The organism is Pseudomonas frederiksbergensis (assembly GCF_003732275.1).
Lineage (GTDB): Bacteria > Pseudomonadota > Gammaproteobacteria > Pseudomonadales > Pseudomonadaceae > Aquipseudomonas > Aquipseudomonas frederiksbergensis_H.
Map to the genome: position 1 here is coordinate 403,053 of NZ_MOBM01000012.1, position 57,671 is coordinate 460,723.

54 protein-coding genes, 1 tRNA gene and 1 pseudogene (2 of these 56 cut by a window edge) are annotated in these 57,671 nt (G+C 59.0%); 21 read left to right on the top strand and 35 right to left on the bottom strand.

Annotation, left to right across the window (positions count from 1 at the left end):
- A protein-coding gene (locus tag BK662_RS09895; protein ID WP_173667542.1) for a MurR/RpiR family transcriptional regulator crosses the window boundary here: on the top strand, positions 1-534 show its 3' portion. The gene continues 327 nt to the left of window position 1, outside the view; only the last 534 of its 861 coding nucleotides appear in the window; its start codon lies beyond the left edge, outside the window; its stop codon occupies positions 532-534.
- Positions 535-640: 106 nt separating this feature from the next.
- Here BK662_RS09895 and BK662_RS09900 read toward each other — a convergent pair whose 3' ends face one another.
- The 11 genes from BK662_RS09900 to edd all read right to left on the bottom strand — a co-directional run bounded on the left by BK662_RS09900 (position 641) and on the right by edd (position 14,497).
- Positions 641-1,495, bottom strand: coding sequence for a D-hexose-6-phosphate mutarotase (locus BK662_RS09900; RefSeq protein ID WP_123357911.1), 855 nt, complete (start codon positions 1,493-1,495; stop codon positions 641-643).
- A 310-nt stretch (positions 1,496-1,805) separates the two neighbouring features.
- A complete protein-coding gene (locus tag BK662_RS09910; protein WP_123357912.1) occupies positions 1,806-3,152 on the bottom strand; it encodes a carbohydrate porin in 1,347 nt (448 codons plus the stop codon).
- Positions 3,153-3,350: 198 nt separating this feature from the next.
- Positions 3,351-4,511 (bottom strand): ABC transporter ATP-binding protein, encoded by a 1,161-nt coding sequence (locus tag BK662_RS09915; protein ID WP_038981981.1) that lies wholly within the window; start codon positions 4,509-4,511, stop codon positions 3,351-3,353.
- 3 nt (positions 4,512-4,514) lie between these two features.
- Positions 4,515-5,360: a carbohydrate ABC transporter permease gene (locus tag BK662_RS09920; protein ID WP_030131859.1), complete on the bottom strand. Its 846-nt coding sequence runs from the start codon at positions 5,358-5,360 to the stop codon at positions 4,515-4,517.
- The gene (locus BK662_RS09925; protein ID WP_007902369.1) at positions 5,353-6,261 is read right to left on the bottom strand and encodes a carbohydrate ABC transporter permease; all 909 of its coding nucleotides are present in this window, start codon (positions 6,259-6,261) and stop codon (positions 5,353-5,355) included. Before BK662_RS09925 ends, BK662_RS09920 begins: the two co-directional genes overlap by 8 nt.
- 157 nt (positions 6,262-6,418) lie before the next feature.
- Positions 6,419-7,726, bottom strand: coding sequence for an ABC transporter substrate-binding protein (locus BK662_RS09930; RefSeq protein ID WP_123357913.1), 1,308 nt, complete (start codon positions 7,724-7,726; stop codon positions 6,419-6,421).
- 117 nt (positions 7,727-7,843) lie between these two features.
- Positions 7,844-9,103, bottom strand: coding sequence for a D-mannose isomerase (locus BK662_RS09935; RefSeq protein WP_123357914.1), 1,260 nt, complete (start codon positions 9,101-9,103; stop codon positions 7,844-7,846).
- A gap of 243 nt (positions 9,104-9,346) precedes the next feature.
- Complete coding sequence (locus BK662_RS09945) at positions 9,347-10,816, bottom strand: ATP-binding protein (protein WP_123357916.1); 1,470 nt, start codon at positions 10,814-10,816, stop codon at positions 9,347-9,349.
- Positions 10,806-11,537: a response regulator gene (locus BK662_RS09950; protein ID WP_007903365.1), complete on the bottom strand. Its 732-nt coding sequence runs from the start codon at positions 11,535-11,537 to the stop codon at positions 10,806-10,808. The genes BK662_RS09945 and BK662_RS09950 overlap by 11 nt, the downstream gene beginning before the upstream one ends.
- A gap of 177 nt (positions 11,538-11,714) precedes the next feature.
- Positions 11,715-12,674, bottom strand: coding sequence for a glucokinase (locus tag BK662_RS09955; RefSeq protein ID WP_123357917.1), 960 nt, complete (start codon positions 12,672-12,674; stop codon positions 11,715-11,717).
- On the bottom strand, positions 12,671-14,497 hold the full coding sequence (gene edd / locus BK662_RS09960) for a phosphogluconate dehydratase (RefSeq protein ID WP_123357918.1): 1,827 nt from the start codon (positions 14,495-14,497) through the stop codon (positions 12,671-12,673). The genes BK662_RS09955 and edd overlap by 4 nt, the downstream gene beginning before the upstream one ends.
- Before the next feature lie 219 nt (positions 14,498-14,716).
- Here edd and gap point away from each other — a divergent pair, with 219 nt between their 5' ends.
- The 3 genes from gap (at position 14,717) to BK662_RS09975 (ending at position 17,866) form a co-directional block, all read left to right on the top strand.
- Complete coding sequence (gap, locus tag BK662_RS09965) at positions 14,717-15,718, top strand: type I glyceraldehyde-3-phosphate dehydrogenase (RefSeq protein ID WP_008013978.1); 1,002 nt, start codon at positions 14,717-14,719, stop codon at positions 15,716-15,718.
- A gap of 155 nt (positions 15,719-15,873) precedes the next feature.
- A complete protein-coding gene (locus BK662_RS09970) occupies positions 15,874-16,338 on the top strand; it encodes a methylglyoxal synthase (protein ID WP_007903352.1) in 465 nt (154 codons plus the stop codon).
- Between the two features lie 196 nt (positions 16,339-16,534).
- The gene (locus tag BK662_RS09975; protein WP_123357919.1) at positions 16,535-17,866 is read left to right on the top strand and encodes a CoA transferase; all 1,332 of its coding nucleotides are present in this window, start codon (positions 16,535-16,537) and stop codon (positions 17,864-17,866) included.
- A 70-nt stretch (positions 17,867-17,936) separates the two neighbouring features.
- On the opposite strand, the gene BK662_RS09980 is transcribed toward BK662_RS09975, so the two are convergent.
- Complete coding sequence (locus tag BK662_RS09980; RefSeq protein WP_123357920.1) at positions 17,937-18,800, bottom strand: DNA-3-methyladenine glycosylase family protein; 864 nt, start codon at positions 18,798-18,800, stop codon at positions 17,937-17,939.
- A 116-nt stretch (positions 18,801-18,916) separates the two neighbouring features.
- Positions 18,917-19,081, bottom strand: a pseudogene (locus tag BK662_RS09985) (arginine-ornithine antiporter); the annotation flags it as partial.
- Between the two features lie 427 nt (positions 19,082-19,508).
- Here BK662_RS09985 and arcD point away from each other — a divergent pair.
- The 12 genes from arcD (at position 19,509) to BK662_RS10045 (ending at position 34,100) form a co-directional block, all read left to right on the top strand.
- Positions 19,509-20,936 (top strand): arginine-ornithine antiporter, encoded by a 1,428-nt coding sequence (gene arcD, locus BK662_RS09990; protein WP_123357921.1) that lies wholly within the window; start codon positions 19,509-19,511, stop codon positions 20,934-20,936.
- 35 nt (positions 20,937-20,971) lie between these two features.
- The gene (gene arcA / locus BK662_RS09995; protein WP_123357922.1) at positions 20,972-22,228 is read left to right on the top strand and encodes an arginine deiminase; all 1,257 of its coding nucleotides are present in this window, start codon (positions 20,972-20,974) and stop codon (positions 22,226-22,228) included.
- Positions 22,229-22,297: 69 nt separating this feature from the next.
- Positions 22,298-23,308, top strand: coding sequence for an ornithine carbamoyltransferase (locus tag BK662_RS10000; protein ID WP_008005440.1), 1,011 nt, complete (start codon positions 22,298-22,300; stop codon positions 23,306-23,308).
- 160 nt (positions 23,309-23,468) lie between these two features.
- Positions 23,469-24,398 (top strand): carbamate kinase, encoded by a 930-nt coding sequence (gene arcC, locus BK662_RS10005; RefSeq protein WP_123357923.1) that lies wholly within the window; start codon positions 23,469-23,471, stop codon positions 24,396-24,398.
- Positions 24,399-24,410: 12 nt separating this feature from the next.
- Positions 24,411-24,773 (top strand): DUF5064 family protein, encoded by a 363-nt coding sequence (locus BK662_RS10010; RefSeq protein ID WP_030131842.1) that lies wholly within the window; start codon positions 24,411-24,413, stop codon positions 24,771-24,773.
- 173 nt (positions 24,774-24,946) lie between these two features.
- Positions 24,947-26,455: a transcriptional regulator GcsR gene (gene gcsR, locus BK662_RS10015; protein WP_123357924.1), complete on the top strand. Its 1,509-nt coding sequence runs from the start codon at positions 24,947-24,949 to the stop codon at positions 26,453-26,455.
- A 451-nt stretch (positions 26,456-26,906) separates the two neighbouring features.
- A complete protein-coding gene (gcvH, locus tag BK662_RS10020) occupies positions 26,907-27,290 on the top strand; it encodes a glycine cleavage system protein GcvH (RefSeq protein ID WP_007903329.1) in 384 nt (127 codons plus the stop codon).
- Positions 27,291-27,301: 11 nt separating this feature from the next.
- Positions 27,302-30,169, top strand: coding sequence for an aminomethyl-transferring glycine dehydrogenase (gcvP, locus tag BK662_RS10025; protein ID WP_123357925.1), 2,868 nt, complete (start codon positions 27,302-27,304; stop codon positions 30,167-30,169).
- 207 nt (positions 30,170-30,376) lie between these two features.
- Positions 30,377-31,753, top strand: a complete 1,377-nt coding sequence (locus tag BK662_RS10030) for an L-serine ammonia-lyase (RefSeq protein WP_123357926.1) — start codon at positions 30,377-30,379, stop codon at positions 31,751-31,753.
- 33 nt (positions 31,754-31,786) lie between these two features.
- On the top strand, positions 31,787-32,911 hold the full coding sequence (gcvT, locus tag BK662_RS10035; protein ID WP_123357927.1) for a glycine cleavage system aminomethyltransferase GcvT: 1,125 nt from the start codon (positions 31,787-31,789) through the stop codon (positions 32,909-32,911).
- A gap of 392 nt (positions 32,912-33,303) precedes the next feature.
- The gene (locus tag BK662_RS10040) at positions 33,304-33,516 is read left to right on the top strand and encodes a cold-shock protein (RefSeq protein ID WP_003175786.1); all 213 of its coding nucleotides are present in this window, start codon (positions 33,304-33,306) and stop codon (positions 33,514-33,516) included.
- Between the two features lie 95 nt (positions 33,517-33,611).
- On the top strand, positions 33,612-34,100 hold the full coding sequence (locus BK662_RS10045) for an RDD family protein (protein ID WP_123357928.1): 489 nt from the start codon (positions 33,612-33,614) through the stop codon (positions 34,098-34,100).
- Positions 34,101-34,234: 134 nt separating this feature from the next.
- On the opposite strand, the gene nadA is transcribed toward BK662_RS10045, so the two are convergent.
- From nadA to BK662_RS10135, 18 genes are all read right to left on the bottom strand, one after another.
- Positions 34,235-35,293, bottom strand: coding sequence for a quinolinate synthase NadA (gene nadA / locus BK662_RS10050; protein ID WP_052964278.1), 1,059 nt, complete (start codon positions 35,291-35,293; stop codon positions 34,235-34,237).
- Between the two features lie 251 nt (positions 35,294-35,544).
- A tRNA-Lys gene (locus BK662_RS10055) sits at positions 35,545-35,620 on the bottom strand.
- 63 nt (positions 35,621-35,683) lie between these two features.
- Positions 35,684-36,376, bottom strand: a complete 693-nt coding sequence (gene queC, locus BK662_RS10060) for a 7-cyano-7-deazaguanine synthase QueC (RefSeq protein WP_123357929.1) — start codon at positions 36,374-36,376, stop codon at positions 35,684-35,686.
- Position 36,377: 1 nt separating this feature from the next.
- Complete coding sequence (gene queE, locus BK662_RS10065; RefSeq protein WP_008072914.1) at positions 36,378-37,025, bottom strand: 7-carboxy-7-deazaguanine synthase QueE; 648 nt, start codon at positions 37,023-37,025, stop codon at positions 36,378-36,380.
- Positions 37,026-37,191: 166 nt separating this feature from the next.
- A complete protein-coding gene (gene ybgF, locus BK662_RS10070) occupies positions 37,192-38,043 on the bottom strand; it encodes a tol-pal system protein YbgF (protein ID WP_123357930.1) in 852 nt (283 codons plus the stop codon).
- A 6-nt stretch (positions 38,044-38,049) separates the two neighbouring features.
- Entirely contained in the window at positions 38,050-38,547 is a 498-nt protein-coding gene (gene pal / locus BK662_RS10075) for a peptidoglycan-associated lipoprotein Pal (RefSeq protein ID WP_003178634.1), read from the bottom strand.
- Positions 38,548-38,599: 52 nt separating this feature from the next.
- Positions 38,600-39,868 carry a Tol-Pal system beta propeller repeat protein TolB gene (gene tolB, locus BK662_RS10080; protein WP_201060569.1) on the bottom strand — a complete coding sequence of 423 codons (1,269 nt, stop codon included), beginning with the start codon at positions 39,866-39,868 and terminating at the stop codon, positions 38,600-38,602.
- Between the two features lie 29 nt (positions 39,869-39,897).
- Positions 39,898-40,977 carry a cell envelope integrity protein TolA gene (tolA, locus tag BK662_RS10085; RefSeq protein WP_008072426.1) on the bottom strand — a complete coding sequence of 360 codons (1,080 nt, stop codon included), beginning with the start codon at positions 40,975-40,977 and terminating at the stop codon, positions 39,898-39,900.
- Entirely contained in the window at positions 40,977-41,429 is a 453-nt protein-coding gene (gene tolR, locus BK662_RS10090; RefSeq protein ID WP_162556275.1) for a protein TolR, read from the bottom strand. Before tolR ends, tolA begins: the two co-directional genes overlap by 1 nt.
- Before the next feature lie 23 nt (positions 41,430-41,452).
- Entirely contained in the window at positions 41,453-42,148 is a 696-nt protein-coding gene (tolQ, locus tag BK662_RS10095; protein WP_007897030.1) for a protein TolQ, read from the bottom strand.
- Positions 42,138-42,605, bottom strand: coding sequence for a tol-pal system-associated acyl-CoA thioesterase (gene ybgC / locus BK662_RS10100; RefSeq protein ID WP_123357932.1), 468 nt, complete (start codon positions 42,603-42,605; stop codon positions 42,138-42,140). Before ybgC ends, tolQ begins: the two co-directional genes overlap by 11 nt.
- A gap of 127 nt (positions 42,606-42,732) precedes the next feature.
- A complete protein-coding gene (ruvB, locus tag BK662_RS10105) occupies positions 42,733-43,794 on the bottom strand; it encodes a Holliday junction branch migration DNA helicase RuvB (protein ID WP_123357933.1) in 1,062 nt (353 codons plus the stop codon).
- Complete coding sequence (gene ruvA / locus BK662_RS10110; RefSeq protein ID WP_038981959.1) at positions 43,795-44,409, bottom strand: Holliday junction branch migration protein RuvA; 615 nt, start codon at positions 44,407-44,409, stop codon at positions 43,795-43,797.
- A gap of 115 nt (positions 44,410-44,524) precedes the next feature.
- Complete coding sequence (ruvC, locus tag BK662_RS10115; protein ID WP_007897036.1) at positions 44,525-45,049, bottom strand: crossover junction endodeoxyribonuclease RuvC; 525 nt, start codon at positions 45,047-45,049, stop codon at positions 44,525-44,527.
- 154 nt (positions 45,050-45,203) lie between these two features.
- The gene (locus BK662_RS10120) at positions 45,204-45,950 is read right to left on the bottom strand and encodes a YebC/PmpR family DNA-binding transcriptional regulator (protein WP_008072427.1); all 747 of its coding nucleotides are present in this window, start codon (positions 45,948-45,950) and stop codon (positions 45,204-45,206) included.
- A 124-nt stretch (positions 45,951-46,074) separates the two neighbouring features.
- Entirely contained in the window at positions 46,075-47,850 is a 1,776-nt protein-coding gene (gene aspS, locus BK662_RS10125; protein WP_123357934.1) for an aspartate--tRNA ligase, read from the bottom strand.
- 122 nt (positions 47,851-47,972) lie between these two features.
- On the bottom strand, positions 47,973-48,194 hold the full coding sequence (locus tag BK662_RS10130) for an FmdB family zinc ribbon protein (RefSeq protein ID WP_010457489.1): 222 nt from the start codon (positions 48,192-48,194) through the stop codon (positions 47,973-47,975).
- A 137-nt stretch (positions 48,195-48,331) separates the two neighbouring features.
- Positions 48,332-48,670 carry a ribbon-helix-helix domain-containing protein gene (locus BK662_RS10135; protein ID WP_123357935.1) on the bottom strand — a complete coding sequence of 113 codons (339 nt, stop codon included), beginning with the start codon at positions 48,668-48,670 and terminating at the stop codon, positions 48,332-48,334.
- Between the two features lie 464 nt (positions 48,671-49,134).
- Here BK662_RS10135 and BK662_RS35680 point away from each other — a divergent pair, with 464 nt between their 5' ends.
- A complete protein-coding gene (locus tag BK662_RS35680) occupies positions 49,135-49,737 on the top strand; it encodes a cold-shock protein (protein ID WP_048395645.1) in 603 nt (200 codons plus the stop codon).
- Positions 49,738-49,800: 63 nt separating this feature from the next.
- Here BK662_RS35680 and BK662_RS10145 read toward each other — a convergent pair whose 3' ends face one another.
- Both BK662_RS10145 and BK662_RS10150 read right to left on the bottom strand, forming a co-directional pair.
- Positions 49,801-50,007 carry a SlyX family protein gene (locus tag BK662_RS10145; protein WP_050683199.1) on the bottom strand — a complete coding sequence of 69 codons (207 nt, stop codon included), beginning with the start codon at positions 50,005-50,007 and terminating at the stop codon, positions 49,801-49,803.
- A 3-nt stretch (positions 50,008-50,010) separates the two neighbouring features.
- Positions 50,011-50,436: an HIT family protein gene (locus BK662_RS10150; RefSeq protein ID WP_123358129.1), complete on the bottom strand. Its 426-nt coding sequence runs from the start codon at positions 50,434-50,436 to the stop codon at positions 50,011-50,013.
- An 899-nt stretch (positions 50,437-51,335) separates the two neighbouring features.
- Here BK662_RS10150 and BK662_RS10155 point away from each other — a divergent pair.
- Positions 51,336-52,664, top strand: a complete 1,329-nt coding sequence (locus tag BK662_RS10155; protein ID WP_123357936.1) for an OprD family porin — start codon at positions 51,336-51,338, stop codon at positions 52,662-52,664.
- 145 nt (positions 52,665-52,809) lie between these two features.
- Here BK662_RS10155 and BK662_RS10160 read toward each other — a convergent pair whose 3' ends face one another.
- Positions 52,810-53,652 (bottom strand): mechanosensitive ion channel family protein, encoded by an 843-nt coding sequence (locus BK662_RS10160; protein WP_123357937.1) that lies wholly within the window; start codon positions 53,650-53,652, stop codon positions 52,810-52,812.
- Between the two features lie 137 nt (positions 53,653-53,789).
- Positions 53,790-54,275 (bottom strand): YajQ family cyclic di-GMP-binding protein, encoded by a 486-nt coding sequence (locus tag BK662_RS10165; RefSeq protein ID WP_007906601.1) that lies wholly within the window; start codon positions 54,273-54,275, stop codon positions 53,790-53,792.
- A gap of 140 nt (positions 54,276-54,415) precedes the next feature.
- Here BK662_RS10165 and BK662_RS10170 point away from each other — a divergent pair, with 140 nt between their 5' ends.
- The 3 genes in view from BK662_RS10170 to BK662_RS10180 are tightly spaced (at most 45 nt apart) and all read left to right on the top strand, a layout consistent with a single transcriptional unit that may run on beyond the window.
- Positions 54,416-55,333, top strand: a complete 918-nt coding sequence (locus BK662_RS10170) for a putative 2-dehydropantoate 2-reductase (RefSeq protein WP_123358130.1) — start codon at positions 54,416-54,418, stop codon at positions 55,331-55,333.
- 45 nt (positions 55,334-55,378) lie between these two features.
- Complete coding sequence (locus BK662_RS10175; RefSeq protein ID WP_123358131.1) at positions 55,379-57,415, top strand: sensor histidine kinase; 2,037 nt, start codon at positions 55,379-55,381, stop codon at positions 57,413-57,415.
- 2 nt (positions 57,416-57,417) lie between these two features.
- Positions 57,418-57,671 carry the start of a cob(I)yrinic acid a,c-diamide adenosyltransferase gene (locus BK662_RS10180; protein ID WP_007906604.1) on the top strand. Its footprint extends 328 nt past the window's final position, so the window shows 254 of its 582 coding nt (coding positions 1-254); it begins with the start codon at positions 57,418-57,420; its stop codon lies off the right edge, out of view.

A 57,671-nucleotide genomic window follows, 5' to 3' on the forward strand; every position in this document is an offset into this window, starting at 1 on the left:
GCGTTGCAGGCGCTTGACCCGAACCTGATCAGCCGCGCCGTCGACCTGTTGATCCAGGCCCGGCAGATCCACTTCTTCGGCCTCGGAGCCTCGGCCCCGGTGGCGCTGGATGCGCAGCACAAGTTCTTCCGCTTCAACCTGGCGGTGACCGCCCATGCCGACGTGCTGATGCAACGCATGATTGCCTCGGTGGCCCACACCGGTGAGTTGTTCGTGATCATTTCCTACACCGGCCGCACCCGCGAACTGGTGGAAGTCGCGCGCATCGCCCGGGAAAACGGCGCTTCAGTACTGGGCCTGACGGCCGAGGGTTCGCCGCTGGCCAAGGCCAGTACCTTGAGCCTGAACATTCCGCTGCCGGAAGACACCGATATCTATATGCCGATGACGTCGCGGATCATTCAGCTGACCGTGCTCGATGTGCTCGCCACCGGCATGACCCTGCGCCGGGGCGTGGATTTCCAGCCGCATTTGCGCAAGATCAAGGAAAGCCTGAATGCCAGTCGGTATCCGATTGGGGATGAGTTTAATTAACCCTTGAAAGATCGCAGCCTCGTTTCGCTCGACAGCTCCTACAAGGGATCGGCGTAAACCTGTAGGAGCTGTCGAGCGAAGCGAGGCTGCGATCTTTTGATATTTCCTACGCCCCAACCCGCGCCTGCAAACTCAAATGCGCCCGCTCCCCCGGTGCCAGGCACAGGCTGTCGGTCCCGCCGCTGGCCGCTTCCACACAGACGAACTCTAAAACCTCGTTCCAGCTCACGCCCAGCAACGGCCGTGCGCCGGGATGCCAGACCACCGTGTCTGCATGGTCACCGGTGTCGATGCACAATTGCCGCTGCCAGGCGTGATCCTTGAGCTGCAATTCGCCGTCATGCTGGAACACTCGCTGACAACCACCGTCGACCCGCAACTCGCCTTCCTGCTGGCAAACCTGGCGGCTCAACTGGTCGTAACCTTGCGCGCCGTCGAGCCCAGACAGCGCTACCTCGCCCACGTCACCAATACGCCAATAGGCGTGTAACGCCTGGCTCAACTGGCACGGCATGTCGTCCTGATGCTCGGTGCTCAGGTGCAAATCCATGCGTTCGCCCAGGTGCGCATGCAAGTCCACTTGCCAGTCGCACAGCTGTAACTGCCAGTGCAGGCGCACACCATCGTCATCACTGCTGCTGTCGAGCAGTTTCCAGTCGAGCAAACGCGCCCAGCCATGGGACGGCCAGGCGTTTTCACTCGGATGACGGCCGTACCACGGCCAGCACACCGGCACACCGCCGCGAATCGCACCGACATGCGGCCACTTCGCTGCGCACCACAGCCAGGGTTTCTGACCCTTTGGCTGGAAGTGCAGCAACTGCGCGCCCTGCCGACTGAACACCGCCTGACACAGCGGATGATCGATCACCAGCACATCGCGCATCTGATAGCGCTCCCACGCAAACACCGGACGTTCGCGCAAGGATTTGAAGAAGCGTTGTAGCGGATGCTCAAGCATGTGCCACGGTCCTGAAAATCATTGGTGTACTCACAATCTCTGAAAACAACAGTGCTTTTGTAGCCAGTGAATTCTCTGTGGCGAGGGAGCTTGCTCCCGCTGGGCTGCGAAGCGGCCCTAAAACCATTCACTGCGGTGCTTCAGCCAAACCGCATTCGCCGCGTTTACGACTGCTTCGCAGCCGAGCGGGAGCAAGCTCCCTCGCCACAATACATTCGCCAGCAGTTCGGCTGATCAGCCCCAAAAAAAAGCGGACAGCCTTGGCCGTCCGCAAATATGCGCACATAGAGAGGAGCTTATCGCAACAGCGTTAGAACACCGACTGAATTTTCAGACCAGCCACCAGAGCGTTGTCGACTTCATCCACACCGCCCGGATGAGTGACGTACTGCAGGTTAGGACGTACGGTCAGCCAGTTGGTTACGTGGAAGCCGTAGTTGATCTCGTAGTTGTACTCGGTGGTACGCAGCGGCGAGAACAGCGGATCTTCATAGTCGGTGACACCATTGGAGGCGTTGACCAACTCGGCGTTTTTCTTCACGTCATCGTTGACATGGATACGGGCGAAACCGATTCCGACGTCATCTTTAGGACGCGCATCGAACGGCCCCTTGTACACAAACATCAGCGACTGGTAATTGTCGACGAAGTTGGTGTCCTTGTCGTGGAAGGTGGCGTTGGCCGCGATGTTCAAACCGCGTGAAGCATCACCGTTGTGGGTGGTGAGTTGCTGCTGCGCCACAAACCAGTAGCCATGCTTGCTGTCGTGGCTGCGATAGGCATTGCCTGTGGTCGCTGCATCATCGCCGTTGTCATCTTTACGGACGTCATCGGCATCGGCCGTGCTCTTGTAGTAACCAACACGGTATTCGCCCGGCAGGTTGTTAACCTTCGGTGACCAGACCAGTTCAACCGGCAAGACAGTGCCCTTGGTACCACTGCCGCTGAGCTTGAAGCCGTTACCGTGCTCCAGTTGCGATGGGTTCTGGTTGTACGCGCCGATCTGCGCGTAGAACTCAGGCGTGATGTTGTACTTCACGCGAACCGCCGCCTGCATGACCGGCCAGTTGTACCAGATACCGGTCGCCCAGTTACCCGCTTGGGAACCGCAGAATGCCAGGTTCTGGAACTCGCAAGGGAAGGTGTTGAAGTCTTCGCCTTCGCCGAAGTAACCAGCCTTGACGTCCAGTTTACCGTCGAGGAACTGGTGCTTGATCCACAATTGGGTCAGACGGACCATGTGGCCACGGCCGTAGACTTCCTGGGAGGAACTCAAGGTGCCGGCACGCGGGTCGCCGACACGGTCATTGGAGATATTCTGACCGTTACGGTTGGTGAGCTGAATCTTGGCCTGGGTGTTATCCCAGCCCCACAGTTTTTCCAGGTCCAGCGCCACGCCCAAGCCAAACTGGTCGGCGTAACGCGCCGTCTTGTCGTCGTTGTAGCCGCCATGCAGGTTGGCGCCCACTTCACCGACGTAGTCGGCCTTGATGTCGATACCCTGCTCGATCAGCTTGGTCCGCTCGCCGCCCCAATCACCGGTCATCCACTGCGATTCGGCACTGAACGCGTCAGCCGCGTGTACGCTACCGGCCATAGTCATCACCGCAAGAGCTGACAATTGGCAGATAAGCTGAGCGTTGTTCTTCTTCTTCATCCCTACATCCTCGTCTTTATTGTTATTAACTGTTTTTATCTAACGCGGTTTACATCGATTGCGACGCACGACAGTCCGGGCGCCACGGATTCCCCCCTGTGGGAGCGAGCCTGCTCGCGATAGCGGTGTATCAGTCGACATCGATGTTGAATGTCAGTCCGTCATCGCGAGCAGGCTCGCTCCCACATTTTTTGATCTTTATCTGCCTTTGAATTGGGCTACGTTGGCGCTGTGAGCTTCAGCTTTAGGCAGGCCGGCCACCCCCAGGCGTTCACCGGTCTTGGCATCGAACAACAACACTTTCGACGGATCGAATTGCAGGGTCAGGGTCTCGCCTACGGCCGGCGCGACGTCCGGTGCCAGGCGGCAGCAGACTTTGGTGTCGTTGAGATTGACGAACACCAGGGTGTCGGGACCAGTCGGTTCGGTGACCTGCACTTCGGCACGAATGGTCGGCAAACCATTCGGCTCGCTGCCCGCCAGAACGATCTGCTCCGGGCGCATGCCGAGGATCACTTCGCGGTCTTCAAGCCCGGCGTCCTGCATGCCCAGCGGTAATTCGCAGCGCGCCTGACCGCTGTCGAGCAGCGCTACCAACCGACCTTCCTTACGCTGCAAACGCAGAGGGATGAAGTTCATTGGCGGCGAACCGATGAAGCTCGCCACGAACAGGTTGGCCGGGTTGTTGTAGATGTCTTTCGGCGTGCCGAACTGCTGAATGATCCCGTCCTTCATCACCGCCACTTTGTCGCCCAGGGTCATCGCTTCGATCTGGTCGTGGGTCACGTAGACCGTGGTGGTTTTCAGGCGCTGGTGCATCAGTTTCATTTCGGTGCGCATCTCGACCCGCAGCTTGGCGTCGAGGTTGGACAGCGGTTCGTCGAACAGGTAAATCTTCGGCCGCCGCGCCAGCGCCCGGCCCATGGCCACGCGCTGTTGTTGACCACCGGAGAGCTGACCCGGTTTGCGGCTCAGCAGGTGTTCGATTTGCAGCAACTTGGCCACGCGAGCGACTTCTTCGTCGATTTCGGCGGTGGGCATTTTCCGGATCTTCAGGCCGAACGCGATGTTGTCGCGCACGCTCATGGTCGGGTACAGCGCGTAGGACTGGAACACCATGGCGATGTCGCGATCTTTGGGGCTCATGCCGCTGATGTCGGCGTCGTCCACCAGGATCGCACCGCCGCTGATGTTTTCGAGACCGGCGATGCAATTCATCAAGGTGGATTTACCACAACCCGATGGACCGACCAGAATCAGGAACTCACCGTCATTGATCTTCAGTTCGATGTTCTTCAGGGTGTCCGGCAAACCGGCACCGTAGGTCTTGTTGACGTTGCGTAATTCGAGAGTTGCCATGTTCTACCCCTTGACCGCGCCGGACGTCAGCCCACGCAGGAAATACTTGCCAGCGAATATGTAGACCAGCAGTGTCGGCAGCCCGGCGATCATCGCGGCGGCCATATCAACGTTGTATTCCTTGGCCCCGGTGCTGGTGTTGACCAGGTTGTTCAGGGCCACGGTAATCGGCTGGGCATCGCCACTGGCGAAGACCACGCCGAACAGGAAGTCATTCCAGATTTGCGTGAACTGCCAGATCAGGCAGACCATCACGATCGGGATCGACATCGGCAGCAGGATCTTCCAGAAAATCGTGAAGAAGCCCGCGCCATCCAGCCGCGCCGCCTTGACCAGCGCATCCGGAATGCTCACGTAGTAGTTACGGAAGAACAGCGTGGTGAACGCCAGGCCGTAGACCACATGCACCAGCACCAGGCCCGTGGTGGTGTTGGCCAAACCGATCTTGCCGAGGGTGAACGAGGCTGGCAGCAGCACGGTCTGGAACGGCAGGAAGCAGCCGAACAACAACAGGCCGAAGAACAGTTGCGAACCACGGAAGCGCCACATCGACAGCACGTAACCGTTCATGGCACCGATGAACGTAGAGATCAGTACCGCCGGCACAGTGATTTTCACCGAGTTCCAGAAGTAGCTGCCGACACTGTCCCAGGCCTTGATCCAGCCGATGCCATCAATCACTTGCGGCCAGCTCAACAGGTTGCCGGTGCGGATGTCTTCCGGGGATTTGAAACTGGTCAGCAACATCACCACCAGCGGGACCAGATAGATCGCCGCGGCCAGCAACAGGGTTGCGTAAATGGCGATGCGGCTGAAGCTGATCGCCGGTTTTCCGAGTTGATTACTCATGGCGTTTGCCTCGCAATTCGGAGTACAGGTACGGCACCAGAATCGCCAGGATCGCGCCGAGCATCATCATGGCGCTCGCCGAACCAATGCCCATCTGGCCACGGCTGAAAGTGAAGGAGTACATGAACATCGCCGGCAGGTCAGACGAGTAGCCCGGGCCACCCGCGGTCATCGCCGCCACCAGGTCGAAGCTCTTGATCGCGATGTGCGCCAGGATCATGAAGGCGCTGAAGAACACCGGGCGCAGGCTCGGCAATACGATCTTCAAGTAGATGGTCGGCAGGCTCGCACCGTCGACTTGTGCCGCGCGGATGATCGATTGATCGACGCCACGCAGGCCGGCCAGGAACATCGCCATCACAAACCCGGAGGCTTGCCACACAGCGGCGATCACCAGGCAATACACCACGCGATCCTGATCCACCAGCCAGTCGAGACGGAAGCCTTCCCAGCCCCAGTCACGCAACATTTTGTCCAGACCCAGGCCTGGGTTGAGCAGCCATTTCCATGCGGTACCGGTAACGATCATCGAGAGCGCCATCGGGTACAGGTAAACGGTGCGGATGAAGCCTTCCTTGCGAATGCGCTGATCCAGCAGCACGGCGAGGAACACGCCCAGCACCAGGCTGATGCCGATGAACATGCCGCCGAACACCGCGAGGTTTTTGCTCGCGACCCACCAGCGATCGTTGTCCATCAGGCGAATGTATTGCTGCAGGCCGACCCACTTGTAGCTCGGCATGAAGCTGGAATTGGTGAAGGACAGAACAAATGTCCAGATGATGTAACCGTAAAAACCAACCAGGACGATCAGCATGCTTGGCGCCAAAACCAGTTTGGGGAGCCAGCGCTGCAATGCGTCGAACGGTGAGGCTTTGCTGAAAACCGCCACAGAGCTCATCGGGATAATCCAGGTGAAGAGAAATGAAATCGGCACGGCGATCCCTTGTGGGAGCGAGCCTGCTCGCGATAGCGGTGTATCAGTCGACATCGATGTTGAATGTCAGTCAGCTATCGCGAGCAGGCTCGCTCCCACAGGGATTACTCAGTGCTGGAGATTACTGGGCAGCTTTGACGGCCGACGCCAGTTGCTTGCTGGCTGTCGCCGGGTCAGCGTTCTTGTCGTTCATGAAGTTGGTGACCACATCGAAGATCGCGCCCTGCACGGCCAGGGACGTGGCCATGTTGTGCGCCATGCTCGGTTGCAGGCCGCCAGTCTTCTCGTCAGCCAGGAAGTCCTTGGCGGACGCTTGAGCGCAAGAATCGAAGCCCAGCGCGCTCATGTCGTTAAGCATGTCGGTACGCACCGGGATCGAGCCTTTGTTGATGCTGAAGACTTTCTGGAAGTCTTTGCCCAGAGCGACCTTGGCCAGGTCTTGCTGAGCGGCGATATCGCCTTTGCGATCGGCTTTGAGCTTGAACACAGCCATCGAGTCGATGTTGTAGGTGAAGGCTTTTTCGGTGCCCGGGAACGGCACGCACTGGTAGTCCTTGCCCGCGACTTTCTTCGCGGCGGTCCATTCGCTCTTGGCCCAGTCGCCCATCATCTGCATGCCGGCCTTGCCGTTGATGACGTCGGCGGCGGCGATGTTCCAGTCACGACCGGCGCGGTTCGGGTCCATGTAGCCAGTGACTTTTTTCAGCTCGGTAAAGGCCTTGGCCATCTCCGGCCCGGAAAGGGTTTTCTGATCCAGGTCGACCAGGGCTTTCTTGTAACCGTCGGCGCCCATGACCGAGAGCACCACGTCTTCAAACACGGTGCTGTCCTGCCAAGGCTGGCCACCGTGAGCGAGCGCGATGAAGCCGGCGGCTTTGAGCTTGTCGCCAGCAGCATAGAATTCTTCGAGGGTGGTCGGCGCTTTTTCGATCCCGGCTTTCTTGAAGACTTCCGGGTTGATCCACAGCCAGTTGACGCGGTGGATGTTCACCGGCACGGCGACGTAATCGCCTTCGTATTTCACGGTGTCGGAGACTTTCTTGATCAGCAGGTTATCCCAGCCTTCGGACTTGGAAACGTCTTTGAGGGTGTCGGTGCTGAGCAGGCCAGTGCTGCCCCACTCCTGGATGTCCGGACCCTTGATCTGGGCAACGCCCGGCGGGTTACCGGCCACGGCGCGGCTTTTGAGCACGGTCATGGCCGTGGAGCCGCCACCGCCGGCGACTGCGCCGTCTTTCCAGGTGAAGCCGTCTTTTTCGACTTGGGCCTTGAGCACATCGACGGCCGCTTTTTCACCACCAGACGTCCACCAGTGAACGACTTCCACCGAACCTTTGGCATCGGCGGCAAGGGCACTGATTGGGAATGCAGCAACGGGAAGCAGTGAAGCGAGAGAAATGACAGTAGCGAGGCGAGAAATCGCATTCATCTAGTAGTACCTTTCTTGTTGTTATGCATGCAAGTCTGGTGCTTGCGCTGCATAGGATTCTAAACAGGGGATGCCCCTTCGCAGGTAACGAAGGGACGCGCGAATGTCACCATATGGTTACACAGGAATGCTCTGGGACAATTGCGTCAGCGCAGTGGCCATGCTCGGCGCCAGCGGCAGGCGCGGGATCAAAACGGCTTGCCAGGCGTGATACAGGTCGGGTTTGCCGGCCCAGATATCGGCGCTCGGACGGTTCAGCGGATCGAGTTCGTGATGCCAACTGCCATCGCAACGGTCGATGAAATGACTGTCACAGAATTCCCAGAACAGTCGATACCAGCGCTCGTATTGCTCATCACCGGTGCGTTTGAGCAGCGCACTGGCGGCGGCGCTGGCTTCGGCGTGGGTCCAGTGCAAGCGATGGCGAACCACCGCGCGATTGTCCCAGTCGAGGGTGTAGACAATGCCCGGCGCACCGTCGACGTCCCAGCCGTGACGACAATTGTGCTCGAAGAGTTTTTGCGCATCGGTGGCGAGCCAGCCCGGCGTGAGTATCCCGGCCTGCACCCGCGCCGCTTCGAGGTGCAGCAACAGCCGCGCCCATTCGAAACCATGGCCCGGCGTGGTGCCGTAAGGGCGGAAACCATCGGCCGGGTTGTCGTGGTTGTAGTCGCGCAGCGGCTGCCAGTCACGGTCGAAATGCTCGACCACCAGATAATCGTTGGCTGCGGCGTGATTGTGAATAACGCGCTCGACGATGCGCTGGGCGCGAATCAGCCAGCGGTTGTCCTCGGTGACATCGGCCAGGGCGAGAAAGGCTTCGGTGGCGTGCATGTTGCTGTTGGCGCCGCGATAGGCTTCCTCTTCACTCCAATCGCGGTTGAAGGATTCGCGCATGGCGCCCTCCTCCTCGCTCCAGAAATGCGTGTCGATGATATGGATCGCATCGTCGAGCAAGGCTTGTGCATCGGGGCGTTGAGCGACCACCGCAGAACTCGCGGCCAATGCAACGAAAGCATGCAGGTAAGCGGCTTTGCCGGTATTGCCGTCGCGGTGTTCAGGCGTGGCGAACCAGCCTCCATGTTCGGCGTCACGCAGTGGCCCACTGAGGGCTCGGATGCCGTGATCCACCAGCTCGGCAAAACCCGGCAAGCCCTGGATGTGCGCCATGGCGAAGCTGTGGGTCATGCGCGCGGTGTTCATGGTTTCAGCTTGCGCGTTGGCCGGCAAGCGACCCTTTTCGTCGAGGTTGCCGAAGCCTTCGGTAAGCGTTGAAGCCTTGGCGAACGCCAGCAGGCGCAGGCCTTCGGCGGCAAGCCATTGCTGATGGGCAGGCGCGTTCAGCCAACTGCTGAAGGCGGGTTGGAAGGTGTCCATGGGAGTACCTTTTTTGTTGTTATGACTGGGGGCAGTCTAAACAACGAGCGGTGACGGGCAGGTAACGAAGGGGGCGAGTTATGTCACCGAGTTGTGACATTTGCCTCGACTCTGAGGTGAGTGATGTCTTGTGGCGAGGGAGCTTGCTCCCGTTGGACTGCGCAGCAGTCCCATTCTTTTTGGGGATAAGCGGGGCCGCTCCGCGCCCCAGCGGGAGCAAGCTCCCTCGCCACAGGGGCGGTGTCAATCCATTGATCGCGGCAACTGCAACGTCACCCGCAACCCGCCTTCACGCAGGTTTTGCAGGCTGACTTCACCGCCATGGCTATGGGCAATGTTGCGCGCGATCCCCAACCCCAAGCCATAACCCTGCTGCTGCCCGGCCAAGCGGAAATGCGGCTCGAACACTTGCTCCAGACGCTGCTCCGGTACGCCCGGCCCTTCATCGTCGACATGCAGGACAAACGCGCTCTCGTCATCATCGATGTGCAGATGCGCGTTCTGCCCATACTTCAAGGCGTTGTCGATCAGGTTGCCAATGCAACGCTTGAGCGCCAATGGCTTACCGGGATACGGCGCCAGCGCCCGCCCCTGCTGGGTCACGCGGCCATTGCCGTTGGGCGCCAGATACGGTTCCACCAGGCAGTCGAGCACATGGTTGAGGTCCACCGGCTCGATGTTTTCGTGGATGTCGGTGTCTTTCACGCATTGCAGCGCACCTTTGACCAGCAGCTCCAGCTCATCCAGATCACGACCGAACTTGGCTTGCAGCTTTTCGTCTTCAAGCAATTCCACCCGCAATCGCAACCGGGTAATCGGCGTGCGCAAGTCATGGGAAATCGCGCTGAACAACTGGCTGCGTTCGGTCAGGTAACGGCTGATACGCTCGCGCATCGCATTGAAGGCGCGGCCCACTTCCACCACTTCACTGCCGCCGCCCTCCGCCACCGGTTCGACTTCGGCACCCAGCGACATATCCCGCGCCGCCCGCGCCAATCGCTTGAGCGGTCGGCTCTGCCAATGCACCAGCAGGCCGATGAACAGCAGCAAGAAACCGCTGGTGAGCACAATGAACCAGACCTGCTGCGCCGGCAGGCCTTGTTCTTCAAGACTGGTGTAGGGCTCGGGCAACAGCGAGGCGATGTACAGCCATTCGCCCGGTGCCATCTGGATTTGCGTGACCAGCACCGGCGGGTTCACCGGTTCGAGGGTCAACGCGTAGTGCGCCCAGGAGCGCGGCAACTCGTCGAGTTTCAGGCCACCGTTGAAAATCCGCAGGTCTTCGGGGCTGACGAAGGTCACCGAGATGTCGATGTCCTGCCCCAGCGACTCGCGCAGCACTTCGTCCACTGCTTTGAGCACCGCTTCTTTGCGCGGAGTGATCGGCAGCACTTCCATCCCTAAGGGTTTGTCGTTGAGCGTCACCACGAACCGGGTGCCGCCCATGCTGCGCAACTGATCGAGCACCAGCGGCCGAAACGCCACCGGCAACGAGCGGAAATAACTGACGCTGGCCGTCATCGAATGGGCGAGGCTGCGGGCACTGGTGACCAGGCCTTCAAGCTGCGTGGCGCGCAATTGCGAAACCCAGATCACGCTCGACAGCGTCTGGGCGAACAGCACCGCCAGCAGGGTCAACAGCAACATGCGCCCGAGTAACGAACGCGGCACCGGCACCCGCCCGGCGAGCTTGCGCAGGAACTCAGTGGCCATTGCTGGCAACCACATTGGCTGCCAGTTGGTAGCCACTGCCGCGCACGGTACGGATCAGCCGTGGCGGTTTTTCGGTGTCGCGCAGGCGCTGGCGCAAACGGCTGACCGCCATGTCGACGATGCGATCGAGCGGCATCAGGTCACGGCCACGGGTGGCGTTGCCGATGGTGTCGCGGTCGAGGATTTCCTGAGGGTGATCGAGGAACAGTTTCAGCAGTGCGAAATCGGCGCCCGAGAGAATCACTTCCTCGCCGTCGATGTGGAACAGTCGATGGCTGACCATGTCCAGCCGCCAGTCGTCGAAAGCGAGCACTTCGCTGCCGGAACGTTCCTGACCGAACTGCGCACGGCGCAACAAGGCTTTGATGCGCGCCTGCAATTCACGCGGGCTGAAGGGTTTACCGAGGTAGTCGTCGGCGCCCAGTTCCAGGCCGATGACGCGGTCGGCCTCGTCGGAGCTGGCGGTGAGCATGATGATCGGCACCTGGGCCTGGCGCGGGTGCTGGCGGATCCAGCGGCAGAGGCTGAAACCGTCTTCGTCCGGCAGCATCACGTCGAGAATCACCAGGTCGCTCGGCGCCTCGTTCAAGGCCTGACGAAAGCCTGCACCATCGGGCGTGGTACGGACCTGGAAACCGGCGCGGGTCAGGTAGGTGTCCAGCAACTCGCGTATCTCTTGATCGTCATCGACCAACAAAATCGACTTGTTGACTGAGCTCACGGGGCGGCGTCCTTGTTGTTTAAATTAGGTGGATTATGCCTTAAGCACGAAATCTACAAACACCGCAAAACCAACTGTGGGAGCGGGCTTGCTCGCGAAGGGGCCATTACATTCAACATCTTTGTTGACTGACACACCGCCTTCGCGAGCAAGCCCGCTCCCACATTTGATTGCATTTCAGGCTGGAATGGATTGATCCAGCGCCACACCCGCACCCACCAACCCGGAATACGGCGCCGTCACCAGCCACACCGGAATGCCTTTGAAGTAATCGCTCATGCACCCCTTGTCGGCGAAGCAGCGGGAGAAACCGCTTTCGATGAAGAAATCGGCAAACCGTGGAATCACCCCGCCAACGATGTAAACGCCACCGCGCGCCCCGGTGGTCAGCACATTGTTGCCGGCCACGCGACCGAGCCAGCAGCAGAACTGCTCGAGCACTTCCAGGGCAATCGGATCGCCCGCCAGCCCGGCCGCCGTAATCGACTCAGGCGTGTCGAGCACAGGCGTGTGACCGTCCACCGCGCAGATTGCCCGGTAGACCCGCGGCAAACCGCTGCCGCTCAACGCCGTTTCAGCGCTGACATGGCCGATCTCGTTGAAGATGTGCTGCCACAGTTGGGTTTCCCGCGGGCTGCTCAGCGGCAAGTCGACGTGACCGCCCTCCCCCGGCAGCGGGGCAAAACGCCCCTCGCCCAGATCGAGCAACGTGCCCACACCCAGGCCAGTGCCCGGGCCGATCACCACCGCCGGCCGCAACGGCTCCGGCGTGCCTTCGCAGACCACCCGAAATTCGCCCGGTTGCAAGCGGGTCATGCCCAGCGCCATCGCCGAGAAGTCGTTGATCAACAGCAGTTGATCCACCTGCAAGGTCTTGCAGAACCCCTTGCGACTGAGCCGCCAGTGATTGTTGGTGAACTTGAATTCATCGCCGCTCACGGGGCCTGCCACCGACAGGCACACCGAACCGATCGAACCCGGCGCCAGACCGAGCCCGCTCAGGTAGAGCGCAATGGCCTCCTCCGGGCTGGCGTGGTCTGCCGTCGCCAGCACCTGGACCGATTCCAGCTGCTGGTTTTTCCACAACGCGAAACGTGCGTTGGTGCCACCGATGTCACCGACCAAAGCCAGTTTCAATTAAGCGTCTCCAGGGCAGAAGTAAAGGCGCTGGCGCCCTGCTCTGCGGAGCTGAAGGCCATGCGCATGAAACCAAACAGTTCGCGACCGCTGCCAATGTTGTTGCCCAACAGGCCCTTGGCAGGTTCGCGCGCTGCGAATTCTTCGGCGTCCACCTTAAGCTCCAGGGTGCCTTTGACGCCATCGACGCGGATGATATCGCCCTCTTGCACCCGCGCCAAAGCGCCGCCCACATAAGCTTCGGGGCTGACGTGAATCGCCGCCGGGATTTTCCCCGAGGCGCCGGACATGCGTCCATCAGTCACCAACGCGACTTTGAAGCCGCGATCCTGCAGCACGCCGAGGAACGGCGTCATCTTGTGCAGTTCCGGCATGCCGTTGGAGCGCGGACCCTGGAAGCGCATCACCGCGACGAAATCCTTCTCCAGCAGACCGGCCTTGAACGCATCGGCCAGGTCCTGTTGATCCTGGAACACCATCGCCGGTGCTTCGACGACCTGGTTTTCCAAAGCGACGGCGGAAACTTTCATCACTCCGCGGCCGAGGTTGCCTTCCATCACGCGCAAGCCACCCTCTGGCGAGAATGCGCGAGCGACCGGACGCAGGATGTTTTCGTCGAGGCTTTCGATCGGGCCTTCGCGCCAGACCAGTTCGCCGTTTTCGAGGAACGGTTCCATGGTGTAGCGGCTCAGACCGTGACCGAGCACGGTGTTGACGTTTTCGTGAAGCAGGCCGGCTTCCAGCAGTTCGCGGATCAGGAACGACATGCCGCCCGCCGCCTGGAAGTGGTTGATGTCGGCTTTGCCGTTCGGGTACACGTGGCTCAGGGTCGGCACCACCTCGGAGAGGTCGGCCATGTCCTGCCAGGTCAACTGGATGCCCGCAGCCATGGCGATGGCCGGCATGTGCAGCGTGTGGTTGGTCGAACCGCCCGTGGCGTGCAGGGCCACGATGGAGTTGACCAGCGAACGCTCGTCGACGATTTCGCCGATCGGCATGAAGTCGCCGTTCTGCTTGGTCAGGCGGGTGACCTGGTGCGCCGCTTCGCGAGTCAGGGCATCGCGCAACGGGGTGTTCGGGTTGACGAACGAGGCGCCCGGCAAGTGCAGGCCCATGACTTCCATCAGCAACTGGTTGGTGTTGGCGGTGCCGTAGAAGGTGCAGGTGCCAGGGCTGTGATAGGACTTCATCTCCGATTCCAGCAGCTCTTCGCGCGTCGCCTTGCCTTCGGCGTAGCGCTGACGCACATCGGCTTTCTGCTTGTTGGAGATGCCCGAAACCATCGGCCCGCCCGGCACGAAGATCGTCGGCAGATGACCGAAACGCAACGCGCCCATCATCAGGCCCGGCACGATCTTGTCGCAGATGCCGAGCATCAACGCGCCGTCGAACATGTTGTGCGAAAGCGCTACCGCAGTGGACAACGCGATCACTTCACGGCTCGGCAGGCTCAGTTCCATGCCCGGTTCGCCCTGGGTCACACCATCGCACATCGCGGGGGTGCCACCGGCGAACTGGCCGACGGAGCCGATTTCGCGCAGGGCTTTTTTGATCTGTTCCGGGAAGACTTCGTACGGCTGGTGCGCCGAGAGCATGTCGTTATATGACGAAACAATAGCGATGTTGGCGGAGTTCATCATCCGCAGGCTGTGCTTGTCGTCGCTGCCACACCCGGCTACGCCATGGGCGAAGTTGGCGCATTGCAGCTTGCCGCGCATCGGACCGTCGCTGGCGGCGCCGCGGATCAATGCAAGGTAAGCCTCACGCGTGGTGCGGCTGCGGGCGATAAGCCGTTCGGTGACCTCAAGGACGCGGGGATGCATGTGTAGAACTCCAGGCTAACGGATGTGGCGACCTGATTGTCTATGCTGATCAAGCACCGCTGTGATTGGGATGACAAACGGTTTTCTTGATCATTCGGACCAGTTGATTCAGGTCACTCGTTGTAGATAAAACAAAATATTGCCACTAAAAAGGCTTGTTTTCTATTTTTTTGCGAATAATCTTGTAATTCCAACAACAAAACGACGGCGGCGCTGTAAATGACTCTTCGAATCGCAATCAATGGTTTTGGCCGTATCGGCCGTAATGTCCTGCGCGCACTGTATACCCAAGGTTATCGTCAGGATCTGCAGATCGTAGCGATCAACGATCTGGGCGATAGCTCGATGAATGCTCACCTGCTCAAGTACGACACCGTTCACGGCACATTCGATGCCGATGTCCAGCACGATCAGGAAAGCCTGACCGTCAATGGCGACCGTATTTCGGTCAGCGCCATTCGCAACCCGGCCGAATTGCCTTGGGCTGCGGAAAAAGTCGACGTCGTGTTCGAATGTACCGGCCTGTTCACCGACCGTGCCAAAGCCGCCGCGCATATTACGGCCGGCGCGCGCAAAGTGATTATCTCGGCCCCGGCCAAAGGCGCCGACGCCACCGTGGTTTATGGGGTTAACCACGACATTCTGCGCCAATCGCACCAGATCATTTCCAACGCCTCATGCACCACCAACTGTCTGGCCCCGGTGGCCCAGGTGCTGCACCGCGAGCTGGGCATCGAAAGCGGTCTGATGACCACCATCCATGCTTATACCAACGACCAGAACCTGACTGACGTCTACCACACCGACCCGTACCGCGCCCGTTCCGCCACCCAGAACATGATCCCGAGCAAGACCGGCGCCGCTGAAGCAGTGGGCCTGGTGCTGCCGGAACTGGCGGGCAAACTGACCGGCATGGCGGTGCGTGTTCCAGTGATCAACGTGTCGCTGGTGGACCTGACCGTACAGCTCAAGCGTGAAGCATCGGCCGATGAAGTCAACGCGATGCTCAAACAAGCCAGCCAGCACTCGAAGATCCTGGGTTACAACACCCTGCCGCTGGTTTCCAGCGACTTCAACCACAACCCGCTGTCGTCGATCTTCGACGCCAACCACACCAAGTCCAGCGGCAAGCTGCTCAAAGTGCTGGCCTGGTACGACAACGAATGGGGCTTCTCCAACCGCATGCTCGATAACTGCCTGGCGCTCTGCAACGCAGAATAAACAGCTCGACACCTGTGTCGACGCGGACCTGTAGGAGCTGCCGCAGGCTGCGATCTTTTGATCTTGACGGTTGTGAGGCCGACAAAGATCAAGATCAAAAGATCGCAGCCTTCGGCAGCTCCTACGCGGCGCATTACGCCTGGGAGAAGCAAGCGATGATCGGTATCAGCTTTACGCAAAAAACCCTGGCAGCGCGCAAGCGTATCGCCCTGGTTGCCCACGACCACTGCAAAGTATTTTTGCTGGATTGGGCCGAGCGACAGAAAGACAAACTCGCGCAGCATGAACTGGTCGCCACCGGCACGACGGGGTTGTTGTTGCAACAACGTCTCGACCTGCCGGTGGAAAGCATGATCAGCGGTCCGCTGGGTGGCGACCAACAACTAGGCGCGCGAATCGCCGAGCAGCGGGTCGATATGCTGGTGTTTTTCTGGGACCCGTTCGAACCGCAGCCCCACGACCCGGACATCAAGGCGCTGCTACGGGTCGCGGCAGTGTGGAACATCCCGGTGGCCTGCAACGAATGCAGCGCCGATTACCTGCTCAGCAGCCCGTTGATGGATCAGGCTCACGAACACCGCATCCCGGATTACGCGACCTATCTGCTGGGTCGTGGGTAAAGCGCCCGGAATCACTCTCGACAGCCTTCTGACACAACCCCCCTGTGAGAGCGAGCCTGCTGGCGATGACGGACTGACATTCACCATGGATGTCGACTGAAAGACCGCTATCGCGAGCAGGCTCGCTCCCACAGGATTTCATCCGATCCGCCAGTTTTTTGATCTATGCTCGGGCTCTCGCTCCGGAGGGCCTTCGATGACTGATTTACTCACGTCCATTCAAGCCGCACTCGGCTTGCCGCATACCCCAATCCCGTTCAAATCGAGCGGCGCCCTGCCCTCGACGTTTGCCGTCACCGACCTTGCCTGCGCGAGCATTGCCGCTGCCGGTCAGGCTGTCAGTGAGTTGCTGCAACAACACACCGGCCGTTTACCTACTCTTGAAGTCGACCGGCGCCTGGCGTCGTTCTGGTTCGCAACGTCGATCCGCCCCGTGGGCTGGAGCGTCCCGCCGTTATGGGACCCGGTTGCCGGTGACTACTCGACCAAGGACGGCTGGATTCGCTTGCACACTAACGCGCCTCATCATCGTGCCGCCGCTGAAAGCGTGCTCGGCTCCTGTGCCGACCGCGCCGCGATGGCGAACAAGGTTGCGCAATGGGCCAAAAGCGATCTGGAACAGGCTGTAGTTGATGCCGGTGGTTGCGCGGCCGAAATGCGCACTTGGAAGCAATGGCAGACCCACCCCCAAGGTCAGGCTGTGAATGCCGAACCGCTGGTTCAGTTCACCGCCGACGATAGCCAAAACCCAAAACCGTGGCAGGGTTCAGTGGCTCAACCGCTGGCCGGGGTCAAGGTGCTGGACCTCACGCGCGTGCTCGCGGGGCCCATCGCCAGCCGATTCCTCGCCGGCCTCGGTGCCGATGTTTTGCGCATCGACCCGCCGACCTGGAACGAACCGGGCGTGGTGCCGGAAGTCACTTTGGGCAAACGCTGCACGCGCCTGGATCTGCACGACAAGACTGACCGAGCAGTGTTCGAAAGCCTGCTCAAGGACGCCGATATCTTGCTTCATGGTTACCGCGCCGATGCATTGGAAAGGTTGGGCTACGGCGTCGCCGTGCGTCAAAAACTGGCGCCGGGCCTGATTGATGTGTGCCTCAACGCCTATGGTTGGAGCGGCCCCTGGCAGAACCGTCGAGGGTTCGACAGTTTGGTACAGATGAGCAGCGGGATTGCCGAAGCGGGGATGCAGTGGAAGAAAGTGAACAAACCGACGCCGCTGCCGGTGCAGGCGCTTGATCACGCCACCGGGTACTTGATGGCAGCTGCGGCGATCAAGTTATTGGGACGTGGCGGGTCGGCCAGGTTGTCGTTGGCGCGAACCGCCAAGTTGCTGATTGAACATGGCGCGGGGACAAATGAGCCGTTGCGGGCAGAGGATGACAACGATCAAGGGATGTTGGTTGAGCAGACACCCTGGGGGCCGGCCCATCGGCTGCAGGTGCCGCTGAAGATCACCGGGACACCGTTGCAGTGGGCATTGCCGGCCGGGGAATTGGGTTCCCATCGCGCGCAGTGGTGGTGACCATCAGATAGCTATCGCGAGCAGGCTCGCGATAGGGCCGAAACACTCAACACAATTGCTGGAACTGTATTCAGTCCGGTCGGCTCAACGATGTCCAAAGCACCTGCGCCGCATACCCGCGATAGGGCCGCCAAGCCTCCGCCCGCACCCACAATTCCCGAGCCGTCACCGCTCGACCTTCCAGCGCCGCCAGCGAGTTGATCAACCCCACATCTCCACTCGGAAACGCATCCAGCTCCCGCAACTGCCGCAAGGCAATGTATTGCGCCGTCCAGTCACCAATCCCGTGCAACGCCAGCAACCGCGCCACACCCCCTTCCCGTTCCGGTTCAAACAACAGGGGATCATCCAGCAACGCCTGAGCCACGCCGGACAAGGTTCGACCGCGACTTTTCGGCATCCCCAACGTTGCCAGATCCGCTGCCGCCAATGCGCCAGCATCAGGAAACACATGACTCAACCCCGGCATCGGCGACTGCAATGGCTGTCCATATTGCACCACCAGTTTCCCGGCCAACTTGATCGCCGCGACCACGGTAATCTGCTGTCCCAATACCGCACGAATGGCCAACTCCAGGCCATCCCAAGCCCCCGGGACTCGCAGCCCCGGACGCGCGGCAATCAAGCGCGCCATCAACGGATCAACCGCCAGTTGTCGATGAATGACTGGCAAATTCGCATCCAGATCAAACATCCGCCGTAACCGCGCGACAATCTCCGGCACTGCCGCTGAATCAGGAAAATCCAGCGTCACTTCCAGCACATCGCCCGCCCCTGGCCTGACCGAAAGCACACCGTGAACACCGTTCAACCCGATGCTGCGCGAGTACACCCCATCGACCACCGTTTCCATCCCGACCACCGCCCGCGCCGACAAGAAACCCAGCATCGCCGACCAGTCATAAGGCGGTTGATACGCCAGCAGCAACCTCACAACGACAGTAACCCGCTGTACAACCCGTACGCCGCCAATCCCGCCCCGGCAACCACACAGCTGAAAATCCCCTTCTCGACATGGGTAAACAAAGGCTCGCCCTGTTCCCGCTTGGCAGTCAGCATGCCCACGACAGTGATCGCCCAACCAATCAATATCGCCCCGGCATCGGCACGCGCCGCCATGTTTTGCGGTAAGGAAAAAATCCCGCCGCCAATCATCGATCCCACCACCAAAGCGATCAGCGCACTCAGACGAAGCTTTTGCGTCGGTTGCGACATTCGTGCATCTCCATGACCGAGACCATCACATAGTCGGTTTTTAACTAAATAGATAAAGCGTAATAACGTTTATCAACCAACACCAACCTTTGTCTTTATTTATAACTGATCACGTTATTGCAGCCATCCAGAAATAGCGGCTTTATCGGTAGATCCCAATAAATAAATATCACTGCAAAATCAATGACCAATACTTGCCAAAACAAAAAAACAAACTAGCGTCTAAGCCTCAACTGAAACGCTTTATTTCTTTCACTTTTATCCGAGGCCTCTGCACAGGGCTTTCCAGGCATTAGCCTTATGCCTGCCAAAGACCCATAAGTCTTTAATTAACAATGGAATGTGACCATGCATTGATCTAAGTCAGATGATTGAACAGCGAACGAAACTAACCTGTTTTCTCTCTTCTCCTGCACTGGAGTCATGCATGTCTGAATCCCCCGGAAAACTGAAACTCGGCGCCCTGGTTGCGTTGGTTGTCGGCTCAATGATTGGTGGCGGGATCTTCTCTTTGCCCCAGAACATGGCCGCCAGTGCAGACGTCGGTGCCGTTCTTATCGGTTGGGCAATTACCGCAGTGGGTATGTTGACCCTGGCCTTCGTTTTCCAGACCCTCGCTAATCGAAAACCTGATCTGGACGGCGGTGTCTACGCCTACGCCAAGGCCGGTTTCGGCGACTATATGGGTTTCTCGTCCGCCTGGGGTTATTGGATAAGCGCTTGGCTGGGCAACGTTGGTTACTTCGTACTCTTGTTCAGCACCCTCGGCTACTTCTTCCCCATTTTTGGGGAGGGGAATACTGTCGCTGCCGTGATCGGTGCGTCGGTGCTGCTCTGGGGCGTACATTTCCTGGTGCTGCGGGGGATCAAGGAAGCGGCGTTCATTAACCTGGTGACCACCGTCGCCAAGGTCGTACCGTTGCTGCTGTTCGTGCTGATCGCGGTGTTCGCGTTCAAACTGGACATCTTCACCGCCGACATCTGGGGCCTGAAAAACCCTGACCTGGGCAGTGTGATGAACCAGGTGCGCAACATGATGCTGGTCACCGTCTGGGTGTTCATCGGTATCGAAGGTGCGAGCATTTTCTCGGCTCGTGCGGAAAAACGCAGCGACGTGGGTAAAGCCACCGTCATCGGGTTCATCACCGTGCTGCTGTTTCTGGTGCTGGTGAATGTGCTGTCGCTCGGGATCATGACCCAACCGGAATTGGCGAAACTGCAGAACCCGTCCATGGCCGCGGTGCTGGAACATGTAGTCGGTCATTGGGGCGCGGTGCTGATCAGCGTTGGCCTGATCATCTCGTTGCTCGGTGCTCTGCTGTCATGGGTGTTGCTGTGCGCGGAGATCATGTTCGCCGCCGCCAAGGACCACACCATGCCGGCCTTCCTGCGCAAGGAAAACGCCAACCATGTACCGGTCAACGCACTGTGGCTGACCAACGCCATGGTCCAGTTGTTCCTGATCATCACGCTGTTCTCGGCCAGCACTTACCTGTCGCTGATCTACCTCGCCACCTCAATGATTCTGGTGCCGTACCTGTGGTCGGCGGCTTACGCGCTGCTGCTGGCGGTACGCGGCGAAAGTTATGAAAACGCTATAGCCGAGCGCAGGAAAGACCTGTTCATCGGCGCCGTCGCATTGATCTACGCGGTCTGGTTGATCTATGCCGGCGGCGTCAAATACCTGCTGCTCTCCGCCCTGCTCTATGCGCCCGGCGTGATCCTGTTCGCCAAGGCCAAGCTTGAAGTCAACAAACCGGTTTTCACCAACGTCGAGAAGCTGATTTTCGCAGCGGTCGTCGTGGGCGCCCTGGTGGCAGCTTACGGACTGTATGACGGCTTCCTGACTCTGTAACACCTGACCCATTTGTCATCTGGAGGATCACTGTAATGACCACCGAAAAAGTTAAGTACGGCGTCCATTCCGAAGCCGGCAAACTGCGCAAAGTCATGGTTTGCTCCCCCGGCCTGGCCCACCAGCGGCTGACCCCGAACAACTGTGACGAACTGCTTTTCGATGATGTGCTGTGGGTTGCCCAAGCCAAGCGTGACCATTTCGACTTCGTCACCAAGATGCGCGAACGCAACATCGACGTGCTGGAAATGCACAACCTGCTGACCGACATCGTCGCCATTCCAGAAGCGCTGGACTGGATTCTGGAACGCAAGATCACCGCCAACTCGGTCGGCCTTGGGCTGGTCAACGAAACCGGTTCCTGGCTGCGTAGCCTGGAGCCGAGGAAGATTGCCGAATTCCTGATTGGCGGCGTCTCCGTCGATGACCTGCCGGACAGCTTCGGCGGCAAGACCATTCAGATGTTCCGCGAATTTCTCGGTCACTCCAGCTTCATTCTGCCGCCGCTGCCCAACACCCAGTTCACCCGCGACACCACCTGCTGGATCTACGGCGGCGTGACGTTGAACCCGATGTACTGGCCGGCGCGCCGTCAGGAAACTTTACTGGCCACCGCCATCTACAAATTCCACCCGCAATTCACCAACGCCGACTTCCAGATCTGGTACGGCGATCCGGATCAGGACCATGGCAGCGCCACCCTTGAGGGCGGCGACGTGATGCCGATCGGCAACGGCGTGGTATTGATCGGCATGGGCGAGCGTTCGTCCCGTCAGGCCATCGGTCAATTGGCGGTCAACCTGTTCAAGAACAAAGCGGTCGAACGTGTGATTGTCGCCGGCCTGCCGAAGTCCCGCGCGGCGATGCACCTGGATACCGTGTTCAGTTTCTGCGACCGCGACCTTGTGACCATTTTCCCGGAAGTAGTGAACCGGATCGTCGCCTTCAGCGTGCGCCCTGATGAAAGCAAACCGGGCGGCGTCGACATCCGCCGCGAAGAAACCAGCTTCCTCGACACCGTGGCCAAGGCCCTCAACCTGAAAGCGCTGCGCGTCGTCGAAACCGGCGGCAACAGCTTCGCCGCCGAACGCGAGCAATGGGACGACGGCAACAACGTGGTGGCCGTGGAGCCAGGTGTGGTGATCGGTTATGACCGCAACACCTACACCAACACCCTGCTGCGCAAGGCCGGCATCGAGGTCATCACCATCAGCGCCGGTGAACTCGGTCGCGGGCGTGGCGGCGGCCACTGCATGACCTGCCCGATCATTCGCGACCCTATCGACTATTAACTTTCAAACCCTGGCCGCCACTTATCCAGCGCGGCCCGGGGGATAACCGATACCAAAGGAGATCCAATCATGGCTTTTAATATGCGCAACCGCAGCCTGCTGAGTTTGATGCACCACACCACTCGCGAGCTGAATTACTTGCTGGACCTGTCCCGTGACCTCAAACGCGCCAAGTACACCGGCACCGAGCGTCCACACCTGCAAGGCAAGAACATCGCGCTGATCTTCGAAAAAACCTCGACCCGCACCCGGTGCGCCTTCGAAGTCGCGGCCCACGATCAGGGCGCCCACGTCACCTACATCGACCCGGTGTCGTCGCAGATCGGCCACAAAGAAAGCATGAAAGACACCGCCCGTGTGCTCGGGCGGATGTTCGACGCCATCGAGTACCGTGGCTTCGAACAGGAAATTGTCGAAGAGCTGGCGAAGTTCGCCGGCGTGCCGGTGTTCAATGGCCTGACCGCTGAATTCCACCCGACGCAAATGATCGCCGACACCCTGACCATGCGTGAACACAGCGACAAGCCGCTGCATGACATCAGCTATGCCTACCTCGGCGATGCCCGCTACAACATGGGCAACTCGTTGCTGATGATCGGCGCCAAACTCGGCATGGACGTGCGCATCGCCGCACCGAAAGCGCTGTGGCCGCATCAGGACTTCATCGATCAGTGCAAAGCCTTCGCCGAGGAAAGCGGCGCACGCATCACCATCACCGAAGACCCGAAAGAAGCGGTCAAGGGCGTGGACTTCATCCACACCGACATCTGGGTGTCGATGGGCGAGCCAGTCGAAGCGTGGGACGAGCGCATCGAGCAACTGCTGCCGTACCAGGTCAACGCCGACATGATGAAGGCCTCGGGCAACCCGCGCGTGAAATTCATGCACTGTTTGCCGGCGTTCCACAACAGTGAAACCAAGGTTGGCAAGGACATCGCCGCGCGCTATCCGCACCTGGCCAACGGCGTCGAAGTGACTGAAGAAGTCTTCGAATCGCCGGCCAACATCGCCTTCGAGCAAGCGGAAAACCGTATGCACACCATCAAGGCGATCCTGGTGTCGGCGCTGGCGGATATCTAACGGCTCACTCGGTTTGCTCTTTGTGGGAGCGAGCCTGCTCGCGATGACGGACTGACATTCACCATGGATGTTGACTGATACACCGCTATCGCGAGCAGGCTCGCTCCCACAGGAGACCGAGTTACCTGCAACCCTCCTCTCTGTTTAGAAGGACTGCATTATGCGTATCGTCGTTGCTCTGGGCGGTAACGCCCTGCTCCGCCGGGGTGAACCTCTGACCGCGGACAACCAGCGCACCAATATCCGGATCGCTACCGAACAGATCGCCAAGGTCCATCCCGGCAACCAACTGGTGATCGCTCACGGTAATGGTCCGCAGGTCGGCCTGCTGTCGCTGCAAGCGGCGGCCTACACCCAGGTTTCCCCTTATCCGCTGGACGTGCTCGGTGCCGAAACCGAAGGCATGATCGGCTACATCATCGAACAGGAACTGGGCAACCTGCTGGACTTCGAAGTCCCGTTCGCCACCCTGCTGACCCAGGTCGAAGTGGACGCCAACGACCCCGCGTTCCAGAACCCCAGCAAACCCATCGGCCCGGTCTACACCAAGGCCGAAGCGGAAAAACTCGCGGCCGAGAAAGGCTGGGCGATTGCTCCGGACGGCGACAAATTCCGCCGCGTGGTGGCCAGCCCGAGACCCAAACGCATCTTCGAAATCCGCCCGATCAAGTGGTTGCTGGAAAAAGGCAGCATCGTGATTTGCGCGGGCGGTGGAGGCATCCCGACGATGTACGGCGCCAGCGGAAAACTGCAAGGCGTGGAAGCGGTGATCGACAAAGACCTGTGCTCGGCGCTGCTGGCCGAACAGCTTGAAAGCGATCTATTGGTGATCGCCACCGACGTCAGCGCGGCGTTCATCGACTTCGGCAAACCCACCCAGAAAGCCATCGCCCAGGCCCACCCGAATGACCTGGAAAAACTCGGCTTCGCGGCTGGCTCCATGGGACCAAAGGTCCAGGCGGCCTGCGAGTTCGCCCGCCATACTGGAAAAACCGCGGTGATCGGTTCACTCTCGGATATCGAGGCGATCGTCCAGGGCAAGGCCGGCACGCGTATCAGCACGGCGACACCTGGCATAACTTACTTGTAAGGAGAGACGTCAATGGCAACGTTTGAGCCCGGTCATCTGCACATCGAGCGCCACGCGCTGACCCCGGATGATGTCAACTACAACGTACACCTCGACTATGAGGTCACGCAGGATCCCAAGAAAGGCAAAGGGATGCTGTTCACCATGCACGGCAGCATGCAGGGAAAGGACATGACGGAGACCTTCTTTCTGCCCAAGGAGGAGGCTTACAACTTCGCCAACAACGTGACAAAAATCGCCGAGAAGTACGGAATCCCGAAGACACACAGCCAGATCGGCTCGGTTCACAAGCATTACGATTTAATGTTTGAAGACATCCGCAAGCAGTTGGATATGAAATCCGGCGACCCGGTAAACCTCGAGAACTTCGAATAACGTTTGGAAGATCAAAAGATCGCAGCCTTCGGCAGCTCCTACAGGGAAATGCGTTCGGCGTAGGAGCTGCCGAAGGCTGCGATCTTTTCAAGCCATTCTCCATCGCCGATTTCACCTCCCCCCTCCTCCAAGGCATACTTGCCACCCTCCGCACTCCAGAACCCAACCACCCCATGCGTATCCACGTCAGCTTCATCGACCGCGTCGGCATCACCCAGGAAGTCCTGGCCCTGCTCGGTGGGCGCAATCTCAATCTGGATGCGGTGGAAATGGTCCCACCCAATGTCTACATCGACGCCCCGACCTTGAGCCCGGCAGTGCTCGAAGAGCTGCGCGACGCGCTGTTCAGCGTGCGCGGCGTGCAAGCGGTGACGGTGGTCGACATCCTTCCCGGCCAGCGCCGTCACTTGCAGCTCGATGCGTTACTCGCGGCGATGACCGACCCGGTGCTGGCTCTGGACAGTGCTGGCAAGGTGCTGCTGGCCAACCCGGCGCTGATTGCCCTGTACGGTCGCGAACCGGCAGGTGAAAGCATCAGCGAGCTGTTTGCCGATCCGGCGCTGCTCGATACATTGCTGGAAAACGGCTTTCGCCTGCCGCTGCGCGAGATCACCGTCAACGGCCAGACCCTGCTGCTGGATGCCACGCCGATCACCGACGCCGGCGCCCTGCTGACCCTGTATCAACCGAACCGCATCGGCGAACGCCTCTCGGCGCTGCACCACGACCACGCCGAAGGCTTCGATGCCCTGCTCGGCGAATCCCCGGCGATTCGTACGCTCAAGGCGCGCGCCCAGCGAGTCGCAGCCCTCGATGCGCCGTTGCTGATCCAGGGCGAAACCGGCACCGGTAAAGAACTGGTGGCCCGCGCCTGCCACGCCATCAGCGCCCGCCACAGTTCGCCGTTCCTGGCCTTGAACTGCGCCGCACTGCCGGAAAACCTCGCCGAAAGCGAACTGTTCGGCTACGCCCCCGGCGCCTTCACCGGCGCGCAACGGGGCGGCAAACCAGGGCTGATGGAACTGGCCAACCAGGGCACGGTATTTCTCGACGAGATCGGTGAAATGTCGCCGTACTTGCAGGCGAAATTGCTGCGTTTTTTGAATGACGGCAGCTTCCGACGGGTCGGTGGCGATCGCGAAGTGAAGGTCAACGTGCGGATCCTCAGCGCGACCCACCGCGATCTGGAAAAAATGGTCAGCGAAGGCACCTTCCGCGAAGACCTGTTCTATCGCCTCAACGTGCTAAATGTCGAAGTCCCGCCCCTGCGCGAACGCGGCCAGGACATTCTGCTGCTGGCGCGCTACTTCATGCAGCAGGCCTGCGCGCAGATCCAGCGCCCGGTCTGTCGCCTGGCGCCGGGTACTTATCCGGCGCTGTTGGGCAACCGCTGGCCGGGCAATGTGCGGCAACTGCAGAACGTGATCTTCCGCGCCGCGGCGATTTGCGAAAGCAGCCTGGTGGACATTGGCGACCTCGATATCGCCGGCACCTCCGTGGCGCGCCAGAGCGACAGCGAGGTCGACAGCCTTGAACAGGCCATGGAAGAGTTCGAGAAAACCCTGCTGGAAAAACTCTACGTCAGCTACCCCTCGACCCGCCAACTGGCCAGCCGCCTGCAAACCTCCCACACCGCGATTGCCCATCGGTTGCGTAAGTACGGCATACCCAATAAGCCGTAATGCTGGAAATACGATCTCGTTACCGACACAAAACCACTGTGGGAGCGAGCCTGCTCGCGAAGGCGGACTGACATTCACTATGGATGTCGACTGATACACCCTCTTCGCGAGCAGGCTCGCTCCCACGGGTTTATGCGCGGTCTGAAAATCTCCTCAAAAACGACCTCCATCTGTACTGAAAGCGCTACAGTGGAACGATATCGCTACACCCTCTCCTGAACACCGCTGTGCAAGGCTTTGATCCACCTCAGCTTTTTTCTTCAGTCTATGCTGTAGCGATTTCGCTACAGCCAATCCATTTCAATCCTTCGCAAAAACAAATAACTCGTTGATTTATAAGGGATAAACAACATTGGCCGCGTTTTTGCTTAGTAACCACCTATAAAGAAGGGCTTTTTGCCCAAGCATTCAATCGCGTCCACCAGACGAGTCTGGCCCTTTAGGAGTTTCCATGAGCGAGTTGCGTTTTACTGAAGATCACGAATGGCTGCGCACCGAAGCTGACGGTACCGTCACCGTCGGCATCACTGCTTTCGCACAGAACGCCCTGGGCGACGTGGTTTTCGTACAACTGCCTGAGCTGCAGTCCTACGACAAAGGCGCTGAAGCCGCCACCGTGGAATCGGTAAAAGCCGCCAGCGGCGTGTACATGCCCCTCGACGGTGAAGTGCTGGAAGTGAACCCGGCGCTGGACAGCAGCCCTGAACTGGTCAACGAAGATCCGCTGGGCGAAGGCTGGTTCTTCCGCTTCAAGCCAACCGACGCCTCGGCTGTCGGCCAACTGCTGGATCAAGACGCTTACGACCGTCTGATCAAAGCCAACGCTGAAGCCTGAGGAGCGCTGACATGACCCAAGTACTTCCTGTTTCTGTAAATGTCAGCACCGCCAACGAATTCATCGCGCGCCATATCGGCCCGCGTTCGGGCGACGAGCAAGCCATGCTCAACAGCCTCGGCTTTGATTCGCTGGAAGCCCTGAGCGCCAGCGTCATCCCCGACAGCATCAAGGGCACCAGTGTCCTCGGTCTGGAAGACGGCCTGAGTGAAGCGGATGCCCTGGCGCTGATCAAATCCATCGCCGGCAAAAACCAGCTGTTCAAGACCTACATCGGCCAGGGCTACTACGGCACTCACACGCCGTCGCCGATCCTGCGCAACCTGTTGGAAAACCCGGCCTGGTACACCGCTTACACCCCATACCAGCCAGAAATTTCCCAGGGCCGTCTCGAAGCGCTGTTGAACTTCCAGACCCTGATCAGCGACCTGACCGGCCTGCCGATCGCCAACGCCTCGCTGCTCGACGAAGCCACTGCTGCTGCCGAAGCCATGACCTTCTGCAAACGCCTGAGCAAGAACAAAGGCAGCCACGCGTTCTTCGCCTCGGTGCATTGCCACCCGCAAACCCTTGACGTTTTGCGCACCCGGGCCGAGCCGTTGGGCATCGATGTAGTGGTCGGTGACGAACGCGAATTGACTGACGTGACGCCGTTCTTCGGTGCTTTGCTGCAATACCCGGCCAGCAACGGTGACGTGTTCGACTACCGCGAACTGACCGAGCGTTTCCACGCGGCTAATGCGCTGGTCGCGGTCGCCGCTGACCTGCTGGCCCTGACCGTGCTGACCCCGCCGGGCGAGTTCGGCTCTGACGTGGCCATCGGCAGCGCGCAACGCTTCGGCGTGCCGCTGGGCTTTGGTGGCCCACACGCGGCCTACTTCTCCACCCGCGATGCGTTCAAGCGTGACATGCCGGGCCGTCTGGTCGGCGTTTCCGTGGACCGTTTTGGCAAGCCGGCCCTGCGCCTGGCCATGCAGACCCGCGAGCAACATATCCGCCGCGAGAAAGCCACCAGCAACATCTGCACCGCCCAAGTGCTGCTGGCCAACATCGCCAGCATGTACGCCGTGTACCACGGCCCGAAAGGCCTGACGCAGATCGCCCAGCGCATTCATCACCTGACCGCGATCCTCGCCAAAGGCTTGAGCGCACTGGGCCTGACCGTCGAGCAAACCAGCTTCTTCGACACGCTGACGCTCAAGACCGGCGCGCAAACAGCTGCTTTGCACGACAAGGCGCGTGCTCAGAAGATCAACCTGCGCGTTGTGGATGGCGAGCGTCTGGGCCTGTCCCTGGACGAAACCACCAGCCAGGCTGACGTAGAAACCCTGTGGAGCGTGCTGGCCGACGGCAAGGCGCTGCCGGACTTCGCCGCCCTCGCCGCCTCGGTCGAAAGCACTCTCCCGGCCGCGCTGGTTCGCCAATCGCCGATCCTCAGCCACCCGGTGTTCAACCGTTATCATTCGGAAACCGAGCTGATGCGCTACCTGCGCAAGCTCGCCGACAAGGACCTGGCCCTGGATCGCACCATGATCCCGCTGGGTTCCTGCACCATGAAACTCAACGCCGCCAGCGAAATGATCCCGGTGACCTGGGCCGAGTTCGGTGCCCTGCACCCGTTCGCCCCGGCCGAGCAAAGCGCCGGCTATCAGCAGTTGACCGATGAACTGGAAGCGATGCTCTGCGCCGCCACCGGCTACGACTCGATCTCCTTGCAACCGAACGCCGGTTCCCAGGGTGAATACGCTGGCCTGCTGGCGATCCGTGCCTACCACCAGAGCCGTGGCGAAGACCGTCGCGACATCTGCCTGATCCCCTCGTCCGCCCACGGCACTAACCCGGCCACCGCCAACATGGCTGGCATGCGTGTGGTCGTGACCGCCTGCGATGCCCGCGGCAACGTCGACATCGAAGACCTGCGCGCCAAGGCCATCGAGCACCGCGAACACCTCGCTGCGCTGATGATCACCTACCCGTCGACCCACGGCGTGTTCGAAGAAGGCATCCGCGAAATCTGCGGCATCATTCACGACAACGGCGGCCAGGTGTACATCGACGGCGCCAACATGAACGCCATGGTCGGCCTCTGCGCACCGGGCAAGTTCGGCGGCGACGTGTCCCACCTGAACCTGCACAAAACCTTCTGCATTCCACACGGTGGTGGCGGCCCGGGCGTCGGCCCGATTGGCGTCAAGTCGCACCTGACCCCATTCCTGCCGGGCCACGCCCAGATGGAACGCAAGGAAGGCGCGGTCTGCGCGGCACCGTTCGGCAGCGCGAGCATTCTGCCGATCACTTGGATGTACATTCGAATGATGGGTGGCGCGGGTCTCAAGCGTGCTTCGCAACTGGCGATCCTGAATGCCAACTACATTTCCCGTCGCCTCGAAGAGCATTACCCAGTGTTGTACACCGGCAGCAATGGTCTGGTGGCGCACGAATGCATCCTCGACCTGCGTCCGTTGAAAGACAGCAGCGGCATCAGTGTCGATGACGTCGCCAAGCGCCTGATCGATTTCGGCTTCCACGCCCCGACCATGTCGTTCCCGGTGGCCGGCACGTTGATGATCGAGCCGACCGAAAGCGAATCCAAGGAAGAACTGGACCGCTTCTGCGACGCCATGATCCGCATCCGCGAAGAAATCCGCGCAGTGGAAAACGGCACGCTGGACAAGGACGACAACCCGCTGAAAAACGCGCCGCACACCGCCGCGGAAATCGTCGGTGAGTGGACTCACCCGTACAGCCGCGAGCAAGCGGTTTACCCGGTAGCGTCGCTGATCGAAGGCAAGTACTGGCCACCGGTCGGTCGCGTCGACAACGTCTTCGGCGATCGCAACCTGGTCTGCGCCTGCCCGTCGATCGAAAGCTACGCTTAAACCAATGAGGGGACGGGTTCGCCCGCCCCCACTTTCAAGAACACCGTATATCCCCTTGTGGGAGCGAGCCTGCTCGCGAAAGCAGTGTGTCAGGCAACATTGATGGCGACTGATCCACCGCTTTCGCGAGCAGGCTCGCTCCCACAGGGGATCTGCGCCTACCACCAGATTCCGCCAATTCCTATAACAAGAAACCGGAGAACAACCATGTCGTTAAGCGTGTTCGACCTGTTCAAGATTGGCATCGGCCCCTCCAGCTCCCACACCGTCGGCCCGATGCGTGCCGCTGCGCGTTTCGCCGAAGGTCTGCGCCGTGAAGGGCTGCTGGCCGCAACCACCTGCGTCAAAGTCGAGCTCTACGGCTCGCTCGGCGCCACCGGCAAAGGCCACGGCAGCGACATGGCTGTGTTGCTGGGCCTGGAAGGCGAACACCCGGATACCGTAGACACCGAAACCGTCGCCGCCCGCTTGCAAGAAATTCGCGGCAACGGTCGCTTGAACCTGCTCGGCGAACACAGCATTGCGTTCAACGAGAAAGAACACTTGGCGATGATTCGCAAACCGTTGGCCTATCACCCCAACGGCATGATCTTTCGCGCATTCGATGCGGCGGGCATACAAATCCGCAGCCGCGAGTACTACTCGGTCGGCGGTGGTTTTGTCGTCGATGAAGACGCCGCCGGTGCCGACCGCATCGTCGAAGACGCCACGCCGCTCACCTTCCCGTTCAAAAGCGCCAAGGACCTGCTCGGTCATTGCACCACCTACGGTTTATCCATCAGCCAAGTGATGTTGACCAACGAAAGTGCCTGGCGCCCCGAAGCGGAAACCCGTGCCGGTTTGCTGAAGATCTGGCAAGTGATGCAGGACTGCGTCACCGCTGGTTGCCGCAATGAAGGCATCCTTCCTGGTGGACTGAAGGTCAAACGTCGGGCCGCGGCGCTGCATCGGCAATTGTGCAACAACCCGGAATCCTCGCTGCGCGATCCGCTGTCGGTGCTGGACTGGGTCAACCTGTACGCCCTGGCGGTCAACGAAGAAAACGCTAACGGTGGGCGCGTGGTTACCGCCCCCACCAATGGTGCGGCCGGAATCATCCCGGCGGTGCTGCATTACTACATGCGCTTCATCCCCGGCGCCAACGAAGATGGCGTCGTGCGCTTTCTACTGACGGCCGCCGCGATCGGCATTCTGTACAAGGAAAACGCCTCGATCTCCGGCGCCGAAGTCGGCTGTCAGGGCGAGGTTGGCGTCGCCTGTTCCATGGCCGCTGGCGCCTTGTGTGAAGTGCTGGGCGGCACGGTGCAGCAGGTAGAAAACGCCGCCGAAATCGGCATGGAACACAACCTCGGCCTGACGTGCGACCCGATTGGCGGGCTGGTGCAAGTGCCTTGCATCGAGCGCAACGCCATGGGTTCGGTCAAGGCCATCAATGCGGTGCGTATGGCCTTGCGCGGCGACGGTCAGCACTTCGTCTCCCTCGACAAAGTCATCCGCACCATGCGCCAGACCGGCGCCGACATGAAAAGCAAATACAAGGAAACCGCCCGTGGCGGTTTGGCGGTCAACATTATCGAGTGCTGATGCCCGCATCTGCACTATTTTCAGGAGCTGGATATGTCCACCGAACAATTGTCGAAAACCCCGTTGCACGCACTGCACCTCGAACTCGGCGCCCGCATGGTGCCGTTTGCCGGCTATGACATGCCGGTGCAATACCCGTTGGGCGTGATGAAAGAACACCAGCACACCCGTGATCAGGCCGGGCTGTTCGATGTTTCGCACATGGGCCAGATCCGCCTGACCGGCGCCAACGCGGCCAAAGCCCTGGAAACCCTGGTGCCGGTGGACATCATCGATCTGCCAGTGGGCATGCAGCGCTACGCGATGTTCACCAACGAGACCGGTGGCATCCTCGACGATCTGATGGTCGCCAATCTCGGTAACGATGAACTGTTCCTGGTGGTCAACGCCGCCTGCAAGGATCAGGACCTGGCGCACCTGCGCAAGCACATCGGCGACCAATGCACCATCGAGCCGCTGTTCGAAGAGCGCGCACTGCTGGCGTTGCAAGGTCCGGCCGCCGTCACCGTGCTCGCACGCCTGGCGCCTACAGTTGCGAAGATGACCTTCATGCAATTCGCCCGCGTGAAGCTGTTGGGCGTGGATTGCTTTGTCAGCCGTTCGGGCTACACCGGCGAAGACGGTTTCGAAATCTCCGTACCAGCGGCCAACGCCGAAGCCCTGGCTCGCGCCCTGCTGGCCGAACCGGAAGTGGCGGCTATCGGCCTCGGCGCTCGCGATTCCCTGCGCCTGGAAGCTGGCCTGTGCCTCTACGGCCACGACATGAACACCGAAACCACCCCAATCGAAGCGAGCCTGCTGTGGGCCATCTCCAAGCCTCGTCGTGCCGATGGCGCGCGGGCCGGTGGCTTCCCCGGCGCTGAAACCGTGTTCGCCCAGCAGCAAGCCGGTGTCAGCCGCAAACGCGTTGGCCTGCTGCCGCAGGAACGTACGCCAGTGCGTGAAGGTGCGGAAATCGTCAACGAAGCCGGCGAAATCATCGGCAGCGTGTGCAGCGGTGGCTTCGGTCCGACCCTTGGCGGTCCTTTGGCCATGGGTTACCTCGACAGCGCTTATATCGGTCTGGATACGCCGGTTTGGGCAATTGTTCGTGGGAAAAAGGTGCCTTTGCTTGTAAGCAAAATGCCATTTGTTCCACAACGCTACTATCGCGGTTGATTGACTGTTTCTATAAGTAACGCGGCTGCGTTAACAATGCACTAATGTGTAACGCAGCCGCCATAAAATAGTGCGTACGTTTCGTTTATGAACGTTACTTATAACGATCGAAGACAACTGAACAATGCTATCGAATAAGCTTGCACTAGTGGCCGCTCTTACTGCCATCAAGCTGAGGAAATCCGGGCCTTCGCAGGGCTTGTTTTTTCTCCCGTAGTTGGCGTAGAGTTTGTTCACTGTGTTTGCATGGGTCGCTTGGAATCGTGACCTGGGCAGTAGCCTACAAGTTAGCTACATCCCGTTCGACGTCTTCTTACTCTCCTGCAACCAGCCCCAGTACTCTTTCACGAGAAGGAGACTGTCATTCATTTTTGCGTCAAAGGAAATAAGAAATGTCCCAACGTCAGAGCGGTACCGTCAAGTGGTTTAACGACGAGAAAGGTTTTGGTTTTATCACTCCAGAAAGCGGTCCGGATCTGTTCGTACATTTCCGCGCTATTCAGGGCAACGGCTTCAAGAGCCTGAAAGAAGGCCAGAAAGTGACTTTCGTTGCTGTGCAAGGCCAGAAAGGCATGCAGGCTGACGAAGTACAAGCAGAAGCCTGATCTTCTGTAACGAAAAAGCCCCTGATACTGATATCAGGGGCTTTTTTGTGCGCGTAAATCCGTAAAATGGCTTCTTTTTCTGCTCTGAGGCTGCCATGTCGAAACACCTGCTCAACCCACAGGGCGACTTTCCCGCCGTCGGCCTGGGTCGTCACCTGGCAGCGATGTTCTACGACTTTCTGTTATGCACCGCCCTGCTGATCGTCACCAGCGGCATTTACAAGATGATTCAGATGGCAATCATCGGCGAAGAAAAAATGCGCGCCCTGACCGAAGCCGGCGCACTCGACGGTGATCCTCTGCTGTCGACGGTGCTACTGTTTGTGCTGTTTGGCTTCTTCGCCAAGTTCTGGACCTGGTCGGGGCAGACGCTGGGCATGCAGGTCTGGGGCATCCGCGTGCAAAACGCCGACGGCTCATCCATCAGCCTGTGGCAGGCGCTGCTGCGCTTTGTGGTGTCGATCGCATCCTGGCTATGCCTCGGGCTGGGGTTCTTCTGGTCGCTGTTCGACAAGCAGAAGCGCAGCTGGCATGACATCTACTCCAATACCCAGCTTGTACGGATCCCGAAGAAAACCAAATAATTGCGCAGAGTACAAATCATTGTGGGAGCGAGCCTGCTCGCGATGGCGGCGTATCAGTCAACATGGATGTGACTGACAGAACGCTATCGCGAGCAGGCTCGCTCCCACAGTTTTTGCGGCTTAACTGACAGCTCTCAGGCGTTGCCGGCCAACTTCATCCGCGCCGCCTGAGTGAAATCAAGCATCCGCTTCAACGGCCGCACCGCCTGCGGAATCAACGCCGGATCAACGAAGATCTCGTTGGTCCCTTCACGCAAGCTCTTCAGGGTGCGCTCAAGCGTATTCATCGCCATCCACGGGCAATGCGCGCAACTGCGACAAGCCGCCCCGTTACCGGCCGTTGGCGCCTCGATAAAGACCTTGTCCGGGCACAGCTGCTGCATCTTGTAGAAGATGCCGCGGTCGGTGGCGACAATCAGGGTCTTGTTCGGCAGACTTTGCGCAGCAGCGATCAGCTGACTGGTGGAACCCACCGCGTCGGCCAACTCGATGACTGCAGTCGGCGACTCCGGATGCACCAGAATGGCCGCATCCGGGTACAGCGCTTTCATGTCTTCGAGCTGCTTGGCCTTGAACTCTTCGTGGACGATGCAGGCACCGTCCCACAGCAGCATGTCGGCGCCGGTCTTGCGCTGGATGTAAGTGCCCAGGTGCTTGTCCGGGGCCCAGATGATGGTTTCGCCGTTATCCATCAGGCTTTCGACGATTTCCAGCGCACAACTGGAAGTCACCACCCAATCCGCCCGGGCTTTGACTGCCGCCGAAGTGTTGGCATACACCACCACCGTGCGCTCCGGATGCTGATCGCAGAACGCCGAGAACTCGTCTACCGGGCAACCCAGGTCCAGCGAGCAAGTCGCTTCCAGGGTCGGCATCAGTATGCGTTTTTCAGGGTTGAGGATTTTCGCGGTTTCGCCCATGAACTTCACACCGGCGACCACCACAGTCTTGGCCGGGTGGGCATTGCCGAAGCGAGCCATCTCCAGAGAGTCGGACACGCAGCCACCGGTTTCTTCGGCCAGGGCCTGAATGACCGGATCGCAATAGAAGTGGGCAACCAGCACCGCGTCCTGAGCCTTGAGCTCGGCAGCGATGGCAGTACGGTAATAAGCCTCTTCCTCGGCGGTCAGCGGTTTGGGCTGCTTGGCGTCGAGGTGGGCTTGAACCAGAAGGCGTTCGGAAATCTGCGTCATGTTCGCAAGACCTGCAGGCGCTTTCGCGCGAAAGTCGAGTATACACCCGGCTCCGGACCCTTCAGGGTACCGCCGGGAGAGTGAGTATTCATCAGGCGTGGATAGCGTTGAAGCTGCGCAAGGCTACAGAATATCCCGTGGATGCAAAAGATGATTCTGACCTGCGTCACCCGGACTGAGTCGACCTCAAATCGCGGGCAAAAAAAAACCCGGAAATCCTCACTTACGTGGGCCTTCCAGATTTTTTAAAATGGTGGGTCGTGTGGGATTCGAACCTACGACCAATTGGTTAAAAGCCAACTGCTCTACCAACTGAGCTAACGACCCGCTGTGTGGTGGCGCGTATAATACTGATTTTTAAGGACTATTCAACACCTAATTTGAAATAAATCAAAAATAAGGTGTTGGGTCAGTCACACCGGCCGTCGCGAAGCCCTCTGCACGCAGGCGGCAGCTGTCGCATTTACCGCAAGCGCGGCCATTATCGTCTGCCTGATAGCAGGAAACGGTGAGCCCGTAATCGACGCCAAGCTTCACGCCGGCCTGAACGATCTGCGCCTTGCTCAGGTTCTGCAGTGGCGCCTGGATACGGAAGCCCTGCCCTTCTACCCCGGCCTTGGTCGCCAGGTTGGCCATGCGCTCGAAGGCTTCGATGAACTCGGGACGGCAATCCGGGTAACCGGAGTAATCCACCGCGTTGACGCCAATAAAGATGTCACGCGCGCCCAGCACTTCGGCCCAGCCCAGCGCCAGGGACAGAAACACGGTGTTGCGCGCCGGCACGTAAGTCACCGGGATACCTTCACCCGGCGTTTCCGGCACATCGATGCTAGTGTCGGTCAGGGCAGAACCGCCGATACCGTTCAAGTTCAGGCCGATCACCTTGTGCTCGACCACACCCAGGTCCTGGGCGACACGTGCGGCGGCGTGCAATTCGGCGTGTGACCGCTGACCGTAATCGAAGCTCATGGTGTAGCAGCGGTAGCCTTCAGCACGGGCCATGGCCACGACTGTCGCGGAGTCGAGGCCGCCGGACAGCAGGATGACCGCACGTTTTTCAGCAGTGTTCGTTTGTTCAGTCATTTCAGCGCCCCGGCTCGTCATTCCAAAGATATTTATGCAGCTGCAATTGCAGACGCACAGGCAGATTGTCCGCCACCACCCAGTCCGCCAGATCACGCGCGTTCAGGTCATGGTGGCTCGGCGAGAACAGGACTTCGCCGGCACGCTGATCCAGACCGTATTGAATCAGCTTGGACACGGCCCAGTCGTAGTCTTCCCGCGAGCAGATGACAAACTTTACCTGATCGTTAGGCGTGAGCAGTTCGATGTTCTCGTAGCGGTTGCGGTGCGCTTCTTTCGAGCCCGGGGTTTTCAGGTCGACGACGCGACTGACCCGCGGATCGACCGCCGAGATGTCCAGCGCGCCACTGGTTTCCAGCGACACTTCGTAACCGGCATCACACAACTGCTTGAGCAAGGGAATGGCATTCGGTTGCGCCAGGGGTTCGCCGCCCGTGACACAAACATAACGCGGGCGAAAACCGGCCACTTGCTCGAGGATGTCGTCGAGCGTGCGAATGGTGCCGCCAGTGAACGCGTAGGCGCTGTCGCAGTATTGGCAACGCAATGGGCAACCGGTCAGGCGCACAAAAACAGTGGGCAGCCCGGCAGTCCGCGTTTCACCCTGCAACGAGTAGAAAACTTCGGTGATTCTCAATGTGTCTTGCATAGTCGCCACGGGCGTAACAGCTAAACAGGCTGTCCGCCTCCGTCAGGCACTTCAAGGAACCTCGCCAACGCGTAGATCCCAAAAAGCGTGTTTCATAAAAAGGGCATGAATTCTAACGAAAAAACCCGCGACAAGCGCGGGTTTCTTCAAAACAGACCAAGCATGCTTACATGCGCTGCAAATCGCGTTGCGCCAACTGAGCGGCGGAGGTGCCCGGATATTGGGACACGACCTGTTGCAGAATGCCTTTGACCCTGTCGGTATGACCGAGACGGCGCTCTACATCAGCGAGCTTGTACAGCGAATCAGGCACTTTGGGGTGCTTGGGGTACAGCTGCGAAACCTTGGCAAATGCCTGACCTGCACCTTGCAGATCGCCTTTGGCCAGGTTCACTTCACCCAACCAGTACTGGGCGTTGCCCGCGTATTGGCTGTTCGGGTATTTGCGCAGGAATGCGGCGAAAGCCTGGCTGGCCTTGTCGAAATCCTTGGCTTTGATCAGGTCGAAGGCTGCATCGTAATACAGTTTTTCCTTCGCCGGATCAGCCGGTTCGCTACCCGCGGCAGGCGTTTGTGTGGAAGTGGCAGCGGCTGCCGCTCCGGTACCTGCGCCGGCTGCTGCACCAGGGGCATTCAAATTGCCACCGGTGGAAGAATTATCAGGAGTCGCGGCTGGTGCAACGCCGGTTCCTATGCGCCGATCAAGATCCTGATATCGCTCCAGGTTCTCTTGCTTCATGCGCGCTACATCATTTTGCAGAACTTCGATCACACCCTGTTGGCGTGAGATCTGCTCCTGCATGGATTGCAGTTGGTTGAACAGCTCGCCCTGTGCCGAGACAGGGGCCGAAACCCCTCCCCCGGCATAGGCGCCGTTCGTACCGTAACCCGCAGGCGGATAACTACTCCCGCTATTGTTATAGCCAGAGTTGTCCTCGACCACAGGAACCGCAGCCCACACCGCAAGCGGTGCGAGGCTGAGAGCCAAAACAGTTACAGCACGACGGCACGTTCGCATGACGAATTACTTACGCAGTTCGACGCGACGGTTTTGAGCCCAGGACTGCTCGTCGTTGCCGGTAGCAACTGGACGCTCTTCGCCGTAGGAAACCAGTTCCAGCTGAGCTGGGGAAACACCTTGCAGTACCAGGTAGCGCTGAACGGCTTTCGCACGACGCTCGCCCAGTGCCATGTTGTACTCACGAGTACCACGTTCGTCGGTGTTGCCTTCCAGAACAACGCGAGCGCCGTTTGCTTTCAGGTCTTTGGCGTGAACGTCCAGAGCGCGCATAGCTTCTGGCTTCAGGTCCGAGCTGTCGTATTCGAAGTAGAAGGTGGTGATTGCGCGCAGAGCAGCTTCTTCGCTCAGGGAGCCGTCAACAGCACCAGTGTTAGCGCCGTAACCAGCGTTTGGATCAACAGCGCCTTCACCGGCGTTGTCGCCGCCTTTGGACGAGCAACCTACAGCTACAGCCATGGCCAGAGCCAGCGCAGCAAATTTACCAAACTTCAGCATTTCCATCGTGAAACTCCTAATGAACCCCAGTGTGTTAAGTACAACGTGTAGCGCCGCGTCAGTTCAGGTAAGGGGACCAGGAAGGTTCTCTGACTTCGCCTTGTGCGGTAGGAAGCGGGAGCCTTACGCGTCCATTAATGGACACGAGCATCAAGACTCCCCGGCCCTGCTGGCGGGTGGCGTAGATTACCATGGTGCCGTTGGGCGCAACAGTAGGTGACTCGTCCAGAGTGCTATCAGTGAGGATCTTTACACTACCTCGCTGCAAATCCTGGGCCGCCACCTTGAAATTAGTGAAGCCTTCCTGACGATGGATCATCACCAGGGTCTTTTCATCAGCCGACAGTTTAGGGTTGGCGTTGTAGTTACCGATGAAGGTCACACGCTCCGCACCACCACCGCTTGCGCTGGTTTTGTAGATCTGTGGCTTGCCGCCACGGTCGGAGGTGAAGTAGATGGTCGAACCATCTTTACCCCAGAACGGTTCGGTGTTGATGCCTTGACCGTTGGTGACGCGACTGATCTGACGCGAACCCAGGTTCATTACATAAATGTCCGGGTTGCCGTCTTTCGACAGTACGAACGCCAGGCGCTGACCATCCGGCGACCATGCTGGCGCACCATTCAGGCCTTCGAAGTTGGTGATCTGCTCACGGCGACCGGTGTCGATGTTCTGCATGAAAATACGCGGACGCTTCTGCTCGAACGACACGTAGGCGATGCGCTTGCCATCCGGTGCAAAACGCGGCGACAGGATCGGCTCGCGCGATTGCAGCAGGGTCACGGCACGGGCACCGTCATAGTCCGAACGTTGCAGCGTGTAGCGGGTGTTCTTCTCAGAGAACCGTTCGGCCGTCACGTACAGCAGACGAGTCGAGAACGCACCTTTGATACCGGTGAGTTTCTCGAACGACTGGTCGGAGATGTAGTGCGCCATGTCGCGCAGTTGATCGACGCTGCCCGACACGCTGCCGGTCAACACTTGCTGCTCGGTGGCGACGTTGAACAGTGCGTATTGAACCTGCAGGCGACCGCCCGCTGGAACGATACTGCCGACCATAATGTACTGGGCGCCAACAGCCTTCCAGTCACGGAAAATGATTTCGCTCGCCTGGCTTGGCTGGCTGATCATGTTCTGCTTTGGAATCGGTGCGTAGTAACCCGAGTTACGCAGGTCGTTACCGATGATTTCGGCCATGTCATCCGGCAGCACGGTGCCACCCTGGAAACCGAATGGCACTACGGCAATTGGAGTTGCCTGGGAGCTACCACTGCTGACCAGGATATTTTTTTCATCTGCCGTGGCCAGTCCTGCAAAGCAGAACATGACTACAAGCAGTCCTCGAAGAAGGTTTCTCACAAGGCTAGATCCTCAGGTGTGAATGTCATCTTGAATGAACGATAGGGTGCGAAATCAGCTGGCTTCAGACCCTGCATTTCGGTCAATCGACCAATATTTTTTACCGCCGCTACCGCTGAACTGTCGAACGGCACATCACCACTGGAACGGGCAACCGATACACCGGAGATCGTTCCGTCAGGCAGCATGTTGATTTGCAGGATCACTTTCATGCCCTTGCGGGCCGACGGTGGCTGCGCCCAACCTTCAGAAGCGCGCGAGCGAATCAGGTCATCGAAGTTGCCGGCGACTTCGTCACCCTGCTCATCGGCCAAGGCCTGCTGACGCTGCGGCGTGTCGGAAAGCAAATCTGCCAGGGCCTGAGCCTTTTTCTCATCGACGGATTTACGTGCCGCTTCCTGCGATTTTTTCTTCGCGGCATCGGCAGCAGCTTTCTTCTTCGCGTCTTCGGCGACTTTCTTCTTCGCCTCTTCAGCTTCAGATTTCTTCTTGGCGTCTTCGGCGGCTTTCTTTTTCGCGTCTTCGACGATCTTTTTCTTCGCTTCTTCAGCGGCCGCTTTCTTGGCCTCTTCTTCAGCAGCTTTCTTGGCTTCTTCTTCAGATTTCTTCTTGGCTATATCAGCCAATTGTTTCTCTTCGGCCTTTTTGGCTTCGGCGGTCTTCTTGGCTTCATCGGCTTTCTTGGCTTCATCAGCCTTTTTTGCCTCTTCCGCTTTCTTCGTCTCGTCGGCCTTCTTGGATTCTTCGGCTTTTTGAGCCGCATCTTCCTTCTTTTGTTCCGCGGCCTTGATCGCTTCCTGCTCGATCTTTTTCTGTTCCATCTGTTCGACTTCGGTCTGGCGCGCAGCAGATTTCTGCGCTTCACCCGCAATCTTCTGATTGGTCTGGGTGGTCGCCCGACTTTTCGATTTCAACTGGTACAGGGTCGCCTGGACGATCGGCTTGGCCGGCGGCAGCTCCGGTGTGAAGGCGAAACTGACAAACAGCATGCCGAACACCAGCACGTGCAAGACAATCGCCCAGACACTAGGCCAGAAGTAGCTTTCCGAGGCGGACGGCTCTCGCATTTGCTGCATCAGGGTGCCTCGGTAATCAAGCCAACATTACCGACCCCGGCTTTCTGCAACCCGCCCATCGCGCCCATGACGGAGCCGTAATCGACAGTCTTGTCGCCGCGAATGAATACCTGGGTACGCTTGCCGCCTTCAGTACCGGCGCGAATGATCTTGGTCACCGCGTCGGTCATTTGCGGCAAGGTCATGGCCTTGTCCTGCTGCTTTTCGGTGTCGACTTCGCTGCCAAGGTTCCAGTAGTAGGTCTTGTCAGACTTGATCGAAATGGTCAGGACCTGAGTGTTGTTGTCCTGCGGCAAGGCTTCGCTGGAAACCTTGGGCAGATCAACTTTCACGCCCTGATTGAGCATCGGCGCGGTCACCATGAAGATGACCAGCAGTACCAGCATCACGTCGATGTAAGGCACCACGTTCATCTCGGCAACCGGCTTGCGCTTTTTGCGAGCTCGAGCGATTAAAGCCATTGGAAATTACCTGCTTATTCTTCGCTGGTGTGCACTTTGCGGTGCAGGATCGCCTGGAATTCATCGGCGAAGGTGTAGTAACGGCCCAGCAGGGTTTCGCTGCGAGCAGCAAAACGGTTGTAAGCGATAACGGCCGGGATAGCGGCGAACAGACCGATCGCGGTGGCAATCAGTGCTTCGGCAATACCCGGGGCCACGGTGGCCAGGGTCGCTTGCTGGGCAGTTGCCAGACCACGGAAGGAGTTCATGATGCCCCAGACCGTACCGAACAGACCGATGTACGGGCTGACAGAACCGACGGTGGCGAGGAATGGCAGGCTCTGCTCGAGCTTTTCTTCCTCACGGGAGATGGCCACGCGCATGGCACGGGCCACGCCTTCCATGACCGCTTCCGGGTCCACGCCTGACTGCTGACGCAGACGGGAGAATTCCTTGAAGCCAGCACGGAAGATCTGCTCGACGCCCGAATCCGGATCAGGGTTGCTGCCGGCCTGACGGTAGAGTTTGGACAGGTCGATACCCGACCAGAAGCGCTCTTCAAAGCTCTCCAGGGCGCGTCGACCGGCACGCAGCAAGTTGCTGCGCTGAAAGATCATGATCCATGAGGTCACCGATGCGGCTACCAGGATCAGCATTACCAGTTGCACCACGATACTGGCATTGCTGACCAGGCTCCACATGGAGGAATGGTCGACGACGTTAGCTTCCACGCTTTATCTCCTGCTTTGAGTGTGTACCCGCGCCGCTCACGTCGGCAAAGACCGCACGTAGAGCTTCGGGAATGGCCCGGGGTTTTAAACTGTTAGTGCGCACACAGGCCACCAGAAACTGCCCTTCGCAGAGCAGCACATTATCCGTAGCCCGCCTGACCTGCTGTTTGAAGCGCAGGCTGACCCGGTTCAATTCAATTACTTCAGCGCTTACCAGCAGTTCGTCATCCAGTCGCGCCGGCGCGTGGTAACGCGCTTCGCTGGAATGCACGACGAACAACAGGTCCTCCCCTGCCAGCGCCGACTGGGCAAAGCCCAGCTCCCGGAGCCGCTCGGTTCGAGCCCGTTCCATAAACTTGAGGTAATTGACGTAATACACGATGCCGCCCGCATCGGTGTCCTCGTAATAAACGCGACAACGAAGTGCGAACGGCTCAAGCCCGTTTTGCGCGCGCATACTCTAGTGCTTACTCCTCAGGTTGCCAATCCGGCCAGGCAACTGTTTTTCATTGATTCGCGGCTTTATGGCGAAAGTACGGTCCTGGGACAGCACAAACCCCGAATAAATCAGCGCGCAAAGGTTACTAATCGTCCACGGCATCGAGGAACTCGTCTACCACGGGCATCTCGCCTAATCGTGACGGGATGTTTAAACCGAAGTGCAGGTACGCATGCCGAGTGACCACCCGCCCCCGCGGAGTGCGCATGATATAGCCCTGCTGGATCAAATACGGCTCCAGCACGTCTTCAATGGTGTGACGTTCTTCGCTGATCGCCGCCGCCAGACTGTCCACCCCCACCGGCCCACCGTCGAACTTCTCGATCATGGTCAGCAGCAGGCGTCGATCCTGATGGTCGAAACCTCGCTCATCGACATCCAGCAGGTTCAGCGCCAGGTCGGCGATCGGCTTGGTGATATGCCCCTTGGCGCGGACCTCGGCAAAATCCCGGACCCGGCGCAGCAAGCGGTTGGCGATCCGTGGCGTGCCACGGGCACGGCGGGCGATTTCGTAGGCGCCTTCCGGGTCCAGCGGCAAACCGAGAATGTTCGCCGAACGGCTGACAATCGTCGCCAGGTCGGCGGTGCTGTAGAACTCCAGACGCTGGACGATCCCGAAACGGTCGCGCAACGGGTTGGTCAGCATGCCGGCCCGGGTGGTTGCGCCGACCAGGGTGAACGGCGGCAGATCGAGTTTGATCGAGCGCGCGGCCGGCCCTTCGCCGATCATGATGTCGAGCTGGAAATCTTCCATGGCCGGGTACAGCACTTCTTCGACGATCGGCGACAACCGATGGATCTCGTCGATGAACAGCACGTCATGGGGTTCAAGGTTGGTCAGCAACGCCGCCAGATCACCCGGACGCTCAAGGACCGGACCCGAGGTGCTTTTGATCGACACGCCCATTTCCTGGGCAATGATGTTGGCCAGGGTGGTTTTACCCAGGCCCGGTGGGCCGAAAATCAGGGTGTGATCCAGGGACTCATTGCGCCCGCGCGCGGCCTGGATGAACAACTCCATTTGCTCGCGAACGGTCGGCTGGCCAATGTATTCGGCCAGGCTGACAGGACGAATCGCCCGGTCCTGGACTTCCTCGCGGTCACGGGGACCACCCGTGGCGGCGATTAGACGATCAGCTTCAATCACTTAGATCATTCCCTTAAGGGCACGACGAATCATGTCTTCACTGCTCAAACCTTTCTCCTTGATCGCGGAAATCGCCTTGCTGGCCTCTTGCGGCTTGTAGCCCAGGGAAATCAGCGCGCTGACCGCGTCATTTTCGGCGGTGGCGACCGGAGGCGCATCTGGCCCACCCGGCTGGTTTGGCACCAACGCGAACATCGCCGGCACGGTTTCCCACGCTTTAAAGCGGTCCTTGAGTTCCACCAGCAAACGCTCGGCCGTCTTCTTGCCCACGCCCGGCACCTTGGTCAGCGCCGAAGTGTCCTGGGACTGCACGCAACGAACCAGCTCGTCGACCTCCAGGCTCGACATCAAGGCCAGCGCCAGTTTCGGCCCCACACCATTGAGACGGATCAATTCGCGAAAAAAGTCTCGCTCGCGCTTGCCAAAGAAGCCATAGAGTAACTGCGCGTCTTCGCGTACGACCAAATGGGTGTGCAAGGTCAGCGGTTCACCGACCGACGGCAAGCGATAAAGCGTGGTCATGGGTACTTCCAGCTCATACCCCAGACCGTTTACATCCAGAATCAGGTGCGGCGGCTGTTTCTCAGCCAAAGTGCCGCGCAAGCGTCCAATCACGTTTCAGATCCTTGAGCCTTGGCCAGATCAGTGCTGGCGACTGACAGAACAAGGGTTTTGCGCCGACAACACAGGCACAAAACCCTCATTCCATAAAAAATGATTGCTGATGCTATCAGAGACGCAGGCGCCCGCCACGACTGCGTGCTGTACCCAGACCATGAGGCAACAGACTGGAACGGGTGTGAGCATGACAAATCGCGATGGCCAGGGCATCCGAAGCATCGATTTGCGGCTTGCTGGTCAATTTCAGCATGTGCATGACCATCATTTGCACTTGTTCCTTGTTCGCCCCGCCGGTGCCGGTCACCGCCTGTTTAACCTGGGTCGCAGTGTATTCGGCGATTTCCAGGCTTTCCTCGGCACCGGCCACGATGGCAGCGCCGCGGGCCTGACCGAGCTTGAGGGCGGAGTCGGCATTGCGCGCCATGAAGACTTTTTCGATGCCCATGGTCACCGGGCCGTAGGTCTGGATCACCTCACGCACGCCGCGATAGACGATTTGCAGGCGCTCATGCAGCTCGCCGGAGCCCGTGCGAATGCAGCCCGACGCCACGTACACGCAGCCACGCCCGGTATCACGTACCACGCCATAACCGGTGATACGCGAACCGGGGTCGATTCCAAGAATTAAAGTCATAACGCCTGCAGAAAGAGATCGCGGTGGCTTGAGGATAACTGTGTAGGAGCTGCCGAAGGCTGCGATCTTTTAAATAAAAAGCCAAAATCAAAAGATCGCAGGCTTCGCCAGCTCCTACAGGGGCCAGGTGAAAGCTGCGATCTTTATCAATGCATCATCCGAGCTGTGCGGCGACCGACTCCGGAATGTCGGCATTGGAGTAGACATTCTGCACGTCATCCAGGTCTTCAAGCATGTCGATCAGCTTCAGAACCTTCTCGGCGCCTTCCAGGTCCAGTTCGGCACTGGTGGTCGGCAGCATGACGATTTCCGCGTCATCGCCCTTGAAGCCGGCAGCCTCCAAAGCGTTGCGCACGGAATAGAAGCCGGCGAACGAGGTGAACACGTCGATGGAGCCGTCTTCGTGGGTCACCACGTCATCGGCGTCAGCCTCCATGGCCGCTTCCATCAGTGCATCCTCATCAACGCCTGGTGCGAAGGAAATCTGCCCCTTGCGCTCGAACAGGTAGGCCACCGAACCGTCGGTGCCGAGGTTGCCGCCGCACTTGCTGAAAGCATGGCGAACAGCCGCTGCGGTGCGGTTGCGGTTGTCGGTCATGCATTCGACCATCACCGCCACGCCTCCCGGGCCGTAACCTTCGTAGGTCAGCTCGACCATGTCGTCGGTATCGGCAGCGCCGGCACCGCGAGCAACCGCGCGGTCGATGATGTCGCGGCTCATGTTCGCACCCAGCGCTTTATCCAGCGCCAGACGCAGACGCGGGTTGGAGCCTGGATCACCGCCGCCCTGACGAGCAGCAACCGTCAGTTCACGAATCCACTTGGTGAAAATCTTGCCCTTCTTGGCATCCTGACGTTCTTTGCGGTGCTTGATGTTCGCCCACTTGGAATGACCCGCCATAACTCGCTCCGAATTATCTTTGAAACATTGCCCGCCACGCCATGATGCGCCAGCCAGCAAAAAAAAATCTCGACCCTATCTATAAAGAAGGGGCGCATCCGAAGATGCGCCCACAAGGTCAGTCTTACTCAGCCTTTGGCGTTTCGCGCAGACGAATGTGCAGTTCGCGCAATGCCTTGGCATCCACCAGACCCGGAGCCTGAGTCATGACGCAGGCAGCGCTCTGGGTTTTCGGGAAGGCGATCACTTCACGGATCGACTGGGCGCCGGTCATCAGCATCACCAGACGGTCCAGACCGAAGGCCAGACCACCGTGCGGCGGCGCGCCGTATTTCAGGGCGTCGAGCAGGAAGCCGAATTTCTCTTCCTGTTCCGCTTCACTGATACCCAGCAGACGGAACACCGACTGTTGCATTTCCTTGCGGTGGATACGGATCGAACCGCCACCCAGCTCGGTGCCGTTCAGGACCATGTCGTAGGCACGGGACAGCGCGGCTGCCGGGTTGGCTTCCAATTCTTCCGGCGAACACTTCGGCGCGGTGAACGGGTGGTGCAACGCGGTGAAGCTGCCGTCGTCGTTTTCTTCGAACATCGGGAAGTCGACGACCCACATCGGGGCCCACTCGCAGGTCAGCAGGTTCAGATCGTGACCGACCTTGATCCGCAGCGCGCCCAGGGCTTCGCTGACGATCTTGGCTTTGTCGGCACCGAAGAACACGATGTCGCCGTCAACCGCGCCAACGCGATCAAGGATCACATTGAGGTTGGCTTCAGGGATGTTCTTGACGATCGGCGACTGCAGACCTTCGACGCCTTTGGCGCGCTCGTTGACCTTGATGTACGCCAGGCCCTTGGCACCGTAGATGCCGACAAACTTGGTGTAGTCGTCGATCTTGCTGCGCGGCATGCTTGCCGCGCCTGGAACGCGCAGAGCGGCAACGCGGCATTTCGGGTCGTTGGCAGGGCCGCTGAACACCTTGAAGTCGACTTCTTTCAGTTGATCGGCAACGTCGACCAGTTCCAGCGGGTTACGCAGGTCAGGCTTGTCGGAACCGTAACGACGCATGGCCTCTTCGAAGGTCATGTGCGGGAAGTCGCCGAACTCCAGGTCCAGCACTTCCTTGAACAGGTTGCGGATCATTTGCTCGGTGATGCCCATGATCTCTTTTTCATCGAGGAAGCTGGTTTCGATGTCGATCTGGGTGAATTCAGGTTGACGGTCGGCACGCAGGTCTTCGTCGCGGAAGCACTTGGCGATCTGGTAGTAACGATCGAAGCCGGCGACCATCAGCAGCTGCTTGAACAGCTGTGGCGATTGCGGCAAGGCGAAGAAGGAACCGGCGTGAGTACGGCTCGGTACCAGGTAGTCGCGAGCGCCTTCCGGCGTGGCGCGGGTCAGGATCGGCGTCTCGACATCGAGGAAGCCGTTCTCGTCCAGGAAGCGACGGATGCTGGTGGTCATGCGCGAACGCAGACGCAGCTTCTCGAGCATTTCCGGGCGACGCAGGTCGAGGAAACGATAACGCAGACGGGTTTCTTCGCCGACGTCGGAGAACTCGTTGAGCGGGAACGGCGGGGTTTCCGCTTCGTTCAACACTTCCAGTTCGTAGCCCAGCACTTCGATCATGCCCGACGCCATGTTGGCGTTGGTGGCACCGGCCGGACGCAGGCGAACCTTGCCGGTGATCTTGACCACGTATTCGCTGCGCACGCGATCGGCGGCGGCGAAGGATTCAGCGCGGTCCGGGTCGAACACCACCTGGGCCAGACCGTCACGATCACGGATATCGAGGAAAATCACCCCACCGTGGTCACGGCGACGGTGAACCCATCCGCAAAGGGTAATTTCCTGGCCTTCCAGGCTTTCGTTCAGTTGGCCGCAATAATGGCTGCGCATCATGGTAGTGGTTTCACTTCTCGTAATTCAAAATTCGGTTGGAGGTCTTGCCACACCCTCGCACTTAAACAAGGTGCCGGATGATGCAAGAGCTCACGCGTGTCATTCAGCCCGGGCGCTAGACCCTAGTCAGCTTTGTCGCCACCGGCCAGATTCTTCTTGGAACCGGTCTTGAAGTCGGTTTCGTACCAGCCGGTGCCGCTGAGGCGGAAGCCCGGCATGGACAGCATCTTTTTCAGCTCCGGCGCCTGGCAGGCAGGGCAGTCGACCAGCGGTGCTGCGCTGATCTTTTGAATGGCTTCCAACTGATGACCACAGGAAGCACATTGATAGTCGTACATCGGCATGGGGGTTGTCTCGGCGATCAGATTGCTACCGCGCATGCTGGGCTTTGCGGCAAAGGGCGGGATTATATCCATTAAATGCAGCCTGTGCAGCCGTAAGACTGCACAGACCGACACTCGACCCGATCAACCGCCAACCGCTAAGCCATGACGAGGCAACTTCCCTCCTTCAGGCTATGCACGACGCAGACAACCCGCACCAGCCCGGTGAAGTTCTTCACCCCGCCATGACGCAAATGCACTTCGCGATCCACGCGGGACAATAGCGCACTGACCGAGCAGCGATTGACCTTGGCCATATCCCCCAAAATATCCCAATAGACCTGCTCCAGCCGTAAACAGGTCGCAAAGCCATTCAAACGCACCGACCGGGACAATGGCTGGGCCAGGCCCATATCGAATTCGCTGACTAATGAATCAATCCTTACGTCCTTGAGTGGACCGACCCTCCCCTCGTTTCGCCTGTCTTCATGAACCATACCGTTGACACTCCTTTGCCATCCTTGCTGCTTATAAGAGTCATATTCCGTTTCCTTATAAAAGCGCAGGCGCACAGGCATATCCAGATGACTTTATGACCATCAACGTAGGATAAGCCAACAACGGAGGGGAGATCATGGAGCACGTCCTAGGCCGGACGTTTTCCCACAAGAACTGACGCAACATCACTCAATGAAAAGGTAAAAATTCCGAGGAACGCTGCGCGCGAACAATACTCAGCAAGCGTCATTCGCACACCGGCCAGTGGAAAGCACCGCTGGACTGCCTGATTTGAGTAGCCGCGGGCTTTGCTGTTAAATAGGCAGTGTGTCGCTACCGCCTATTTTCCGGGGGTTGCGCATAGGCTGATATCGGGTACGTGTCCAACGCCTCTTATTGTTCTGAAGCGAACCGCGCTCCATCAGCTCTTCCTTGTGATCCGTCTTAACGTGAGTTAATCAAAATGTTGAAAATCGTCCACCTGCTAATGGGCGCAGCAGCCCTGCTGCTGTCCTTCATCCCTAGCCTGCGATCCGAAGCGGTACCTTACCTGCAACAACCTGATGCGCTGTACCTGGCCTTTTTCGGCCTGCTCAACCTCACCCTTGCACCTGTTATCCCTTACTGGAACAAAGGCCCGCGTCATCAACTGCAAAACCTGGTCAGTGCCTTGCTGGTGCTGGCTGTCGTGCTGCAAACCCTGACGCTGATCGCCCCGATGCCTGTCATCGCCGGTCAACCTGCCGTTCTGTTCAGCCTGGTCGTTGCCCTGATCGCCATTCTTCTGCACCTGGCCGTCAGCTTCTACAAATCTTCACCGGCCGCCGCCTCGCCAAGCTATGACATGAGCAACCGCGATACTGGCACCGTTAAATGGTTCAACACCTCCAAAGGCTTCGGCTTTATTTCCCGTGATTCCGGTGATGATATTTTCGTGCACTTCCGGGCAATTCGCGGTGAAGGCCACCGTGTTCTGGTCGAAGGCCAGCGCGTGGAGTTCTCTGTCATGAACCGTGACAAAGGCCTGCAAGCCGAAGATGTGATCGCCGCCCTGCCGCGTCGCTGACTCCAAGGCTAAAAAAAACCGCGAACAGCCCAGGCTGTTCGCGGTTTTTTTATGAACTGCTTTTCAGTAATGCGGCGGTGGCGCCTCTTCTTCGAAGGACTCGAACTGACCGGCCATTTCCTCTTGCCGCTTGAGCAATGCGGCCATTTGCAGTTGCAGGCGCTCCACTGCGCGCTGCTGCGTCGCCAGCACATCACTCAATGCCTGGATGGTATCATCCTGAAACGCCAACTGGCTTTCCAGATCGGTAACGCGTTCTTCCAGGCTCATGACTCAACCCTCCAGAAACGTGAAATCATCGGTCAACACCAGACGCAGCCGTTCACGAATCGTCGCGATCTGCTCTGGACTGTAGGATTTGGCCGGCTGCTTGCCCCAGACCGGAGCTGGCCAGGCGGCGTCCTCACGTTTGCGCACAATCACATGCATGTGCAACTGACTGACGACATTACCCAGGGCTGCGACATTCAACTTGTCCGCATCGAATGAGTCCTTGAGCATTTCCGCCAGCGCGGTCGTTTCCTGCCACAGCTGCTGTTGATCTGCGACATCCAACTGAAATATCTCACTGATATCCTCGCGGCGTGGCACGAGGATGAACCATGGGTAATTCGAATCATTGGACAACAGCAACCGACAGAGCGGGAAATCGCCGATCGGCAACGTGTCTTGTTGAAGTCGTGGATCTAAAGCGAACACAGCGCGCACTCCCCTCTGGTCATCTTTTTTCAGCTTAGCGCCCATACCAAAAGACGGCGGCACCAAGCGACAGGACGGCAGCATACCTGCGAATGCCACGCGCTTCACGACGAACTGCCGCCTGCAGCGTCCTCCGGGCGCCCCGACATGAGCCATTTTGATCCGGCATGCACCATGACAGAACCAGCCGCCGCACAAAAAATGCCGAAATGACCGATAAACAACGGGCTGCTCGATTCGATCACAAAGCAGCCCTGTGTGAATTCGGTACAGCAATTGAAATTTTTTGCACCAAAACCGCACAACGCGTCTACGCTCAGTGCGTCAGCATCCGCTAACTACTCACTGGCGGGGTGAACCGGTAACGTTTTTGGTTGTCGCCCCCATCAGTTGGATGTGGTAAACACGATGCGAAGCATGGCGTCAAGCCCAAGTAAAACGAGCTTGAACCCCCCGGTTTTATGGGGTTTTTACAGCAGCAGGCAGGCCTTTGGAAAAAAACAGCAACAGAATTCCGATTTGTGCACGCTTGTTGCATTCACACCTATATCGTCTATAAGGCGTCCGCTGGAAGTGGAAGCCTTAAGGCCAATAAAAACAGTGGCAGGATTGCCCGATGGAGATTCAAGTGCAGGACCAGGGACTCTTTTTTACCGATGCTCAAGCGATGGAAAACAACGCTGAAGTTGTCAGTCCGATTGCGTCGGGATTGTGAATTTGCGACATCTACCCAGCCATTTGCGACAGGGTCGTAAAGAAGCTGAAAGGTTAGATGCGCAAGTATCGCCAACATGGTCGGCGTGATATAAGTTTGCGCCGACACAAAAAGAAAGAGCCGCCCGGATAATAAAACAGGCGGGACGGCAGTACTCTTCTAAAAACCAAAGGAGCAAATCACGATGCGCGTGATGAAGTGGAGCATGATCGCACTGGCAGTTGCAGCAGCAGCCAGTACTCAAATGGCTACGGCCGCACCTTTCGTAAGTGACCAGGCTGAAGCCAAAGGTTTTGTTGAAGACGCCAAGTTCGACTTGCTGCTTCGCAACTATTACTTCAACCGTGATCGGAAAGATGGCGCAACCGATCAGAAAGACTGGACACAGGGCATCTGGGGCAATCTCAGCTCCGGTTACACCCAAGGTACCGTAGGCTTCGGCGTTGATGCGTTCGGTTACCTGGCAATCAAACTGGACGGTGGTGACGGCACAGGCGGCACGGGCAACATGAGCCGCGACTCCGATGGCCACGTCAACGACAGCCAGGGCAAAGCCGGTGCGGCCGCTAAGTTCCGCATCTCCAAAACCGAGCTGAAAGTTGGTGACATGCAGCCAAGCACTGCTCCAGTGTTCGCTGTTGGCGGTTCCCGTGTGCTTCCTCAAACTGCCAGCGGTTTCCAACTGCAGAGCAGCGAAGTCAAAGACCTTGACCTCGAAGCCGGTCACTTCTACTCGTCGACCAGCCAGGACAGAAACGCCCGTGACGGCGGCCTGTGGGCAACCTACGCCGGTGTAGAAGCCAACTCCATCGATTATTTCGGTGGCAAGTACGGCATCACCGACAACCTGAGCGCATCGCTGTATGGCGCCAAGCTGGAAGATATCTGGAACCAGTACTACGCCAACCTGAACTACACCATTCCAATGGGTGGCAGCGAGTCGCTCAACCTGGACGGTAACATCTACCGCACTACCGATACCGGCGACGCCAAAGCGGGCGAAATCAGCAACACCGCGTTCTCCCTGGCAGCCGCTTTCTCGTTCCTGAAAGCACACACCATTACCGTCGCCTTCCAGAAGGTCAACGGTGACACTCCGTTCGATTACATCGGTGTGGGCAAGAACAACCGCGGCGGCGACTCGATCTTCCTCGCCAACTCCATCCAGTACTCTGACTTCAACGCCCCTGGCGAGAAGTCTGCCCAGGTCCGTTACGACCTGAAAATGGCTGAGTACGGCGTTCCAGGTCTGAGCTTCATGACCCGCTACGTTAAAGGCTGGGACATCGACGGTACCAACACTCCGGCAGGCAGCCCTTACGCTGGTCTGTACGGTGAAGATGGCAAGCACAACGAAACCAACCTCGAAGCCAAGTACGTTGTTCAGTCTGGCCCGGCAAAAGATCTTTCCTTCCGCATTCGTCAAGCATGGCACTTCGCTAACGCCGACGAAGGTGAAGGCGATATCAAAGAGTTCCGCCTGATCGTCGACTACCCGATTTCGGTGCTGTAATTACCGAAAGCTAGTTCGCGGTAATCAAAAAAAGGCCCATCTTCGGATGGGCCTTTTTTATTGGCTACAGCATTGTGTTTAACGGATCGGGCTCTTGCAGAATAAGTCTGACCGAGAGGTCAAACATGAACTGAAAGGCCAGTCATTACACCGTTGCCGATTCCTGAACCACTCGAATAACCCGCTGCGGAAACGGAATATCGATGCCGGCAGTCTTCAAACGATCGCGCGACTGCTCATTAAACATGAACATCACATTCCAATAATCCGCGGTCTTCACCCACACTCGCAGGGAAACAGTAATCGAACTGTCGCCCAGCGTGGAAATCACCGCTTCCGGTGCCGGCTCAGCCAATACACGCGGATCTTTGGCCAGGTTCAGCAACACTTCGCGGGCCTTCTGCAAGTCCGCCTCATAATCCACACCCACATCAAATACCACTTTGCGGGTTGGCTGACGGTTGGTGTTGGTGATGATGCCGTTCGACAGATTGCCGTTAGGCACGATGATGGTTTTGTTATCGCCGGTGCGCAGTACGGTGTGGAAGATCTGGATGCTGTCGACAGTGCCGGCAACACCTTGGGCTTCGATCCAGTCACCGATGCGGAACGGGCGGAACAACAGAATCAGCACACCGCCGGCGAAGTTCGCCAGACTGCCTTGCAAGGCCAGGCCGATTGCCAGGCCGGCAGCACCGATGGCCGCGACGAACGAGGTGGTTTCCACACCGATCATCGACGCCACGCTGACAATCAACAGAACCTTGAGGATGATGTTCGCCAGGCTGCTGATGAAACCTTGCAGCGCCAGATCGGCATTACGCAACGCCAGCAGGCCGCCAAGCTTTTGCGTGACTTTGTTGATCAGCCACCAACCGACGGCCAGGGTGATCACTGCCAGCAGCACGCGGCTGCCGTATTCCATGATCATCGGAATCCAGGCTTGGGATGCCTTGACCAGGTTGTCCACTTCAGCATTCAAATCCATCTTTTTTCTCCTGATTTCCGGCTACCCGGCACGCAAAAAATGAGCGGCAGAAAGACCAAACCCGTGAGGGCCCAATCGTTTCTGCCGTTGCTTGGGCCTCGGACGTCGAAAACGCCAAGAGGTTCCCGCTTGAAAAGTCAGTCGCGGAAGTTGTTGAACTGCAGCGGCATGTCGAACGTCTTGGCGCGCAGGGCGGCAATCGCTTCCTGCAAATCGTCACGTTTCTTGCCGGTGATGCGCACCTGCTCGCCCTGAATGGCGGCCTGGACCTTGAGCTTGGCGTCTTTGACGTGAGCGACGATTTTCTTCGCCAGCTCTTTGTCGATGCCTTCCTTGAGGACCGCTTCCTGTTTCATCAACTTGCCCGATGCGTAGGCATCCTTGACTTCAAGGCACTGCACGTCGATCTTGCGCTTGACCAAGGCCAGCTTGAGGATCTCGATCATCGCTTCGAGCTGGAAATCGGCTTCCGCAGTCAGGTTGACGGTCAGGTCCTTTTCCTTGAACTCGAAGGTGCCTTTGCCTTTCAGGTCATAACGACGATCGAGTTCCTTGACGGCGTTCTCGACCGCGTTGGTGACTTCGTGTTTGTCCAGTTCGGATACCACGTCGAACGACGGCATGTAATCTCTCCAATAAAAAGGCACGCTCGATAACGATGGAGCGCGCTTGGCTTGCGGTTAAAATCGGGCTCATTATAACGGGTCTTTTCCAACCGATACTGCGAGCCTTACATGCCAGCGTCAAACCGAGCAAAAAGCTGATGTCTACCCCTTGGCATATCCTCGGCGCCGGCAGTCTCGGCACCCTTTGGGCCACGCGTCTGGCACGGACTGACGTGCCGGTCAGGCTGATCGTGCGGGACGCGACACGCTTACAGGCCTATCAGGCGGCGGGCGGTTTGACGCTGGTCGAACACGGCGAAGCGCAACTGTATCCGGTGCCCGGCGAAACAGCCGACAGCGACGAGCCTATCAGCCGTCTGCTAGTGGCCTGCAAAGCCTACGACGCCGAGAAAGCCGTCGCCCGGCTCGCCCACCGCCTGACACCGAATGCCGAACTGATCCTGTTGCAGAACGGCCTCGGCAGCCAGGACGCGGTTGCCGCGCTGGTGCCTCAGGCGCGCTGCATCTTCGCCTCCAGCACCGAAGGCGCATTTCGTGACGGCGACTGGCGTGTGGTGTTCGCCGGCCACGGTTACACCTGGCTGGGAGATGCCGGCCACCCGGTGGCGCCAATCTGGTTGGAGGACTTGAGTGCCGCCGGTATTCCCCACGAGTGGAGCACGGACATCCTCACAAGGCTGTGGCGAAAACTGGCGCTCAATTGTGCGATCAACCCGCTGACCGTGCTGCACGAATGCCGCAACGGCGGTTTGCAGCAACATCATTGCGAAGTCGCCACCCTGTGCGCCGAGCTCACCGAACTGCTGGAGCGCTGCGGCCAGCCGGCAGCGGCGCAAAACCTCCAGGATGAAGTCGAACGGGTGATCCAGGCCACTGCCGCCAATTTCTCCTCGATGTACCAGGACGTCGCGAATCGGCGCCGCACTGAAATCAGCTACCTGTTGGGTCATGCCTGCAAAGTCGCGTCGCGGCATCAGTTGAACCTGCCCCACCTCAATCAATTGCAGCAGCGCTTGATCGCCCATCTGCACAGCCTTGGATTGCCCAGCGACTGAGCAGCGGCTACGCTGGCCACTTGTTCCTTTTCAGCGATGAACCTGATGCCATTGCGCCAGCGCCTTGAAAACCTTCCAGTCGGCCAGAAATTGCTGGCCGCCCTGCTGGTGCTGTTGACCACTGTCTTGCTGGTCGCCAACCTGACCTTTATCAGCGCCGCCTATTACATTTCCCAGGAAAGCATGGCCCCCCAGGCCCTGCAGACCATCGGCCGACTGGTGTCCAACCCGAGCCTGGTCTCCGACGCCTTGAAGTCGCCGCAAACCGCCGAGCGCCTGCTCAACGAACTCAACAGCTATACACCGCTACGCGCGGCAGCCCTCTATGACGGCAAAGGTGTGCGTCTGGCGCAGTTGCAGCAGGGAGACAAGCTGAAGCTGCCGGAGCACTTCCGGCACCTCGACGCCTGGCAAGCCACGGAGTTTCGCAGCAATCAAGTGATCACCCTGCCCCGCCCCGGCACCGCGCCGGGGCACCTGCTGCTGGTGGCCAGCAGCGAATTGCCGATGGCGTTCTACACCGGGACTCTGACCGCCAGCCTGGGGATTCTGATTTTCAGCGTGCTGTTATGGCTGGTGATCGCCCGGCAGATCAAACGGCTGATTACCCGGCCGATCCATCAGCTCGAAGAATTGTCCCGGCAAGTCACCCGGGAAGAGAACTACGCCCTGCGCGCCTCTCGCGGCAACCACGACGAAATCGGCAGCCTCGCCGAAGCGTTCAACACCATGCTCTCGCGCATCGAGGCCAGGGAGCAGCAGCTCAAGCGCGCCCGCGACGATTCCCAGGCTGCTTACGACCAGGCCCAGGGGCTGGCCGAAGAAACCCGTCACACCAACCGCAAGCTGGAGCTAGAAGTTCAGGTGCGCAGCAAGATCGAGAAAAAACTCACCGGCTTCCAGAACTACCTCAACAGCATCATCGACTCCATGCCCTCGGCACTGATCGCCCTCGATGAACAGCTCTACGTAACCCAGTGGAATCAGGAGGCCAGCGCCCTCTCCGGCACACGTCTCGACGAAGCCCTGAACCAGCCGATCTTCCTCGCCTTCGAACCGCTCAAGCCGTTTCTGCCGCAGCTCAGGCAAACCGTCGAGCAACACACGGTGGCGAAGATCGAACGCGTTACCTGGCTCAAGGACGATGAACCCAAGCATTACGCCCTGACGTTCTACCCGTTGATGGGCGGTGCCGGGCGCGGCGTGGTGATCCGGATCGACGACATTACCCAGCGTCTGTCCCTGGAGGAAATGATGGTGCAGTCGGAAAAAATGCTCTCGGTCGGCGGACTCGCTGCCGGTATGGCTCACGAAATCAATAATCCGCTGGGTGCGATCCTGCACAACGTGCAGAACATTCGTCGACGCCTGTCACCCGACTTGCCGAAAAACCTCGAACAGGCCGAACAACTCGGCATCGAGCTGGAAACGGTCAACCAGTACCTTCAAGCTCGTGAAGTCCCGAAGCTGCTCGATGGCATTCAACAAGCCGGCGCCAGGGCGGCGAAAATCGTGACGCACATGCTCAGCTTCAGCCGCCGCAGTACCCGGCAAATGGCTCCCTGCGATTTGCCGGCGTTGATCGATCAAGCGGTGGAAATCGCCGGCAACGACTTCGACCTGGCCATCGGTTTCGACTTCAAGGGTCAGGCGATCATTCGGCAGTTCGATCCGGCACTGGGCCCGGTGCCCGGTACCGCCAACGAACTGGAACAGGTGCTGCTCAACCTGCTGAAAAACGCCGCGCAAGCCATTCACCAGCGCACCGACGACCGCGAACCGGGGCGGATTATTCTGCGTACAAAACTGAACCCGCCATGGGCGGAAATTCAGGTCGAGGACAACGGCATCGGCATGAGCGAGAACGTGCGCAAACGCACGTTCGAGCCGTTCTTCACCACCAAGGAAATCGGTCAGGGCACCGGCCTTGGGCTCTCGGTCTCGTACTTCATCATCACCAACAACCACAAAGGCCAGATGGAAGTGCAATCGACACCGGGCCAAGGTACCTGTTTCACCTTGCGCCTGCCGTTGTCGGGCACTCCGGTGGTTTCTCAAGAACTCAATCAGCTGTCGAGGTAACCATGGGCTTTCGCTTGTCGAAGATTTACACCCGCACTGGCGACAAAGGCGAAACCGGGCTCGGCGATGGCCGCCGGGTGCCCAAGGACCATCCGCGCATCGAGGCCATTGGCGAAGTCGATACGCTGAACAGTCAGGTGGGTGTGTTGTTGGCCGGGTTGGCGGCGCAAAGTGATACGTATCCGGGATTGAACGAAGTGATCGAGGTGTTGGCGCCCTGCCAACATCGGTTGTTCGACCTGGGCGGTGAACTGGC

Excerpts from the sequence above, each read along its gene's own strand:
- BK662_RS09900 (WP_123357911.1), bottom strand. The coding sequence starts at position 1,495 with ATGCTTGAGCATCCGCTACAACGCTTCTTCAAATCCTTGCGCGAACGT.
- BK662_RS09910 (WP_123357912.1), bottom strand. The coding sequence starts at position 3,152 with ATGAAGAAGAAGAACAACGCTCAGCTTATCTGCCAATTGTCAGCTCTT.
- BK662_RS09915 (WP_038981981.1), bottom strand. The coding sequence starts at position 4,511 with ATGGCAACTCTCGAATTACGCAACGTCAACAAGACCTACGGTGCCGGT.
- BK662_RS09920 (WP_030131859.1), bottom strand. The coding sequence starts at position 5,360 with ATGAGTAATCAACTCGGAAAACCGGCGATCAGCTTCAGCCGCATCGCC.
- BK662_RS09925 (WP_007902369.1), bottom strand. The coding sequence starts at position 6,261 with ATGAGCTCTGTGGCGGTTTTCAGCAAAGCCTCACCGTTCGACGCATTG.
- BK662_RS09930 (WP_123357913.1), bottom strand. The coding sequence starts at position 7,726 with ATGAATGCGATTTCTCGCCTCGCTACTGTCATTTCTCTCGCTTCACTG.
- BK662_RS09935 (WP_123357914.1), bottom strand. The coding sequence starts at position 9,103 with ATGGACACCTTCCAACCCGCCTTCAGCAGTTGGCTGAACGCGCCTGCC.
- BK662_RS09945 (WP_123357916.1), bottom strand. The coding sequence starts at position 10,816 with ATGGCCACTGAGTTCCTGCGCAAGCTCGCCGGGCGGGTGCCGGTGCCG.
- edd (WP_123357918.1), bottom strand. The coding sequence starts at position 14,497 with ATGCATCCCCGCGTCCTTGAGGTCACCGAACGGCTTATCGCCCGCAGC.
- gap (WP_008013978.1), top strand. The coding sequence starts at position 14,717 with ATGACTCTTCGAATCGCAATCAATGGTTTTGGCCGTATCGGCCGTAAT.
- BK662_RS09970 (WP_007903352.1), top strand. The coding sequence starts at position 15,874 with ATGATCGGTATCAGCTTTACGCAAAAAACCCTGGCAGCGCGCAAGCGT.
- BK662_RS09975 (WP_123357919.1), top strand. The coding sequence starts at position 16,535 with ATGACTGATTTACTCACGTCCATTCAAGCCGCACTCGGCTTGCCGCAT.
- arcD (WP_123357921.1), top strand. The coding sequence starts at position 19,509 with ATGTCTGAATCCCCCGGAAAACTGAAACTCGGCGCCCTGGTTGCGTTG.
- arcA (WP_123357922.1), top strand. The coding sequence starts at position 20,972 with ATGACCACCGAAAAAGTTAAGTACGGCGTCCATTCCGAAGCCGGCAAA.
- BK662_RS10000 (WP_008005440.1), top strand. The coding sequence starts at position 22,298 with ATGGCTTTTAATATGCGCAACCGCAGCCTGCTGAGTTTGATGCACCAC.
- arcC (WP_123357923.1), top strand. The coding sequence starts at position 23,469 with ATGCGTATCGTCGTTGCTCTGGGCGGTAACGCCCTGCTCCGCCGGGGT.
- BK662_RS10010 (WP_030131842.1), top strand. The coding sequence starts at position 24,411 with ATGGCAACGTTTGAGCCCGGTCATCTGCACATCGAGCGCCACGCGCTG.
- gcsR (WP_123357924.1), top strand. The coding sequence starts at position 24,947 with ATGCGTATCCACGTCAGCTTCATCGACCGCGTCGGCATCACCCAGGAA.
- gcvH (WP_007903329.1), top strand. The coding sequence starts at position 26,907 with ATGAGCGAGTTGCGTTTTACTGAAGATCACGAATGGCTGCGCACCGAA.
- gcvP (WP_123357925.1), top strand. The coding sequence starts at position 27,302 with ATGACCCAAGTACTTCCTGTTTCTGTAAATGTCAGCACCGCCAACGAA.
- BK662_RS10030 (WP_123357926.1), top strand. The coding sequence starts at position 30,377 with ATGTCGTTAAGCGTGTTCGACCTGTTCAAGATTGGCATCGGCCCCTCC.
- gcvT (WP_123357927.1), top strand. The coding sequence starts at position 31,787 with ATGTCCACCGAACAATTGTCGAAAACCCCGTTGCACGCACTGCACCTC.
- BK662_RS10040 (WP_003175786.1), top strand. The coding sequence starts at position 33,304 with ATGTCCCAACGTCAGAGCGGTACCGTCAAGTGGTTTAACGACGAGAAA.
- BK662_RS10045 (WP_123357928.1), top strand. The coding sequence starts at position 33,612 with ATGTCGAAACACCTGCTCAACCCACAGGGCGACTTTCCCGCCGTCGGC.
- nadA (WP_052964278.1), bottom strand. The coding sequence starts at position 35,293 with ATGACGCAGATTTCCGAACGCCTTCTGGTTCAAGCCCACCTCGACGCC.
- queC (WP_123357929.1), bottom strand. The coding sequence starts at position 36,376 with ATGACTGAACAAACGAACACTGCTGAAAAACGTGCGGTCATCCTGCTG.
- queE (WP_008072914.1), bottom strand. The coding sequence starts at position 37,025 with ATGCAAGACACATTGAGAATCACCGAAGTTTTCTACTCGTTGCAGGGT.
- ybgF (WP_123357930.1), bottom strand. The coding sequence starts at position 38,043 with ATGCGAACGTGCCGTCGTGCTGTAACTGTTTTGGCTCTCAGCCTCGCA.
- pal (WP_003178634.1), bottom strand. The coding sequence starts at position 38,547 with ATGGAAATGCTGAAGTTTGGTAAATTTGCTGCGCTGGCTCTGGCCATG.
- tolB (WP_201060569.1), bottom strand. The coding sequence starts at position 39,868 with ATGTTCTGCTTTGCAGGACTGGCCACGGCAGATGAAAAAAATATCCTG.
- tolA (WP_008072426.1), bottom strand. The coding sequence starts at position 40,977 with ATGCAGCAAATGCGAGAGCCGTCCGCCTCGGAAAGCTACTTCTGGCCT.
- ybgC (WP_123357932.1), bottom strand. The coding sequence starts at position 42,605 with ATGCGCGCGCAAAACGGGCTTGAGCCGTTCGCACTTCGTTGTCGCGTT.
- ruvC (WP_007897036.1), bottom strand. The coding sequence starts at position 45,049 with ATGACTTTAATTCTTGGAATCGACCCCGGTTCGCGTATCACCGGTTAT.
- BK662_RS10120 (WP_008072427.1), bottom strand. The coding sequence starts at position 45,950 with ATGGCGGGTCATTCCAAGTGGGCGAACATCAAGCACCGCAAAGAACGT.
- aspS (WP_123357934.1), bottom strand. The coding sequence starts at position 47,850 with ATGATGCGCAGCCATTATTGCGGCCAACTGAACGAAAGCCTGGAAGGC.
- BK662_RS10130 (WP_010457489.1), bottom strand. The coding sequence starts at position 48,194 with ATGCCGATGTACGACTATCAATGTGCTTCCTGTGGTCATCAGTTGGAA.
- BK662_RS10135 (WP_123357935.1), bottom strand. The coding sequence starts at position 48,670 with ATGGTTCATGAAGACAGGCGAAACGAGGGGAGGGTCGGTCCACTCAAG.
- BK662_RS35680 (WP_048395645.1), top strand. The coding sequence starts at position 49,135 with ATGTTGAAAATCGTCCACCTGCTAATGGGCGCAGCAGCCCTGCTGCTG.
- BK662_RS10145 (WP_050683199.1), bottom strand. The coding sequence starts at position 50,007 with ATGAGCCTGGAAGAACGCGTTACCGATCTGGAAAGCCAGTTGGCGTTT.
- BK662_RS10155 (WP_123357936.1), top strand. The coding sequence starts at position 51,336 with ATGCGCGTGATGAAGTGGAGCATGATCGCACTGGCAGTTGCAGCAGCA.
- BK662_RS10160 (WP_123357937.1), bottom strand. The coding sequence starts at position 53,652 with ATGGATTTGAATGCTGAAGTGGACAACCTGGTCAAGGCATCCCAAGCC.
- BK662_RS10165 (WP_007906601.1), bottom strand. The coding sequence starts at position 54,275 with ATGCCGTCGTTCGACGTGGTATCCGAACTGGACAAACACGAAGTCACC.
- BK662_RS10170 (WP_123358130.1), top strand. The coding sequence starts at position 54,416 with ATGTCTACCCCTTGGCATATCCTCGGCGCCGGCAGTCTCGGCACCCTT.
- BK662_RS10175 (WP_123358131.1), top strand. The coding sequence starts at position 55,379 with ATGCCATTGCGCCAGCGCCTTGAAAACCTTCCAGTCGGCCAGAAATTG.